The sequence below is a fragment of the Bacteroides eggerthii genome, from assembly GCF_025146565.1.
Lineage (GTDB): Bacteria > Bacteroidota > Bacteroidia > Bacteroidales > Bacteroidaceae > Bacteroides > Bacteroides eggerthii.
This window is the reverse complement of record NZ_CP102258.1, coordinates 173015-230685: the sequence shown is the minus strand read 5'-3', so window position 1 is coordinate 230685 and position 57671 is coordinate 173015. Positions and strand designations below refer to the sequence as shown.

At 46.7% G+C, this 57671-nt stretch carries 39 protein-coding genes, 4 tRNA genes, 3 rRNA genes and 1 pseudogene (2 of these 47 running past the window's edge); 43 read left to right on the top strand and 4 right to left on the bottom strand.

The window, feature by feature from the left end; translation table 11 throughout:
• From NQ546_RS00945 to NQ546_RS00855, 19 genes and pseudogenes are all read left to right on the top strand, one after another.
• Nucleotides 1–2862, top strand: the 3' portion of a protein-coding gene (locus tag NQ546_RS00945; protein WP_004291199.1) for an efflux RND transporter permease subunit. 285 nt of this gene lie to the left of the window's left edge; only the last 2862 of its 3147 coding nucleotides appear in the window; its start codon lies off the left edge, out of view; it ends in the stop codon at nt 2860–2862.
• Between the two features lie 25 nt (nt 2863–2887).
• Nucleotides 2888–3181: a PG0541 family transporter-associated protein gene (locus NQ546_RS00940; protein WP_004294544.1), complete on the top strand. Its 294-nt coding sequence runs from the start codon at nt 2888–2890 to the stop codon at nt 3179–3181.
• A gap of 123 nt (nt 3182–3304) precedes the next feature.
• Complete coding sequence (locus tag NQ546_RS00935; protein ID WP_039953409.1) at nt 3305–4681, top strand: SGNH/GDSL hydrolase family protein; 1377 nt, start codon at nt 3305–3307, stop codon at nt 4679–4681.
• Nucleotides 4682–4736: 55 nt separating this feature from the next.
• Nucleotides 4737–5603: an SGNH/GDSL hydrolase family protein gene (locus NQ546_RS00930; RefSeq protein WP_004291196.1), complete on the top strand. Its 867-nt coding sequence runs from the start codon at nt 4737–4739 to the stop codon at nt 5601–5603.
• Nucleotides 5604–5637: 34 nt separating this feature from the next.
• Nucleotides 5638–7146 carry an MBOAT family O-acyltransferase gene (locus NQ546_RS00925; protein WP_004291195.1) on the top strand — a complete coding sequence of 503 codons (1509 nt, stop codon included), beginning with the start codon at nt 5638–5640 and terminating at the stop codon, nt 7144–7146.
• Between the two features lie 228 nt (nt 7147–7374).
• On the top strand, nt 7375–9963 hold the full coding sequence (xyl3A, locus tag NQ546_RS00920; protein ID WP_004291193.1) for a xylan 1,4-beta-xylosidase: 2589 nt from the start codon (nt 7375–7377) through the stop codon (nt 9961–9963).
• 87 nt (nt 9964–10050) lie between these two features.
• On the top strand, nt 10051–11265 hold the full coding sequence (locus tag NQ546_RS00915) for an IS256 family transposase (RefSeq protein ID WP_004292403.1): 1215 nt from the start codon (nt 10051–10053) through the stop codon (nt 11263–11265).
• A 2014-nt stretch (nt 11266–13279) separates the two neighbouring features.
• Nucleotides 13280–14805: ribosomal RNA gene (locus NQ546_RS00910) — 16S ribosomal RNA — on the top strand.
• 135 nt (nt 14806–14940) lie between these two features.
• Nucleotides 14941–15014: transfer RNA gene (locus tag NQ546_RS00905), tRNA-Ile, on the top strand.
• Between the two features lie 13 nt (nt 15015–15027).
• Nucleotides 15028–15100, top strand: a tRNA-Ala gene (locus NQ546_RS00900).
• A 144-nt stretch (nt 15101–15244) separates the two neighbouring features.
• Nucleotides 15245–18124: ribosomal RNA gene (locus NQ546_RS00895) — 23S ribosomal RNA — on the top strand.
• A gap of 93 nt (nt 18125–18217) precedes the next feature.
• Nucleotides 18218–18328: ribosomal RNA gene (gene rrf, locus NQ546_RS00890) — 5S ribosomal RNA — on the top strand.
• The 16S, 23S and 5S rRNA genes sit together here with 2 tRNA genes alongside, the layout of an rRNA operon.
• A gap of 321 nt (nt 18329–18649) precedes the next feature.
• Nucleotides 18650–19234: a DUF177 domain-containing protein gene (locus tag NQ546_RS00885; protein WP_004288264.1), complete on the top strand. Its 585-nt coding sequence runs from the start codon at nt 18650–18652 to the stop codon at nt 19232–19234.
• Nucleotides 19235–19246: 12 nt separating this feature from the next.
• Nucleotides 19247–19432: a 50S ribosomal protein L32 gene (gene rpmF / locus NQ546_RS00880; protein ID WP_004288267.1), complete on the top strand. Its 186-nt coding sequence runs from the start codon at nt 19247–19249 to the stop codon at nt 19430–19432.
• A gap of 120 nt (nt 19433–19552) precedes the next feature.
• Complete coding sequence (locus NQ546_RS00875) at nt 19553–20557, top strand: beta-ketoacyl-ACP synthase III (protein ID WP_004288268.1); 1005 nt, start codon at nt 19553–19555, stop codon at nt 20555–20557.
• A gap of 90 nt (nt 20558–20647) precedes the next feature.
• Nucleotides 20648–21529 (top strand): GTPase Era, encoded by an 882-nt coding sequence (gene era, locus NQ546_RS00870; protein ID WP_004288269.1) that lies wholly within the window; start codon nt 20648–20650, stop codon nt 21527–21529.
• A gap of 45 nt (nt 21530–21574) precedes the next feature.
• The gene (der, locus tag NQ546_RS00865; protein ID WP_004288270.1) at nt 21575–22888 is read left to right on the top strand and encodes a ribosome biogenesis GTPase Der; all 1314 of its coding nucleotides are present in this window, start codon (nt 21575–21577) and stop codon (nt 22886–22888) included.
• 149 nt (nt 22889–23037) lie between these two features.
• Complete coding sequence (locus tag NQ546_RS00860) at nt 23038–24003, top strand: sensor histidine kinase (RefSeq protein ID WP_004288271.1); 966 nt, start codon at nt 23038–23040, stop codon at nt 24001–24003.
• 10 nt (nt 24004–24013) lie between these two features.
• Nucleotides 24014–24667 (top strand): annotated as a pseudogene (locus NQ546_RS00855) (response regulator).
• A gap of 223 nt (nt 24668–24890) precedes the next feature.
• Here NQ546_RS00855 and NQ546_RS00850 read toward each other — a convergent pair.
• Both NQ546_RS00850 and NQ546_RS00845 read right to left on the bottom strand, forming a co-directional pair.
• Nucleotides 24891–25661 carry an ABC transporter ATP-binding protein gene (locus NQ546_RS00850; protein ID WP_004288276.1) on the bottom strand — a complete coding sequence of 257 codons (771 nt, stop codon included), beginning with the start codon at nt 25659–25661 and terminating at the stop codon, nt 24891–24893.
• 32 nt (nt 25662–25693) lie between these two features.
• A complete protein-coding gene (locus NQ546_RS00845) occupies nt 25694–26437 on the bottom strand; it encodes an MlaE family ABC transporter permease (RefSeq protein ID WP_004288277.1) in 744 nt (247 codons plus the stop codon).
• A gap of 194 nt (nt 26438–26631) precedes the next feature.
• Here NQ546_RS00845 and lptB point away from each other — a divergent pair, with 194 nt between their 5' ends.
• Nucleotides 26632–27390 carry an LPS export ABC transporter ATP-binding protein gene (gene lptB / locus NQ546_RS00840; protein WP_004288278.1) on the top strand — a complete coding sequence of 253 codons (759 nt, stop codon included), beginning with the start codon at nt 26632–26634 and terminating at the stop codon, nt 27388–27390.
• Nucleotides 27391–27472: 82 nt separating this feature from the next.
• Here lptB and NQ546_RS00835 read toward each other — a convergent pair whose 3' ends face one another.
• Nucleotides 27473–27721, bottom strand: a complete 249-nt coding sequence (locus NQ546_RS00835) for an RNA recognition motif domain-containing protein (RefSeq protein ID WP_004288279.1) — start codon at nt 27719–27721, stop codon at nt 27473–27475.
• A gap of 492 nt (nt 27722–28213) precedes the next feature.
• On the opposite strand from NQ546_RS00835, the gene tig reads away from it, so the two are divergent.
• The 12 genes from tig to NQ546_RS00775 all read left to right on the top strand — a co-directional run bounded on the left by tig (nt 28214) and on the right by NQ546_RS00775 (nt 44728).
• The gene (tig, locus tag NQ546_RS00830) at nt 28214–29569 is read left to right on the top strand and encodes a trigger factor (RefSeq protein WP_004288281.1); all 1356 of its coding nucleotides are present in this window, start codon (nt 28214–28216) and stop codon (nt 29567–29569) included.
• A gap of 137 nt (nt 29570–29706) precedes the next feature.
• Complete coding sequence (gene clpP, locus NQ546_RS00825; RefSeq protein WP_004288282.1) at nt 29707–30369, top strand: ATP-dependent Clp endopeptidase proteolytic subunit ClpP; 663 nt, start codon at nt 29707–29709, stop codon at nt 30367–30369.
• A 2-nt stretch (nt 30370–30371) separates the two neighbouring features.
• Nucleotides 30372–31616: an ATP-dependent Clp protease ATP-binding subunit ClpX gene (clpX, locus tag NQ546_RS00820; RefSeq protein WP_004288283.1), complete on the top strand. Its 1245-nt coding sequence runs from the start codon at nt 30372–30374 to the stop codon at nt 31614–31616.
• A gap of 174 nt (nt 31617–31790) precedes the next feature.
• Entirely contained in the window at nt 31791–33974 is a 2184-nt protein-coding gene (recQ, locus tag NQ546_RS00815; RefSeq protein WP_004288284.1) for a DNA helicase RecQ, read from the top strand.
• A 106-nt stretch (nt 33975–34080) separates the two neighbouring features.
• A complete protein-coding gene (guaB, locus tag NQ546_RS00810) occupies nt 34081–35556 on the top strand; it encodes an IMP dehydrogenase (RefSeq protein ID WP_004288285.1) in 1476 nt (491 codons plus the stop codon).
• Between the two features lie 192 nt (nt 35557–35748).
• A complete protein-coding gene (locus NQ546_RS00805; protein WP_172556402.1) occupies nt 35749–37296 on the top strand; it encodes a peptidylprolyl isomerase in 1548 nt (515 codons plus the stop codon).
• A 56-nt stretch (nt 37297–37352) separates the two neighbouring features.
• A complete protein-coding gene (locus NQ546_RS00800) occupies nt 37353–38195 on the top strand; it encodes a peptidylprolyl isomerase (protein WP_004294099.1) in 843 nt (280 codons plus the stop codon).
• 15 nt (nt 38196–38210) lie between these two features.
• Nucleotides 38211–39578, top strand: a complete 1368-nt coding sequence (locus tag NQ546_RS00795; RefSeq protein ID WP_004288288.1) for a peptidylprolyl isomerase — start codon at nt 38211–38213, stop codon at nt 39576–39578.
• Complete coding sequence (locus tag NQ546_RS00790) at nt 39563–41188, top strand: OstA-like protein (RefSeq protein ID WP_039952879.1); 1626 nt, start codon at nt 39563–39565, stop codon at nt 41186–41188. Before NQ546_RS00795 ends, NQ546_RS00790 begins: the two co-directional genes overlap by 16 nt.
• Before the next feature lie 4 nt (nt 41189–41192).
• On the top strand, nt 41193–41483 hold the full coding sequence (locus tag NQ546_RS00785) for a hypothetical protein (RefSeq protein WP_004288290.1): 291 nt from the start codon (nt 41193–41195) through the stop codon (nt 41481–41483).
• Between the two features lie 45 nt (nt 41484–41528).
• A complete protein-coding gene (gene mutL, locus NQ546_RS00780; RefSeq protein ID WP_004288291.1) occupies nt 41529–43418 on the top strand; it encodes a DNA mismatch repair endonuclease MutL in 1890 nt (629 codons plus the stop codon).
• A 119-nt stretch (nt 43419–43537) separates the two neighbouring features.
• A complete protein-coding gene (locus tag NQ546_RS00775) occupies nt 43538–44728 on the top strand; it encodes an OmpA family protein (RefSeq protein ID WP_021939402.1) in 1191 nt (396 codons plus the stop codon).
• A gap of 137 nt (nt 44729–44865) precedes the next feature.
• Here NQ546_RS00775 and trpS read toward each other — a convergent pair whose 3' ends face one another.
• On the bottom strand, nt 44866–45960 hold the full coding sequence (gene trpS, locus NQ546_RS00770) for a tryptophan--tRNA ligase (RefSeq protein WP_004288293.1): 1095 nt from the start codon (nt 45958–45960) through the stop codon (nt 44866–44868).
• 624 nt (nt 45961–46584) lie between these two features.
• On the opposite strand from trpS, the gene carB reads away from it, so the two are divergent.
• From carB to rpsB, 11 genes are all read left to right on the top strand, one after another.
• Nucleotides 46585–49812, top strand: a complete 3228-nt coding sequence (gene carB / locus NQ546_RS00765) for a carbamoyl-phosphate synthase (glutamine-hydrolyzing) large subunit (protein ID WP_004288295.1) — start codon at nt 46585–46587, stop codon at nt 49810–49812.
• Nucleotides 49813–49915: 103 nt separating this feature from the next.
• Entirely contained in the window at nt 49916–50479 is a 564-nt protein-coding gene (locus tag NQ546_RS00760) for a sugar O-acetyltransferase (protein ID WP_039952978.1), read from the top strand.
• Nucleotides 50480–50605: 126 nt separating this feature from the next.
• Nucleotides 50606–50680: transfer RNA gene (locus NQ546_RS00755), tRNA-Val, on the top strand.
• A gap of 33 nt (nt 50681–50713) precedes the next feature.
• Nucleotides 50714–50788, top strand: a tRNA-Val gene (locus tag NQ546_RS00750).
• 160 nt (nt 50789–50948) lie between these two features.
• Nucleotides 50949–52295 carry an adenylosuccinate lyase gene (gene purB, locus NQ546_RS00745; RefSeq protein WP_004288297.1) on the top strand — a complete coding sequence of 449 codons (1347 nt, stop codon included), beginning with the start codon at nt 50949–50951 and terminating at the stop codon, nt 52293–52295.
• A 140-nt stretch (nt 52296–52435) separates the two neighbouring features.
• Complete coding sequence (locus NQ546_RS00740; protein ID WP_039952880.1) at nt 52436–53917, top strand: pseudouridine synthase; 1482 nt, start codon at nt 52436–52438, stop codon at nt 53915–53917.
• Between the two features lie 32 nt (nt 53918–53949).
• Nucleotides 53950–55353, top strand: a complete 1404-nt coding sequence (gene asnS / locus NQ546_RS00735) for an asparagine--tRNA ligase (protein WP_004288300.1) — start codon at nt 53950–53952, stop codon at nt 55351–55353.
• 156 nt (nt 55354–55509) lie between these two features.
• The gene (locus tag NQ546_RS00730) at nt 55510–56001 is read left to right on the top strand and encodes a DUF4488 domain-containing protein (protein ID WP_004288301.1); all 492 of its coding nucleotides are present in this window, start codon (nt 55510–55512) and stop codon (nt 55999–56001) included.
• Between the two features lie 328 nt (nt 56002–56329).
• Nucleotides 56330–56791 (top strand): 50S ribosomal protein L13, encoded by a 462-nt coding sequence (rplM, locus tag NQ546_RS00725; protein WP_004288303.1) that lies wholly within the window; start codon nt 56330–56332, stop codon nt 56789–56791.
• 6 nt (nt 56792–56797) lie between these two features.
• Entirely contained in the window at nt 56798–57184 is a 387-nt protein-coding gene (gene rpsI, locus NQ546_RS00720) for a 30S ribosomal protein S9 (protein WP_004288304.1), read from the top strand.
• Nucleotides 57185–57361: 177 nt separating this feature from the next.
• Nucleotides 57362–57671: the 5' end (the start) of a 30S ribosomal protein S2 gene (gene rpsB / locus NQ546_RS00715; RefSeq protein WP_004288305.1), read on the top strand. The gene runs 527 nt beyond the window's last position; 310 of the gene's 837 nt are visible here — the first part of the coding sequence; it begins with the start codon at nt 57362–57364; its stop codon lies off the right edge, out of view.

Here is a 57671-nt window from a genome sequence, read left to right as displayed (position 1 = left end):
GAGTTCGGTAATGATATTGACGTGTTGACGAATGATGTGCGTGACAAGCTGGATATGGTAAGTTCCGAACTTCCCGATGATGTGGAGAACCCTATCATCTTTAAGTTCAGTACGGATATGATCCCTATCGTGCTGCTGTCCGTACAGGCCAACGAGAGCCAGTCGGCACTTTATAAGATACTGGATGATCGTGTGGTAAATCCCTTGGCGCGTATTCCCGGTGTGGGTACGGTATCCATCAGCGGTGCGCCGCAGCGTGAAATCCAAGTGTATTGCGACCCTTATAAGCTGGAAGCATACAACCTGAGCATCGAAACAATCAGTTCCATTATCGGGGCCGAGAACAGGAATATACCGGGCGGTAACTTCGACATCGGTAATGAAACCTATTCATTGCGTGTGGAGGGTGAGTTCGACGATTCCGGCGAGTTGGCGAATGTGGTTGTAGGTACGTATAATGGCGCTACGGTCTATCTGCGTGATGTTGCCAAGATAGTGGACACCGTAGAAGAGCGTGCGCAGGAAACCTATAATAACGGTGTGCAAGGCGCCATGATCGTCGTTCAGAAGCAGTCGGGAGCCAATTCGGTGGAAATCTCCAAAAAGGTGCAGGATGCATTGCCCCGTTTGCAGAAGAACCTGCCGAGCGACGTGAAGCTTGGGGTCATTGTAGATACCTCTGAAAACATCCTGAACACCATCGACAGTTTGACGGAGACGGTTATGTATGCCTTGCTCTTCGTTGTGATTGTGGTGTTCTTGTTCTTAGGACGCTGGCGTGCCACGCTGATCATCTGTATCACGATTCCGCTTTCCCTGATTGCTTCATTCATATATCTGGCAATTTCGGGGAATACGATTAATATCATTTCGCTTTCATCGCTTTCCATTGCTATCGGTATGGTGGTGGACGATGCCATTGTGGTATTGGAGAATGTCACGACACACATCGAGCGCGGCTCCGACCCGAAGCAGGCGTCTGTGCATGGCACGAACGAGGTGGCTATCTCCGTTGTGGCTTCTACACTGACGATGATTGCCGTATTCTTCCCGTTGACGATGGTGACCGGTATGTCCGGTGTACTGTTCAAGCAGTTGGGCTGGATGATGTGTGCCATTATGTTTGTATCCACTGTCTCCGCTTTGACGCTGACGCCGATGCTTTGTTCGCAACTGCTCCGTTTGCAGCGCAAGCAGTCTAAGGTGTTCCGGATATTCTTCGGCCCGATAGAACATGCATTGGACGGATTGGACAACTGGTATGCGCGTATGCTCAACTGGGCAGTCCGTCATCGTATGGTGGTTCTTGTAGGTTGCGTGGTATTCTTTATTCTGAGTTTGCTTTGTGCAAAGACCATCGGTACGGAGTTCTTCCCGGCGCAGGATAACGCCCGTATCGCTGTGCAATTGGAACTGCCTATCGGAACCCGTAAGGAAGTGGCGCAGGAGGTATCGGAGAAGCTGACCAGACAGTGGCTTGAGAAGTATAAAGGTATTATGAAGGTATGTAACTATACGGTGGGACAGGCCGACTCGGATAATACCTGGGCATCCATGCAGGACAACGGTTCGCACATCATCTCCTTCAACGTCAGTCTGGTAGACCCGGACGAGCGTAATGTTACGTTGGAAACTGTCTGTGATGAAATGCGCGAAGACCTGAAGGCCTATCCGGAATTCAGTAAGGCGCAGGTCATTTTCGGAGGTAGCAATACGGGTATGTCTGCCCAGGCATCTGCCGATTTTGAAGTGTACGGTTACAGCATGGAAGAAACCGACAGCGTTGCCGCCCGCCTGAAACGTGAACTGCTGAAGGTGAAAGGTGTGTCCGAGGTCAACATCAGCCGTAGTGATTACCAGCCTGAGTATCAGGTAGACTTTGATCGTGAGAAGCTGGCGCTTCATGGACTGAACTTGTCTACCGCCGCTACCTATCTGCGTAACCGTATCAATGGTGCGACGGCTTCCAAATATCGTGAAGACGGTGATGAGTACGACATCAAGGTGCGCTATGCTCCAGAATACCGCACCAGCCTTGAAAGCATCGAGAATATATTGGTCTATAATGCCAAAGGCGAAGGGGTGCGTATCAAAGACCTGGGAAAGGTTGTAGAACGTTTTGCTCCGCCTACTATCGAGCGTAAAGACCGCGAGCGTATCGTGACGGTATCCGCCGTTATCTCCGGCGCTCCGTTGGGCGATGTGGTGGCTGCGGGCAATGCGATTATAGATAAGTTGGAGAAACCCTCGGACATAACCATTCAAGTGTCGGGTTCCTTTGAGGACCAGCAGGATTCGTTCCGCGATTTGGGAACATTGGGTGTCTTGATCATTGTGCTTGTGTTCATCGTGATGGCCGCCCAGTTCGAGTCCCTTACTTATCCGTTTATCCTGATCCTCTCGGTGCCGTTCGCTATGAGTGGCGTGTTGATGGCATTGTTCATCACCAACACTACGTTGAGTGTAATGAGTTTGCTGGGTAGCATCATGTTGATCGGTATCGTGGTGAAGAACGGTATCGTGCTCATCGACTACACTATCCTTTGCCGCGAACGCGGGCAGTCGGTGCTGAATGCCGTAGTTACGGCCGGCAAGAGCCGTCTCCGTCCGGTGTTGATGACTACCATGACTACCATTCTCGGTATGATTCCGATGGCCGTCAGCACAGGGCAGGGTTCTGAGATGTGGAGTCCCATGGCGATTGCCGTAATCGGCGGTCTGGCGGTTTCCACGATCCTCACTTTGATTTATGTTCCTACGATGTACTGTATCTTTGGCGGGGTGGGCATCAAACGCCAGCGCCGTAAGATGCACAAGCAACTGGATGCTTACTTTGAGGAACAGAAACAGACCAATAATTAATCAGTTGACATTTAATAGTTGAATAATGAAATCAGTATTAATCACATTCGATCAAGCATACTATGAGCGTATCATCGCTACGCTCGACAGGCTGAATTGCAGGGGCTTCACTTACTGGGAGCAAGTTCGCGGACGCGGTTCCAAAACCGGAGAGCCTCATTATGGCAGTCATGCCTGGCCTTCCATGTGTTCCGCCGTCCTGACGATGGTGGAGGATGAGAGGGTGGACCCTCTGCTGGAAGTCCTTCACAACATGGACAAGCAGACCGAGCAACTGGGGCTTCGGGCATTCGTCTGGAACATTGAGAAGACCATTTAAGATCTCTGTTGCATAAAAAGCGTTTATCCCTGCAGGAAATATCTTTTTCCTGCAGGGATAATTCTTTTTGGCAGGAAGATATTTATTTTCATCCGATTCTCTATCTTTGCGACCGGATTGGTTATGGAAAAGAGTGTTTTGAAACATACAGGCTGGTTGATGTTTATTGTGGTGGCCGTACTTCTGCTGATGGGATTGTTGCCGGGAACCACGATAGGCACTCATGTGCTGAGGCGTGTGGACATACTGGGTGATGTACGCCTTTCCCCGGAAGCGGTGAGCGAGCCGGATACCCTGTTGCCGCCACCCCCGAAAGTGAAGCCCGCCTTTGTGGACACTTGCCGCAGCGGAATGACCTGCATTGAAGATTACAGTGACTCCACCCTGCGCGGAATGACGCCTTTCTATCGCGCGTTGGATGAGCTGGCCGCAAACCCCCGTCTGGTGCGCATCGCCTACTTCGGCGATTCTTTCATAGAAGCGGACATTCTTACGGCTGACCTGCGTGCCATGTTGCAGGAACGTTATGGCGGATGCGGGGTGGGCTTTGTGACAATCACTTCCATGACCAGCGGTTACCGCCCTACGGTGCGGCATAGCTTTAACGGCTGGCAGAGCCATTCCATTATGGATTCGGTGTTCTTCGACCGTAGCAAACAGGGAATTTCGGGACACTACTTCATTCCCAATCCCGGTGCTTATGTAGAACTTCGCGGGCAGAAGAACTATGCGTCCCGGCTTGATACCTGCGAACATGCTTCCATCTTCTTTTACAATAAAGGCGAGGTTACTCTCTCGGCATCCGTAAATAAAGGGGAGGCGCAGACTGAGACTTTTTCTCCTACGGGAGAACTCCGGGAGATGGATGTGACAGGCCGCATCGGCTCTGTACGCTGGAAAGTGGAAAGTGCCGACTCCACCTTATTCTATGGCTTGGCCATGGACGGTACACAAGGAATTGTTGTTGATAACTTCTCGCTTCGGGGTAGTTCCGGCTTGTCCTTGCGCTCCGTACCTGTCTGGATGATGCGCGAATTTAATGAACAGCGCCCTTACGATTTGATAATTCTTCAGTACGGGCTGAATGTCGCTACGGAGCGCGGACGGAATTATGACCGTTATCGTGACGGTATGGCAACCACCATCGCCCATTTGAAGAGTGCCTTTCCACAAGCCGGCATCCTTGTTGTCAGTGTGGGCGACCGCGAGTATAAGACCGAAGAAGGCGACCTGCGCACCATGCCCGGCATTAAGAATCTTGTCCGTTACCAGCAGAACCTGGCAGCCGACAGTGGAGTGGCGTTTTGGAATATGTTCGAGGCAATGGGAGGCGAGGGCAGTATGGCGGACATGGTGCATGCCAAGCCGTCTTTGGCCAACTACGATTATACGCATATCAACTTTCGTGGCGGCAAACATCTGGCAGAATTGCTTTATGAGGCATTGGTCTACGGCAAAGAACAGTACGACAGGAGGCGTGCCTATGAAGCGGAGCCATAAGGAAAACTCACGATGGAGCAGTTTGCGCTTCACTGTCTGCTACGCGGTGTTTGTAATGCTTCTCCTGCCGGTGCAGCGGCTCTGTGCGCAAGATGCGCTTCCCGGCTGTCCCCGGCTTCAAAAGACGGTATCCGATTGCGACACGCTTACGGCTTACGGCCAACGTACGGACACTCTGCCCGTTCCTTTCATCAGCCTGCCTCCGGCTTTCCGCCAACTCGGAGAGAATGAACTGATAGACAGTGTCGGCATCTTGAAACCTTTCTGGGAGAAGATGCGTATGCTCCGCCTGGGTGCATCTGCCGATACGATACGTATTGTTCATGTGGGCGACAGTCATATCCGCGGTCATATCTTCCCGCAGACTACGGGCGAACTGCTCCGAAAGACATTCGGTGCGCTGACTTATACGGACATGGGAATAAACGGTGCGTTCTGTGTCACCTTTACCCGTCCGGTGCGTGTGGCGGACATCGCAGCGTTGCATCCCGACCTTGTGATTCTCTCTTTCGGGACAAACGAGAGCCACAACCGGCGATACAACTCAAAGTTGCACTATCAGCAGATGGATGAACTGGTACGTATGCTACGCGACAGCCTGTCCGGCGTCCCGATGCTGATGACCACTCCGCCCGGTTCATACGAGAGCTTCCGCCAGCGCCGCCGCCGGCGTACCTATAAGATTAATCCCCGTACCTCTGTTGCCGTACAGACCATCCGGCGTTTTGCCGATGCCAACGGGTTGGCTGTGTGGGATATGTACGATGTTTTCGGAGGCGTTCGTCGCGCCTGTCTCAACTGGCAGGAGGCGAAACTGATGCGTCCCGACCATGTGCATTATCTTCCGGAAGGATATGTATTGCAAGGTGAGATGTTCTATCAAGCCTTGCTGAAAGCGTATAACGACTATTGCAGTCGATGATTGAGTATAATCTAAATTAAGCCGTAACCGACAGATGTGGAATATTGACGAACTTCTGAACAAACTGGATATAGACTTCACCCGCCTGCATGACCTGCTGGTGTACGACCCGCATGCGCCGATGATATTCAGCAGCGGTATCTTCCTGTGGCTGTTTGCCGCTTTCATCGTGTTCTATCTGCTTTTGCAGCGTCGCACTACTGCCCGCCTGATGTTCGTCACCCTGTTTTCTTACTATTTCTACTATAAAAGCAGCGGCACTTATTTCTTCCTGCTTGCCATTGTTACGGTAAGCGACTTTTTCATTGCCCGGCTCATGGAACGGGCCACCGTACGCTGGCAGCGTAAAACGTGGGTGGCGGTCAGTCTGCTGATAAACCTGGGACTGTTGTGCTACTTTAAATATACGAATTTCCTCTGCGGGTTCTTTGCTTCGCTGACAGGCGGCACGTTTACCGCAATGGACATATTTCTTCCTGTCGGCATCTCTTTCTTCACTTTCCAGTCGCTGAGCTATACGATCGATGTGTATCGCAAAGAGATAACGCCCCTCACCAACCTGTTGGACTATGCTTTCTATGTATCTTTCTTCCCGCAGTTGGTGGCAGGTCCCATCGTGCGTGCACGCGACTTTATCCCGCAGATCCGCCGTCCGCTGTTTGTCTCTAAGGAGATGTTCGGAAAGGGAATCTTCCTGATTGTAAGCGGTCTTTTCAAGAAAGCGGTTATTTCGGATTATATCAGCATCAACTTTGTGGAGCGTATCTTTGATAATCCTACTCTGTATTCGGGCGTGGAAAACCTCATGGGTGTTTACGGCTATGCGCTTCAAATCTATTGCGACTTCTCCGGATATAGCGATATGGCTATCGGCATTGCTTTGCTGCTGGGCTTTCATTTCAACATGAACTTTGACTCGCCCTATAAGTCGGCATCCATAACGGAGTTCTGGCGCCGCTGGCATATCTCGCTTTCCAGTTGGCTGCGCGATTACCTCTATATATCCCTGGGCGGCAACCGTAAGGGGAAGATACGGCAATACGCCAATCTCATCATCACCATGTTTTTGGGTGGCTTGTGGCATGGCGCATCCTGGAATTTTGTTTTTTGGGGGATGTTGCATGGTGTTGCGCTGGCAGCCCATAAGTTCTGGATGGGCATCACCGGCAGGAAAAAGGGAGAGCGCAGTCATGGCATCCGCCGCTTCTTCGGCATCGTAATCACGTTCCACTTCGTTTGTTTCTGTTGGATATTCTTCCGCAATGCCGATTTCTCCACTTCGCTGGATATGCTGAACCAGATATTCACAGCTTTCCGTCCCCGGCTTTTCACCCAACTGGTGGAGGGCTATTGGGAAGTGTTTGCCTTGATGTCGCTCGGCTTTTTCCTCCATTTCGTACCGGACAGTTGGGAACATGCCTGCTGCAAAGCTGTCATCCGGCTTCCGCTTATAGGGAAAGCGCTGTTGCTGGTTGCCATGATCTACCTTGTAATTCAAATGAAGAGCTCGGAGATACAGCCGTTCATTTATTTCCAGTTCTAAGGGTGATACTGCTTGTGTCATGCTGTGAAATGTCTTGATGCGTATTCCTTTCATTGTTAGTATGCTGCCGGTATTATTCTTTCCTACCGGACTAATGTGTTTAAATAGCATGTGTCATGATACATACAGTAAACTTTATGAAACGTCCGGCACAATAGTATATGGAGTAAGTCTGTATCTTTGTGAGGTAAATGAATCTGATTACTATGATTTTTTAAAACAATAACCATGAAACAAAAACTTATCTATTGGCTGCCGCTTCTACTACTGGTAGGATGTAGCCAGCCTACGTACAAAACTACTTCGTTGGCTCCCGAAAAGCGAGCGGAACTTTTATTGAAAGAACTGACTTTGGAAGAAAAGGTAGCGTTGATGATGGACAACTCCCAGGCAGTGGAGCGTCTGGGCATCAAACCCTATAACTGGTGGAACGAGGCGCTGCATGGCGTGGCGCGTGCCGGACTGGCTACGGTTTTTCCCCAACCGATAGGGATGGCGGCGTCTTTCTCGCCGGAATCGGTATATGAAGTGTTCAGTGCCGTATCGGATGAGGCGCGTGCAAAGAATGCAAATTACGCATCACAGGGAAGTTATGCGCGTTATCAAGGGCTTACCATGTGGACGCCCACAGTGAATATCTATCGTGACCCGCGTTGGGGCCGCGGCATCGAAACCTACGGTGAGGATCCTTATCTCACCAGCCGTATGGGGGTTATGGTGGTGAAAGGCCTGCAAGGAACCAATGACGGCAAGTACGACAAGCTGCATGCTTGTGCCAAGCACTTCGCCGTACACTCCGGACCCGAGTGGAACCGCCACTCTTTCAACGTAGAGGACCTCAGTGCGCGCGATTTGTATGAAACCTATCTGCCGCCCTTTGAGGCTTTGGTGAAAGAGGCCAAAGTGAAGGAGGTGATGTGTGCCTATAATAGTTTTGAGGGAGAACCTTGTTGTGGCAGCAACCGTTTGCTGATGCAAATCCTTCGCAACGATTGGGGCTTCGACGGTATCATCCTTTCCGACTGCGGGGCCATTGCCGATTTCTATAATGAACATGGGCATAAGGCGTATCCTGATGCCGAGTCTGCTTCGGCTGCAGCTGTGTTGAACGGTACGGACCTGGAGTGTGGCTCCAGTTACAAGGCATTGGTAAAGGCTGTCCGCGCAGGTCAGATCAATGAGAAAGACATTGATAAGGCAGTCATGCGCCTGCTGGAAGCCCGTTTTGCTTTGGGAGAAATGGATGATCCGGACAACGTATCTTGGACAAAGATTCCTTTCTCTGTGGTGGCTTCGGCCGAACACGATTCGTTGGCTTTGAACATGGCCCGCAAATCCATGACATTACTTCAGAACACAGGCAATATCCTCCCTCTGAAGCGTGGCGGGCTGACCGTAGCCGTTATGGGGCCCAATGCCAATGACTCTGTGATGCAGTGGGGAAATTACAACGGCATGCCGCCGCACACAGTCACCATTCTGGGCGGTATACGCAAGGCTTTGGGTGCGGATGATAAACTGATTTATGAACAGGGGTGCAGCTGGGTGGAAAGAACATTGATCCAAAGTGTATTCAGCCAGTGCAAATCGGCAGCCGGACAAGGATTTACTGCACGTTACTGGAACAACGTAAAGCATGAAGGCGATCCGGTGACCACTACGCAGGTGACCACTCCTTTCCGCTTCTGCACATCGGGAGCTACGGTCTTTGCACCGGGCGTAAACCTGACGGACTTCTCTGCGACTTATAATAGTGTGCTCACTCCTGAGCAATCGGGTGAGGTAGTATTCGAGATCTATACATACGGTTCCGGTCGTCTGCGCATCAATGGTGAGGAAGTGAAACGTTTCTCCAATATGCATGGCGGCAGATCGCTGAACTATACCTTGCAGGTAAAAGCGGGCACTCCTTATGAGATTGAGCTCGACTTTGAATATTTCAGAAGCGACGCACAGTTGAACTTCGACATAGGCTTTAAGCAAAAAGTGGACATCAATGCGTCTGTTGCCCGCGTGAAAGATGCTGATATTGTAGTCTTCGCCAGCGGTGTTTCTCCTGTTTTGGAAGGTGAGGAAATGGGAGTGAATCTTCCGGGCTTCAAGGGCGGCGACCGTACAGACATTGAACTGCCGGCCATTCAACGCGAATTGATTAGTGCCCTGCATCGTGCCGGCAAGAAGATTATTCTGGTGAATTGTTCCGGTTCGCCCATTGCTTTGGAACCGGAAACCAAGAATTGTGAAGCTATTCTGCAGGCTTGGTATCCCGGTCAGCAAGGTGGAACGGCTGTGGCAGAGGTGCTGTTTGGCGATTATAACCCGGGAGGACGCCTGCCGGTGACTTTCTACCGCAATATGTCCCAGCTTCCCGACTTCGAGGATTATAACATGACAGGACGTACCTACCGCTATATGACCCAACAACCGTTGTTCCCCTTCGGTTATGGATTGAGCTATACGACTTTCGATTATGGAAAGCTGTCATTGGACAAAGAGCAGATCAAACAGGGAGAGCCTTTGAAGTTGGCTGTCAGCGTTACAAACAGCGGTCAGCGCGACGGTGAAGAGGTTGTACAGGTTTATCTCAAGAAGCAAGATGATGCAGAAGGACCGGGCAAGACCCTGCGTGCTTTCAAGCGCGTCTATATACCTGCCGGAAAGAGTGTCAACGTTGAGTTTGACCTGAAGGACAAAGAGTTGGAATGGTGGGATGCCCAAAGCAATACGATGCGGGTCTGTGCGGGCAAGTATGACATAATGGTGGGAAGAAGCTCACAGGATCAGGACTTGCAACGCGGAAGTTTTGTAATAGAATAGTTCTTTGAATTTTTCAGAGTCCGTAATTTGAACTGTGTCAGCTAAGGAAAAGAATAAAATATTAACTTTGCTAACACAGTTTATTTTATGAGTGAAGAATTTGATTTTGAAAGTATCAAGAACAAGGCTCTTGAACAGTTGAAGTCTGGTAAACCCTTGTTAGGTAAGGACGGTGCTTTTGCTCCGTTGTTGGAGAGTATATTAAATGCTGCCCTTGAAGGTGAGATGGACGCTCATCTTTCTGAGGATGAACGCATGAGTGGCAACCGTCGTAATGGCAAGATGCAAAAACAAGTACAGACTTCGATGGGAGAAGTCACCGTATCTACCCCTCGTGACCGTAACTCCACCTTTGAACCCCAGTTCATAAAAAAGCGTGAAACCATTCTTGCAGAAGGTGTTGCAGACCGTATCATCGGACTTTATGCTTTGGGAAACAGCACACGTGAGATAAGTGACTGGATGGAGGAGAACTTGGGTAATCGTGTGTCTGCTGAGACAATTAGCGCCATCACCGATCGTGTACTTCCGGAAATAAAGGCATGGCGTTCCCGTAGCCTGGACAGCGTTTATCCGATAGTCTGGATGGATGCCATCCATTATAAGGTAATGGACGAGAGAGGCTGTGCCGTAACCCGTGCGATTTACAATGTACTGGCTCTGGACAGCGAGGGACATAAGGATCTGTTAGGGATGTATATCTCTAAGAATGAGGGCGCGAACTTCTGGCTGAATGTATTGACAGACTTGCAGACCCGTGGTGTCTGTGACATACTCATAGCTTGTGTTGACGGATTGAAAGGCTTCCCAGACGCTATCCAAAGTGTGTTTCCTGATACTATTGTCCAGCTCTGTATTGTCCATCAGATACGTAACTCCATCAAGTATGTCGGCAGCAAGCACCAAAAAGAGTTCATGAGGGATCTGAAACATGTCTATGGTGCGGTAAATAAGGAATCCGCTGAGACAGGACTTTTTAATCTGGAAGAAAAATGGGGTGAGAAATACCCTATCGTTATCAAGTCTTGGCAGGATAACTGGGAAAGGCTTACTGAATACTTCCAGTTTACGTCGGATATACGACGTATGATTTATACCACGAATACAGTCGAGGGCTATCACCGCCAAGTGCGGAAAGTGACAAAAAACAAGGGCGTGTTCCCTAACGACACCGCCCTTGAAAAGTTGGTTTATCTCGCTTACCGCAACATACGCAAGAAATGGACCATGCCCATAGCCAACTGGGCGGCCATCGCACAACAATTAGCGATAAAGTTTGGAGACAGATTTAAATTGTTGTAACTTTACGCTCGTCGGGAGTGCTGGTGCACCCCCTTGGCGCTGGCCGATCCCCGACCGATGAGCTTGGAAGAAAACGCCGCATGACACAGTTTATTTTACGTCTCCATTTTTCATAATAAGAAAGTGAGAGTGTGTCGGGAGGCCTGATACACTCTCACTTTCTTATTATATGTGTTAAGGCTGTACAGTGAGACATAAAAAAAGGCTATCTCTCCCAGACAGCCAATCTTTTTGTTAACCTTAAATCTAATACTATGAAAAACACATTGCAAAGGTAGTCTCTTTCCTGTTATTTCCAAATTTTCCCTTCTATTCTGCTGTTTTTATAACATGGTTTAGTTGAATGTCATCTCTGTTAACATTTAACATAATGTTTTCTTGTTTTTAACCGATGATGCGTCAACTTCCGAGCCATAACCTCCACTATCACGAGGGCTGTATCGCTTCCGATGCACCTGACTTGCTGCTCGAAGTCCTTCTCTATGTGCATAAGTCTTGGCAGGGGGATTGTCATAGTGAGACTCCGTTATGATTCCGGATCCCTCCGTATAATCATGTGAGAAACTACACTTTTCCGTCCTTAATCCATTGCTTGGTAGATGTTTACACTGTCATAACTGTAGATATTTACTTTTCTTGCATAACTTCCATCCGATATCTTTGCGCAAGCGTTGCGGATAAAGGTAGCGAAGGGCTTTGTGCAGTGTGTATAAATTTAAGTGACTGGCAAAGATAATGAATTCAGAGAATCATGCATCGTCGTGCCGGTGCAAAACGGATGGTCTGTTTACTTCAAACACATCATCCGTTTGCCCCGAACGCATCATCTGTTTCCTTCAAACGCATCATCCGTTTTCCTCAAACGTATTATCCTTTTGTTTTTTCCTTTTTTATGCTCCTTCCCCTGCTTTTTCTCTTTCTTTCCGCGCCTCTTCCTTTCTTTTTTCGGTTGCCCGGTAGATATACGGTAGTATATCTTATCTTCTTATTATTTATATTGTGTCCGTTTGTTGGTTGTAGGGGTGGTTGTTGGGCCTGTTCAAGTTGCTGATAACAAGCGTAATAGGGTGGCTATTTGGGTGTCCGTTTTGTGGTTGTAATGACTAAACCGCTGTTATGTGGCTTTTTACAGGTAATGTCCGGCTTGAAACCGCCCGTTTTTCCTCTCCATGCACGCCGACATGCGCTTTCCCCCCATATACACCTGCCCCCCCCCGTCTTACCCGTCCGTCCTTACGCCCGCCCATTCGCCCGCCCGTACGTGCGTGTGTATATATATTGTGTGTCTTCCTTCCCCCTTTGTTTTCCTTTAAAAAATCATGTTCTGCAACCTGTTTGTCAATCAGTCATTTATGAAAAAGTTTTGATATTTCCGGTAAAAAAGGCTTTGTATATTTGGTGCGTATTCCCAAATCCGCTACTTTTGCATCCGCTTTCGAGAACGAGGGCGGCGATAGTTTGACATTCTGACAGAAACGGAGTAGGAACCCTTTCCTTTTTTCTTGTTATTTGGTGCTGTTTGTTTCATGAATACCGCCTTTAAAAAGGAAAATGAAAAAAAACTTCAGATTTATTTGGAGTATATGAAATAAAGTTCTTACCTTTGCACCCGCTTTCAAAATGAGAGCAGCGTTGTTTGACAATCTTTTTGAAACCCGGGCGGTAACGACAGTTCTTTTTCTTTGTTCTTCCTTTCGCAAGAGAGATGATTTGAAGAAAGAAAAAAAAAAAAAAAACTTCCGAAAATATTTGGAAGATATGAAATAAAGTCCTTACCTTTGCATCCGCTTTTGAAAAGAAAAGCAATCGTAAAACAAGCGATCTTTGAACAGATTTACATAAACAATACAAGTAGTACAAGAGCAGGTACATTCTTAATTTTTTAAGATATGTATCTGGGTAAAAAAAGAACCGTCAATACTTATTAATATATAGGTAATTGAAAAGCTTTTTTAAATTCGAGCGTCCTGAACAGAGCAAGAACCACTCCTATGGAGTGATTAACAATACTTTTACAATGAAGAGTTTGATCCTGGCTCAGGATGAACGCTAGCTACAGGCTTAACACATGCAAGTCGAGGGGCAGCATGATTGAAGCTTGCTTCAATCGATGGCGACCGGCGCACGGGTGAGTAACACGTATCCAACCTGCCGATAACTCGGGGATAGCCTTTCGAAAGAAAGATTAATACCCGATAGTATAGTTTTTCCGCATGGTTTCACTATTAAAGAATTTCGGTTATCGATGGGGATGCGTTCCATTAGATAGTTGGCGGGGTAACGGCCCACCAAGTCAACGATGGATAGGGGTTCTGAGAGGAAGGTCCCCCACATTGGAACTGAGACACGGTCCAAACTCCTACGGGAGGCAGCAGTGAGGAATATTGGTCAATGGACGAGAGTCTGAACCAGCCAAGTAGCGTGAAGGATGACTGCCCTATGGGTTGTAAACTTCTTTTATACGGGAATAAAGTGGAGTATGCATACTCCTTTGTATGTACCGTATGAATAAGGATCGGCTAACTCGTGCCAGCAGCCGCGGTAATACGGAGGATCCGAGCGTTATCCGGATTTATTGGGTTTAAAGGGAGCGTAGGCGGGTGCTTAAGTCAGTTGTGAAAGTTTGCGGCTCAACCGTAAAATTGCAGTTGATACTGGGCGCCTTGAGTGCAGCATAGGTAGGCGGAATTCGTGGTGTAGCGGTGAAATGCTTAGATATCACGAAGAACTCCGATTGCGAAGGCAGCTTACTGGACTGTAACTGACGCTGATGCTCGAAAGTGTGGGTATCAAACAGGATTAGATACCCTGGTAGTCCACACAGTAAACGATGAATACTCGCTGTTGGCGATACACAGTCAGCGGCCAAGCGAAAGCATTAAGTATTCCACCTGGGGAGTACGCCGGCAACGGTGAAACTCAAAGGAATTGACGGGGGCCCGCACAAGCGGAGGAACATGTGGTTTAATTCGATGATACGCGAGGAACCTTACCCGGGCTTAAATTGCAGCGGAATGTAGTGGAAACATTACAGCCTTCGGGCCGCTGTGAAGGTGCTGCATGGTTGTCGTCAGCTCGTGCCGTGAGGTGTCGGCTTAAGTGCCATAACGAGCGCAACCCTTATCTATAGTTACTATCAGGTCATGCTGAGGACTCTATGGAGACTGCCGTCGTAAGATGTGAGGAAGGTGGGGATGACGTCAAATCAGCACGGCCCTTACGTCCGGGGCTACACACGTGTTACAATGGGGGGTACAGAAGGCAGCTACCTGGCGACAGGATGCTAATCCCGAAAACCTCTCTCAGTTCGGATTGGAGTCTGCAACCCGACTCCATGAAGCTGGATTCGCTAGTAATCGCGCATCAGCCACGGCGCGGTGAATACGTTCCCGGGCCTTGTACACACCGCCCGTCAAGCCATGAAAGCCGGGGGTACCTGAAGTACGTAACCGCAAGGAGCGTCCTAGGGTAAAACTGGTGATTGGGGCTAAGTCGTAACAAGGTAGCCGTACCGGAAGGTGCGGCTGGAACACCTCCTTTCTGGAGCGACGCTCTTACGAATAAAGAAGCTGGTTCTTGAAGTTTGCTTCCATAAGAACCTCTTGTACTGCGAAGATTGTTTATTAATATAAAGAGAAAGTAGAAGCCGAGCCTTAGGGTGAGGGTTTGACTGACAGTCCTATAGCTCAGTTGGTTAGAGCGCTACACTGATAATGTAGAGGTCGGCAGTTCAACTCTGCCTGGGACTACTTCGGAAACGAAGGGGATTAGCTCAGCTGGCTAGAGCACCTGCTTTGCACGCAGGGGGTCAACGGTTCGAATCCGTTATTCTCCACTCTTGTCATATTAACGGTGGCGTTGTCACTTAACAGCTGACAGTTCATTGTTAATCCCTGATAAAACGATCTTTGACATGATGTAACGTAAAAAAGTAAAGTTAAAGCTGAAAGTATATATCGACCATACGTTGTCGGTAAGACTAAAAGTAAGCAAGGGCGCATGGCGGATGCCTTGGCTCTCGGAGGCGATGAAGGACGTGATAAGCTGCGATAAGCTTCGGGTAGGTGCAAATAACCTTTGATCCGGAGATTTCCGAATGGGACAACCCGGTTGGTTGAAGACCAATCATTCTGCATAGCAGAAGGCTAACGCAGGGAACTGAAACATCTTAGTACCTGCAGGAAAAGAAAATAAATAATGATTCCCCTAGTAGTGGCGAGCGAACGGGGACCAGCCCAAACCACCTATGTTACGGCATATGTGGGGTTGTAGGACCACGATGTGGCATGAAAGTTGGTGAGCAGAATGTTCTGGAAAGTACAGCCATAGAGCATGATAGCTGCGTATGCGAAGCCAACCCAAGCCTAGTGGTATCCTGAGTAGCGCGGAGCACGAGGAATTCTGCGTGAATCTGCCGGGACCATCCGGTAAGGCTAAATACTCCCGAGAGACCGATAGTGAACCAGTACTGTGAAGGAAAGGTGAAAAGCACTTCGAACAGAAGAGTGAAATAGTTCCTGAAACCATGCGCCTACAAGCGGTCGGAGCTCGCAAGAGTGACGGCGTGCCTTTTGCATAATGAACCTACGAGTTACTTTTTCCGGCAAGGTTAAGGATCTTGAGATCTGCAGCCGAAGCGAAAGCGAGTCTTAACAGGGCGTATAGTCGGAAGGAGTAGACGCGAAACCAAGTGATCTACCCTTGAGCAGGTTGAAGGATGGGTAACACCATCTGGAGGACCGAACCAATAAGCGTTGAAAAGCTTCTGGATGACTTGAGGGTGGGGGTGAAAGGCTAATCAAACTTGGAGATAGCTCGTACTCCCCGAAATGCATTTAGGTGCAGCCTTGACTTATACTGACATGAGGTAGAGCGACTGATAAGATGCGAGGGCTTCACCGCCTATCAAGTCTTGACAAACTCCGAATGCGTGTCAGTTCTATGTCAGGAGTGAGGGCATGGGTGCTAAGGTCCATGTCCTAAAGGAGAACAATCCGGACCAACAGCTAAGGTCCCGAAATGAATACTAAGTTGAACTAACGAAGTCAGATTGCTAAGACAGCTAGGATGTTGGCTTGGAAGCAGCCATTCATTTAAAAGTGCGTAACAGCTCACTAGTCGAGGAGTTTGGCGTGGATAATAATCGGGCATTAAGTATTCTACCGAAGCTTTGGGATGTGTAAACATCGGTAGGGGAGCATTCCACTCTGCGTCGAAGGTGAAGCGTGAGCTTTGCTGGAGCGTGTGGAAAAGCAAATGTAGGTATAAGTAACGATAAAGGGGTGAGAAACCCCTCGCCGAAAGACTAAGGTTTCCTGATCAACGCTAATCGGATCAGGGTTAGTCGGGTCCTAAGGCTCAGCCGAACGGCGAGGCCGATGGCAGAACAGGTTAATATTCCTGTACTACCTTTAGGAGTGATGTGGAGACGGAGCAGTGACAGCGCCGCCATCTGACGGAATAGATGGTTGAAGGGTGTAGATGTTGATTCCTGTAGGCAAATCCGCAGGAAGAGTCGAACCTGATAGTATACAGCGTTCTTCGAACAATGTAATAGTGCGTGTAAACATACTTCCAAGAAAATCCGCTAAACTTAATCCTAACGGTACCCGTACCGTAAACGGACACACGTAGTCGGGTTGAATATACTAAGGCGCTTGAGTGATTCACGGTTAAGGAACTAGGCAAACTGACCCTGTAACTTCGGGATAAAGGGTCCTCATCAGTGATGGTGAGGCGCAGAGAATCGGTCCAGGCAACTGTTTAACAAAAACACAGGGCTGTGCAAAATAGAAATATGAAGTATACAGCCTGACACCTGCCCGGTGCTGGAAGGTTAAGAGGAGATGTCATCGCAAGAGAAGCATTGAATTGAAGCCCCAGTAAACGGCGGCCGTAACTATAACGGTCCTAAGGTAGCGAAATTCCTTGTCGGGTAAGTTCCGACCTGCACGAATGGTGTAATGATCTGGACGCTGTCTCAACCGTGAGCTCAGTGAAATTGTAGTATCGGTGAAGATGCCGATTACCCGCGATGGGACGAAAAGACCCCGTGAACCTTTACTATAGCTTAACATTGAATTTGGGTAATTGATGTGTAGGATAGGCCGGAGGCTTCGAAGCAGGTACGCCAGTATTTGTGGAGCCGCTGTTGAAATACGGCCCTTTGATTATTTGAGTTCTAACTCGCCGTTGCGAGGACACTGTTTGGTGGGTAGTTTGACTGGGGTGGTCGCCTCCAAAAGCGTAACGGAGGCTTCTAAAAGGTGCCCTCACGACGATTGGTAACCGTCGGTAGAGTGTAATGGCATAAGGGCGCTTGACTGGGAGACTTACAAGTCGATCAGGTAGGAAACTAGAGCATAGTGATCCGGTGTTTCTGTATGGAAAGGACATCGCTCAAAGGATAAAAGGTACTCCGGGGATAACAGGCTGATCCCTCCCAAGAGCTCATATCGACGGAGGGGTTTGGCACCTCGATGTCGGCTCGTCACATCCTGGGGCTGGAGAAGGTCCCAAGGGTTGGGCTGTTCGCCCATTAAAGTGGCACGCGAGCTGGGTTCAGAACGTCGTGAGACAGTTCGGTCTCTATCTATCGTGGGCGTATGAAATTTGCGTGGCTCTGACACTAGTACGAGAGGACCGTGTTGGACTGACCTCTGGTTTACCGGTTGTGCCGCCAGGTGCATTGCCGGGTATCTAAGTCGGGATTGGATAAGTGCTGAAAGCATCTAAGTACGAAGCCAGCCACAAGATTAGATTTCTTAGGGTCGTCAAAGACGATGACGTTGATAGGATGCAGGTGTACAGGCAGCGATGTCATAGCCGAGCATTACTAATTGCCCGTTCACTTTTGGTTTTACCCAGTATGGGTGGTATATACGTTCAGCGTACCGGTTTTCGTAGTATTGCCGGTGGTTGCTTTACTTTTTTCACATCATGTCTGCCTTATTCAGGTGACTATAGCACTGAGGTTCCACCTCTTCCCATTCCGAACAGAGAAGTTAAGCTCAGTCACGCCGATGGTACTGCGTAACAGTGGGAGAGTAGGTAGTCGCCGTTTTTGATGAAGCCCTTGTATCGGAAGATACAGGGGCTTTTTTTGTATCCGGATATTACCCTTTCATCTGTCTTTTTTCCGTTTTCACTCCTTCTTTCTTTTTTCTTTGTTATCTTATTGTTATCTTTACAGAACAAAATTGGTGAAAAACGATGTTTTTTAGGAAAATGGGCAACTTTTATTTCATTCTTTTTGTCTAATATCAAATCTATTGCCAATCGGAACAGGGTGAAATGAATATAAAAAGTGAATATTTTGTCCTAAATACTACATAATGAGGATAATTATTTGTATCTTTGTCGCCCGAATAAATAAAAAGAAGCTTTGGGAAAGTTTGATAAATACAAAATCGATTTGAAAGGTATGCAGGCAGATTCATGCAGATATGAATTTGTATTGGATAATCTTTTCTTCGCTAATATTGATAGCCCTGAAGTACAGAAGGGTAAAGTCAATGTTGTTTTGGTTGTAAAGAAAACATCTCGTGCTTTCGAATTGAACTTTCAGACAGACGGAATAGTGTGGGTTCCATGCGACCGTTGTCTGGATGATATGGAGCAGCCTGTCTCTTCCACAGACAAGTTGCTGGTGAAGTTTGGACATGAATATGCTGAGGAAGGAGACAACCTCATTGTGATCCCGGAGGAAGAGGGAGAGATCAATGTGGCATGGTTCATGTATGAGTTTATAGCTTTGGCCATTCCGATGAAGCATGTGCATGCTCCGGGTAAGTGCAACAAGGCGATGAGTAGCAAGCTGAGCAAGCATTTACGCACTACTCCGGATGATGAAATGGATGAAGATGCCTTTGTGCCGGATGAAGCAGGTAATGAGCTTGTAAATGATGATACGGAAACTGCGGTAGACCCGCGTTGGGACGAATTAAAGAAAATATTAGATAACAATTAAAGATTAAAGAAAATGGCACATCCTAAGAGAAGACAGTCAAAAACAAGAACTGCAAAGAGAAGAACTCATGATAAAGCAGTAGCTCCTACACTGGCTATTTGCCCGAATTGCGGTGAATGGCATGTATATCACACTGTATGTGGTGCATGTGGCTACTATCGTGGTAAGCTGGCAGTAGAGAAAGAGGCTGCTGTTTAATTTAGCAGTTTGACTAAACTTATACTTGAATATCGGACGTCTAAAAAGATTTGCAACATTCAATGAGCAAACCTTTTTAGACTGCCGTTGTTTAGGTGTTTTTATAAGTAAACAAATTTAATGGAAAAAATAAATGCAGTAATTACAGGAGTCGGCGGCTATGTACCTGATTATATCTTGACGAATGATGAGATATCAAAAATGGTGGATACCAATGATGAATGGATTATGACCCGTATCGGAGTTAAGGAAAGACATATCCTCAACGAAGAAGGATTGGGAACATCGTACATGGCGCGCAAAGCAGCAAAGCAGTTGATGCAGCGTACGGGTTCTAATCCGGATGATGTTGATTTGGTGATTGTAGCTACTTCTACTCCGGACTATCAATTTCCTTCTATTGCATCTATCTTGTGTGATAAGCTTGGACTGAAGAATGCTTTTGCATTCGACATGTCGGCGGCTTGTTGCGGTTTCCTCTATATGATGGAGACGGCTGCGAATTTTATCCGTTCGGGTAGATACAAGAAGGTTATTATTGTTGGTGCTGATAAGATGTCATCGATTGTGAATTATACCGACCGCGCCACTTGCCCGATTTTTGGTGATGGTGCAGCGGCATTCATGTTGGAACCGACAACAGAAGAATTAGGCATTATGGATGCCATGTTGAGAACAGATGGAAAAGGTCTGCCTTTCTTGCATCTGAAAGCCGGTGGTTCTGTTTGTCCTCCTTCTTATTTCACGATAGACAATCACATGCATTATCTTTATCAGGAGGGGCGTACAGTATTTAAATACGCTGTATCAAATATGTCGGATATAAGCGCAGCAATTGCAGAAAAGAATAATCTGACGAAAGACACTATCGACTGGGTGGTTCCTCATCAGGCCAATCTGCGTATCATTGATGCTGTGGCGCACCGTCTGGAAGTTCCTCATGAAAAGGTGCTGATTAATATCGATCGTTATGGCAATACAAGTGCCGGTACGCTTCCGCTTTGTATTTGGGACTTTGAAGAGAAACTGAAGAAAGGTGATAATCTTATCTTTACGGCATTCGGCGCCGGGTTTACCTGGGGAGCTGTTTACGTGAAATGGGGCTATGACGGAAAGAAACAGTAATGTAAACGTTTACTGATAAGATATGATAAAAAGACGCATCCTATTTCGATTCGATGCGTTTTTTTGTCTCAATTTAAATACGTGAGGATTATGCATAAAGCAGGTTTTGTCAACATTGTGGGAAATCCCAATGTAGGTAAGTCTACATTGATGAATGCACTGGTAGGTGAGCGTATCTCAATAGCTACCTTCAAGGCGCAGACCACCCGCCACCGGATTATGGGTATATATAATACGGATGATATGCAGATTGTGTTTTCGGATACGCCGGGAGTACTGAAACCGACTTATAAATTGCAGGAGTCTATGCTGAACTTTTCTACCTCGGCACTGACTGATGCGGATGTATTGCTGTATGTGACAGACGTGGTGGAGACACCTGACAAGCATAATGATTTTGTGGAGAAAGTGAGCCACATGGAAGTGCCGGTGCTGCTGCTTGTCAATAAGATTGATTTGAGTAATCAGGAGAAGCTGGTGGAACTGGTGGAAGCATGGAAGGAATTGCTGCCGAATGCAGAGATTATCCCTATTTCGGCTGCCACCAAGTTTAATGTGGATTATGTGATGAAGCGGATCAAGGAATTATTGCCGGATTCTCCCCCTTATTTTGATAAAGACCAATGGACGGATAAACCGGCCCGTTTCTTCGTAAACGAGATTATTCGTGAAAAGATATTGTTGTATTATGACAAGGAAATACCCTATTCGGTAGAGGTCGTTGTAGAGCAATTCAAAGAAGAGGAAAAGAAGATACATATTAATGCTGTGATATACGTTGAGCGTGATTCGCAGAAAGGCATTATCATCGGTAAGCAAGGAAAGGCTTTGAAAAAAGTGGCCACTGAAGCTCGCCGCGATTTGGAGAGGTTCTTCGGGAAAACAATTTTTCTGGAGACGTTTGTGAAAGTTGATAAGGATTGGCGTAGTTCGGACAAGGAGCTGCGTAACTTTGGTTATCAGCTGGACTAATATTCATACGACTGTGACAGTCGCAAAAAAACAAAGAATGTACCTATGGGAAATTTAGTTGCAATCGTAGGACGCCCCAATGTGGGAAAGTCTACATTATTTAATCGCCTGACTAAAACAAGGCAGGCGATTGTTAACGAAGAGGCAGGAACAACACGCGACCGCCAATACGGTAAATCCGAATGGTTGGGACGTGAATTCTCGGTTGTAGATACCGGTGGTTGGGTAGTGAACTCTGACGATATTTTTGAGGAGGAGATACGCAAGCAGGTATTAATGGCTGTGGATGAAGCGGACGTAATTCTGTTTGTGGTGGATGTTATGAACGGAGTGACGGACCTTGATTTACAGGTAGCTTCTATTTTGCGTCGTGCCAAGAAACCTGTTTTGCTGGTTGCGAACAAGACCGATAATAATGAGTTGCAATATAATGCTCCTGAATTTTACAGTTTGGGCTTGGGAGATCCGTATTGTATTTCTGCTGTGACCGGTAGCGGTACGGGAGACTTGATGGATCTTATCGTTGAGAACTTCAAGAAGGAGTCCGATGAAATTTTGGATGAGGATATTCCTCGTTTTGCGGTTGTAGGGCGTCCGAATGCAGGAAAGTCTTCCATAGTCAATGCGTTTATCGGCGAGGACCGCAATATTGTGACGGAGATAGCCGGGACAACGCGCGATTCAATCTATACCCGCTACAATAAGTTTGGCTTTGACTTCTATTTGGTGGATACGGCAGGTATCCGTAAGAAGAACAAGGTGAACGAGGATTTGGAGTATTACTCGGTAATCCGTTCCATTCGTTCTATCGAAAATTCGGATGTGTGTATTTTGATGCTTGATGCTACGCGTGGTATCGAGAGCCAGGACCTGAATATCTTCTCATTGATTCAGAAGAACTCCAAAGGACTGGTAGTGGTGGTGAACAAATGGGACTTGGTGGAAGATAAGACTGTGAAAGTTATGAAGACTTTTGAGAACGCTATCCGCAGCCGTTTTGCTCCTTTCGTGGATTTCCCGATAATCTTTGCTTCGGCATTGACGAAACAGCGCATCCTGAAAGTACTGGAAGAGGCGCGTACAGTGTATGAAAACCGTATGATACGTATACCGACTGCCCGCCTGAACGAGGAAATGCTGCCGCTTATCGAGGCTTATCCGCCTCCTGCCATCAAAGGAAAGTATATTAAAATTAAATATATTACGCAGTTGCCGAATACGCAGATCCCGTCTTTTGTCTATTTTGCAAATCTGCCGCAATATGTGAAGGAGCCATACAAACGCTTTCTTGAGAACAAAATGCGTGAGAAATGGAACCTGACGGGGACCCCGATAAATATATATATACGACAGAAATAAAGCTACTTGTACGTATTAGATAAAATAGTTGAAAGACTGACTCTTGGTTGTCAGTCTTTTTTTTTATTTTAATATAAAGAAATATCAACAAAAAGTAGGCTGGTGTGAATATTATAATTATATTTGTCTACACTCTAATTATTACATAAATGAAACTGCTTGGGACATTATGTATGCTTTTGTTGTTCTTGCTGACAGGAAGTCGGCAGGTGGGCGAAGCTGAGAAAAATTCTGCATTATGTTGTCAAGCTGCGATGACTTTGCAAAACAACCAGGATGGACATCCGGTTGTTTCCGAATACCTTTATGAGGAAGAAGCACAACAGAAGTTGATGTATCGTCGTATTCTTTATGTTTCTGTACTGGGATTGCTTCTTGTGCTCTTGTTGGTACTATTGTATGTACGGCAACGGCAGAAAGTGCGTATTATAAAACTGGCACAGGCCGCCAGTGAAAAAGAGCGTCAGTTTCTTGCTTTACAGAAGGAGACTGAACAGCGTCTGACACGTAAATATATTGATGGTCTGGAGAGTGAGCGGGAACGGATAGCGGAGGATTTGCACGATGATGTCTGTAATAATCTGCTGGCATTTGAAATGAGTATGCGTTCGTTGTTCGAAGAAAGTAATGCATCCATGATAGATGAGCAGTTGGATAGGCTGAAAGAGGTTCGGGAACACTTGCGGAATATATCGCATGAATTGATGCCGCCGGTTTTCCAATATGCCACTATTGATGAAATGCTTGCCGACTACATATTGCATATAGCGTTGCCCGGACAAGAAGCGAGAATAGAATACCATTCTACCGGGGGAGTGGACTGGAAACAGGTTCCACAGGAGATAGGCTTTGAATATTATCGTATTGTGCAGGAGACTGTTGGTAACGCAATAAGGCATGCGGAGGCTACATGTATTTGTGTTGACTTGTCATTGGAAGGCAAACGCCTTTCACTGTTGGTGACGGATGACGGAAAAGGGTTTGTTCCCGATAGAAAGAGCAGAGGAGTAGGACTGAGAACAATTCAGCAACGTGCAGAGATCATTGGAGGTAAAATAAAATTGGATACCATGCCGGGAGCGGGTGTCCGTATAGAAATATCGGTTTACATTTGAAAAGCGATTTATGGAGAAAAAAGTAAAGGCGGAAGTCTTGGCGGTCGATGACCACTGTCTGATATTGGAGGGCATTAGCAAGATAGTGAATAAAATGCCTGATGCGATAGTGACCAATGTTGCTACATCGGGCAGAGCGGCTTTGGAGCTGATTGGCAGACACAACTATGATGTGTGTATTTTGGATGTGAGTATGCCTGATATGTCCGGCTTTGATTTGATAACGAAGATCCGCGAGCAGAATGAAAATGCGCGTATCATTGTTTATACCATGCATGAGGAAATCTGGATTATAAACAGGCTGGTGCAATGCAAGGTGAATGGGATTGTACTGAAGACTTCATCGGCATCGGAACTGATTAGTGCTATACGCAGTGTGTTATTGGGAGAATCGTATCTTTGCTCCCGCATTGCTTTAATCCGTAAGAAATCACATTGCACATCGACCGTTTTGCAATCTAAGGATATCCCTACAAAGCGTGAGTAGGATGTGTTGCAGGCGGTTGCAAAGGGACTGAATACGCACGAAATCGCTCATTTGTTGGGTATCTCGGAAAATACGGTAGAGACTTTTCGTAAGAAATTGCTGAGTAAATTTGGAGCAAAAAATGCGATAGATCTAGTTGTGAAGGCTGTTTCACAAGGGTGGGTCAGCGTACAGTAGCAGGAGAAAATATAACTTTAACGGTTTTCCGTTACTTTTTTATTGAATAGTTTATCTAACTTTGCGGCTACAATTGAAATTGCTGCTACATAGTATTGTTGCGGTAATAAAATATATCGTGATGATATACATCAATTTTATTAACTGGTTTTATGAAGATAAGTGTCCGGGGCAGTAGTTCCGGACACTTTTTTTATGGATAATAGCGAAAAGAGGGCAGGTTTTAACCTTCTATGTTCTGTATCTCCACTTCCTTAACCTTGCGGAAAAGGTCGGAGGCAAAGATGAAATTATTCAGGCGTTCGTTGGTAGAGGTAAAGATGTCATCTTTACTGCCTTCCCATTCTTTATGCCCTTCGTAGATATAGATGATTTTCTCTCCGATGCCCATTACGGAATTCATATCGTGGGTATTGATGAGGGTAGTCATGTTGTATTCTCGGGTGATATCCTGTATCAGTTCGTCGATGACGAGAGATGTTTTAGGGTCCAGACCGGAGTTGGGTTCGTCGCAAAAGAGATATTGCGGGTTCAGGGCAATTGCTCGTGCAATGGCTACACGCTTCTGCATGCCGCCGCTGATTTCACCCGGGAATTTATCTTTGGCTTCGATGAGGTTCACACGCTCCAGACAGAACATGGCGCGGCGGGTCCGGTCGCGCAAGGTGTCCGAACTGAACATGTTGAGAGGAAACATTACGTTGTCCAGCACAGTCATTGAGTCGAACAAGGCGGCGCTCTGGAATATCATTCCCATTTCGCGGCGCAACGCTTTCTTCTCTTTCTTTCCCATTGTGAGGAAATTGCGGTGGTCGTATAATAATTCTCCCTTTTCGGGGATCAGCAGGCCTACAATGCATTTCATCAGTACGGTCTTTCCCGAACCGCTTTGCCCGATGATAAGGTTGGTCTTTCCATTCTCGAATGTGGCATTGATATCTGTCAGTACCTCTTTCTCTTCAAATGACTTGCAAAGTCCTTTCAACTCAATCATTCTTGCTTAATTTTGAATTTAGAATATACTTGTTAGCCCATTAATAGTTGTGTCAATATGAGGTCGGCAAACAGTATCAGTACGCTGCTGCATACTACTGAATCCGTCGATGCCTTGCCGACTTCGATAGAACCGCCTTCAACCGTATAGCCGAAAAATGCCGATACGCTGGCAATGATGAAAGCAAAGAACAGCGATTTGATGATGCCGCACCAGATAAACCATTCTACAAACATATATTGCAGCCCGTATTCCAAATCTACCGCCGACATGATACCGCCGAACCAACAAGTACAGAATGCACCTATGATTCCGGCGAATATGCTGAACGTTACCATCAGCGGAATAGTTGATACCATTGCTGCGATTTTGGGCAATATGAGGTAGTTGGCGGAATTGACACCCATAATTTCAAGAGCATCTATTTGCTGGGTAACCCGCATTGTTCCGAGTTCGGAAGCTATATTGGAGCCCACTTTGCCTGCCAATATCAGGCACATGATGGAAGAAGAAAACTCCAGTAACATGATTTCGCGGGTGACGTACCCCACTGTCCAGCGTGGCATGAAAGGGCTTTCTATGTTCAGCTTGATTTGTATGGTGATAACGGCTCCGATGAAAAACGATATCAGTAACACGATACCAATAGAGTTTACGCCAAGCTGTTCTATTTCATTGATGTATTGGCGGAAAAACATACGCATACGTTCCGGACGGGCAAAAACACGTCCCATCAGCATAATGTATTTTCCTACTGTTCTAAGTGCTTTAATCATGACTCGTAAGTATTTGTCTGCAAATGTACACTATTTCAGCTTATTTTTGCTACATTTGCGCCAGTTTCACCACAGATTACGCCGAATGGCACAGAATTTATTCGCAAAACGTGATAGTACTGCTGTAATCTGCGGAAGAAACAATAAACTTGTAGACCGATATGAATTTGTGTAATCTGTGGTGATATAGCGTTATGGAAGAAGAAAGTAAAATGGTGCTCCGGACAGAAGATTTGGTGAAAAAGTACGGTAAGCGTACAGTAGTGAGCCATGTTTCTATTAACGTAAAGCAAGGGGAGATTGTTGGGTTGCTGGGGCCGAATGGCGCCGGAAAGACAACCTCGTTCTATATGACCGTAGGATTGATAACTCCCAACGAAGGACGTATCTTTTTAGATGATCTGGATATAACGAAATATCCCGTATACAAGCGTGCGCAGACAGGTATCGGTTACTTGGCGCAGGAAGCGTCCGTATTCCGTCAGATGAGCGTGGAAGACAATATTGCTGCTGTATTGGAAATGACGGACAAACCGTTGGACTATCAGAAAGACAAGTTGGAGAGCCTGATTGCGGAGTTTCGCTTGCAGAAAGTTCGCAAGAACAAAGGTAATCAGTTGTCCGGTGGCGAACGGCGGCGTACGGAGATTGCCCGTTGCCTTGCCATTGACCCGAAGTTTATAATGCTGGATGAACCGTTTGCCGGAGTAGACCCTATTGCGGTGGAGGATATTCAACAGATTGTGTGGAAACTGAAAGACCGGAATATCGGTATTCTGATTACCGACCACAATGTGCAGGAAACATTGAGCATCACCGACCGCGCTTACCTGCTGTTTGAGGGGAAGATCCTGTTTCAGGGTACGCCGGAAGAACTCGCTGAGAACAAGATTGTACGTGAAAAATATTTGAGTAACAGTTTCGTGCTTCGTCGCAAGGATTTTATGGTATAGAGGTGGAAACCGAATCTAAAAAAGCCGCATCAAGTAATGCTTACTTAATGCGGCTTTGTTTTTTCTCCTTTAATCTATATGATTAGTATTTCGGAGGTCTTGCTTCCTTTACTACCATCTGGCGGCCGAAGAATTCAGCACCATCCAGTTCAGAGATAGCTTTGGCGGCAGCTGCGCTGTCTTCCATTTCTACGAATGCAATGCCTCTGAAACGTCCGGTTGCACGGTCCATGATAAATTTAACAGAAGATACTGTGCCGTAGTCTTCCATAACCTTCTGCAGGTCATCTTCCTTAACGCGGTAGTTAAGGTTCCCAACATAAATGTTCATAATGAAAAATGTAAATAAATAAAAATAAATAAAACTCTCTTTAGAAAGATGGCTGAATAATAAAAAGATCACAACGACAGAGAGTTTACAAAAACGTTTTTTCAACGGAAGTAAAAACCATGTAATGGAAATCGAGAAACTAATGTGCCATCATTCCGCGACAAAGGAACGCATTAATTTCGGAACTGCAATACTTTTTCTCATTTTTTTTATTTCTCTTGTCATAAGGCGGGAAGAATGGCCTACGGTACGACGGCTACCACCCTTTGGTATGAGGGCTACCATGGTGTGGTATTCCTGCTACCAAACGGTGGTATTGGAAAGATCTCCCGAAGGTATCGCACTAAGGAAACGGGATGGAAAAGTTTTGGCAGTAGGGGAGGCAGAGGAAATAATTGCCTGTGTTTTTTGATAATTAAAAGATTAACGCTAATTTTGCACGCTCAAATTGGAGAATGAAATAAAGTATAAATCAAATAAATAATTGTCAGAATGAACGTTTCATTGCAAAACATTGACAAAGTAAGCGCTTTGCTTACTGTAAAGCTTGAGAAAGCAGACTATCAGGAAAAGGTAGACAAATCATTGAAGAACTTACGTCAGAAAGCTCAGATCCCCGGTTTCCGTAAAGGCATGGTTCCAATGAGCCTGGTGAAGAAAATGTATGGTAAGTCAGTATTGGCTGAAGAGGTTAATAAACTCCTTTCTGATTCTGTATATAAGTATATTCAAGATAATAAAGTGAGTATCCTGGGCGAACCGTTGCCTAATGAAGATAAGCAGAAAGATATTGACTTCGATACAATGGAAGAATTTGAATTCCTGTTCGACGTCGCTTTGGCTCCGGAATTCAAGGCTGAGGTTTCTGCTGATGATAAGGTGGATTACTATACAATTGATGTAACCGAGGAAATGGTTAATAATCAAGTGAAGGCTTATACGCAACGTAGCGGCAAATACGAAAAAGTGGATGCTTACGCTGATAACGACATGCTGAAAGGCTTGCTCGCCGAACTGGATGCGGAAGGTAATACTAAAGAAGGCGGTATTCAGGTAGAAGGTGCTGTCATGATGCCGGCTTATATGAAGAACGATGAGCAGAAAGCTATCTTCGCCAACGCAAAGGTTAATGATGTGCTTGTATTCAATCCTTACACCGCATGGGACGGTAATGCTGCAGAACTCGCTTCTTTGCTGAAGATTGATAAGGAAGCGGTAGCCGAGATGAAATCAAATTTCAGTTTCCAGGTAGAAGAAATCACCCGTTTCGTGGAAGGCGAATTGAATCAGGAAATTTTCGATCAGGTATTCGGCAAGGATGTGGTTAAGAGTGAAGAAGAATTCCGCGCTAAAGTGAAAGAAGTGATTGCCAATCAGTTTGTGGCCGACGGCGATTATAAGTTCTTGTTGGACGTACGCAAAATGTTGATGGAAAAAGTTGGAAAACTGGAATTCCCGGATGCATTGTTGAAGCGTATCATGCGTTTGAACAATCAGGATAAAGACGAAAAGTTTGTGGAAGACAACTATGACAAGAGCATAGAGGAACTGACATGGCATCTGATTAAAGAACAGCTGGTGAAAGCTAACGATATCAAAGTTGAGCAGGACGACATCCTCAACATGGCAAAAGAAGCTACTCGTGCGCAGTTTGCACAGTACGGAATGTTGAGTGTGCCCGAAGAAATCCTTGATAACTATGCGAAAGAAATGCTGAAGAAGAAAGAAAGCATCGAAGGCTTGGTGAACCGGGTTGTTGAAACGAAGTTGGCTTCTGCTTTGAAGACTCAGGTAAAGTTGGAGAACAAAAATATTTCAGCCGAAGACTTCAATAAGATGTTTGAATAAGATTTTGGCGGGAAACCGTTGATTTTTATAAAGAAACACAGAGTTTGACAAACTATAACTCTGTGTTTTTTTGTGTCTCTGTGTTCTTTTTCGTTTCTTTGCATTCACATTAAAATTAAAAAAGACAGAAAGAAAAAATGGATGATTTTAGAAAATACGCTACCAAGCATTTAGGTATGAATAGTTTGGTATTGGATGATGTGATTAAATCACAAGCCGGGTATTTAAATCCTTATATCCTGGAAGAACGTCAACTGAATGTAACCCAGTTGGATGTATTCTCCCGCCTGATGATGGATCGTATTATTTTTCTCGGTACGCAGATAGATGATTATACGGCAAATACTTTGCAAGCTCAGCTGCTGTATCTGGATTCTGTGGATCCGGGCAAGGACATCTCTATCTATATCAATTCGCCGGGCGGTTCGGTATATGCCGGATTGGGTATTTACGACACCATGCAGTTCATCAGCAGCGACGTTGCTACCATCTGCACTGGTATGGCTGCCAGTATGGCTGCAGTACTGTTGGTGGCCGGGGCTGAAGGTAAACGCTCTGCGTTGACTCACTCGCGCGTGATGATTCATCAGCCGATGGGCGGTGCGCAAGGACAGGCGTCGGACATTGAAATCACAGCACGTGAAATCCAAAAATTAAAGAAAGAACTTTATACTATCATAGCCGACCACTCACATACTCCTTTCGATAAAGTGTGGGCCGATTCCGATCGCGACTACTGGATGACGGCGCAAGAGGCCAAAGAGTACGGCATGATAGACCAAGTCTATACGAAGAAATAAATATGGCAGACTCTAAACGAAATAAAAACAGATGCAGTTTCTGCGGACGTTCGGAAGATGAGGTCGGCTTCCTCATAACGGGAATGAACGGCTACATCTGCGACAGCTGTGCCACCCAGGCTTATGAGATTACTCAAGAAGCTTTGGGGTCTAAGAAAGGTGCAGTCGCAACAAAACTCAATCTGAAAGAACTACCCAAACCGGTAGAGATAAAGAATTTTCTTGACCAGTACATAATCGGTCAGGATGATGCAAAACGTTTTCTGGCAGTATCTGTTTATAACCATTATAAACGTTTGCTGCAAAAGGCGGGTGACGATGATGTGGAGATTGAAAAGTCCAATATCATCATGGTGGGCAGTACCGGAACCGGTAAAACGCTGCTTGCCCGTACCATTGCCAAACTGCTTCATGTGCCTTTTACCATTGTAGATGCAACGGTGTTGACGGAAGCCGGTTATGTGGGTGAGGACATTGAAAGTATCCTTACCCGTCTTCTGCAAGTGGCGGACTATAATGTGGCCGAGGCAGAACAAGGCATTGTGTTTATAGATGAAATCGACAAGATAGCCCGTAAAGGCGACAATCCCTCCATCACCCGCGATGTAAGCGGCGAAGGTGTGCAGCAGGGGTTGTTGAAATTGTTGGAAGGCTCCGTTGTGAATGTCCCGCCCCAGGGGGGACGTAAGCACCCCGACCAGAAGATGATTCCGGTGAATACCAAAAATATACTGTTCATTTGCGGAGGTGCTTTCGACGGTATCGAGAAGAAGATAGCGCAGCGTCTCAATACGAATGTTGTAGGATATGGCGCTGTACGTAATACGGCTGCCATTGATAAGAATAATATGATGCAGTACATTGCTCCGCAGGATTTGAAGTCATTCGGCTTGATTCCTGAAATAATCGGACGTTTGCCGGTGTTGACTTATCTGAATCCTTTGGACCGTACGGCATTGCGTGCTATTCTGACAGAACCGAAGAATTCCATTATCAAGCAATATATTAAGCTGTTTGAAATGGATGGAGTGGAACTGACTTTCGAAGATGCGGTATTTGAATACATTGTGGATAAAGCTGTTGAATACAAGTTGGGAGCTCGTGGCTTGCGTTCCATAGTCGAAACTATTATGATGGATGTGATGTTTGAAGTCCCTTCCGAACATAAAAAAAGTCTTGTAGTAACTTTGGATTATGCTCGCCGTCAGTTGGAAAAAACGAATATGGCAAAACTTCAAAGTGCTTAAAATCAAAAGGTAATACAAATAAAGTTGACTTTTTTGTGTTTTATTGAAAAATATTCGGCGGATTATGCTTGAAATTTAAGAAGTTGTTTATAACTTTGTTAGAGTTCTTAAAAACAAGAAATGCTTTATAGTGGCATTATTAATAGCTTAACTCAATAAACAACCTAATGAATCATGGCAGGGAAGAAGATTAATTTGACAGACCAGCTGAAGAACTACTTCGGGTTCGACACTTTTAAGGGAAATCAAGAAGCAATCATACAAAATCTGTTGGCAGGTAATGATACTTTCGTGTTGATGCCTACCGGCGGTGGAAAATCTTTATGCTATCAGTTGCCTTCTTTGTTAATGGAGGGAACGGGCATTGTGATTTCCCCTTTGATTGCCTTGATGAAAAACCAGGTCGACGCGATGCGTAATTTCAGCGAGGAGGATGGAATAGCCCATTTCATTAATTCTTCCCTTAACAAAAGCGCGATAGATCAGGTGAAGTCCGACATTCTTGCCGGAAGGACGAAATTGTTGTATGTAGCCCCGGAGTCTTTGACCAAAGAAGAAAACGTGGAGTTTCTGAAAACTGTGAAGATTTCTTTCTATGCCGTAGATGAGGCCCACTGTATTTCAGAATGGGGGCACGACTTCCGTCCGGAATATCGCCGTATTCGTCCTATTATCAATGAAATTGGAAAAGCTCCGCTTATAGCATTGACTGCGACAGCTACGCCAAAGGTGCAGCACGATATCCAGAAGAATCTGGGTATGGTGGATGCACAAGTGTTCAAGTCGTCTTTCAATCGCCCGAACCTTTATTACGAGGTGCGTCCTAAGACTGCAAACGTGGATAAGGACATCATCAAGTTTATCAAGAATAACCCGGAAAAGTCAGGCATTATCTATTGCCTGAGCCGGAAGAAAGTGGAAGAACTTGCTGAAATACTTCAGGCAAACGGGATTAATGCCCGCGCCTATCATGCCGGAATGGATTCGGCTACACGAACACAGAACCAAGATGATTTCCTGATGGAAAAAATTGATGTGATTGTGGCTACCATTGCTTTCGGTATGGGGATTGACAAGCCTGATGTGCGTTATGTGATTCACTATGATATCCCGAAAAGTCTGGAAGGATATTATCAGGAAACCGGACGTGCCGGAAGAGACGGAGGCGAAGGGCAGTGTATTACTTTCTATACTAATAAAGACCTGCAAAAACTGGAAAAGTTTATGCAAGGCAAGCCTGTTGCAGAGCAGGAAATAGGCAAGCAGCTTCTGCTGGAAACAGCTGCATATGCCGAATCATCCGTATGCCGCCGAAAAACGCTGTTGCACTATTTCGGCGAGGAGTATATGGAGGAAAATTGTGGAAATTGTGACAACTGTTTAAATCCGAAAAAACAAGTGGAAGCTCAGGAATTATTGTGTACCGTAATAGAAGCTATTCTTGCGGTGAAAGAAAATTTTAAAGCAGACTATATTATAGATATTATACAAGGAAAAGAAACTTCAGAAGTGCAGGCACATTTGCATGAAGATCTGGAAGTATTCGGTTCCGGTATGGGAGAAGAAGACAAAACTTGGAATGCTGTTATCCGACAGGCGCTGATTGCCGGATATTTGACTAAAGAAGTTGAAAACTATGGCTTGCTGAAGGTAACGGAAGACGGAAAGAAATTCTTGAAGCATCCTAAATCCTTTAAGATTACGGAGGATAATGATTTTGAGGAGGTGGAAGAAGAAGCTCCGGCACGTGGTGGCGGTGCTTGTGCAGTGGACCCCGCGCTTTATTCTATGCTGAAAGACTTGCGTAAGAAACTCTCCAAGAAATTGGAAGTACCTCCCTATGTTATTTTCCAGGATCCCTCCTTGGAGGCAATGGCAACTATCTATCCGGTGACTTTGGATGAGTTGCAGAACATTCCGGGAGTAGGAGCCGGTAAGGCGAAACGCTATGGGGAAGAGTTCTGTAAGCTGATTAAACGTCATTGTGAGGAAAATGAGATTGAACGTCCTGAAGACTTGCGTGTGCGTACCGTAGCCAACAAGTCCAAGATGAAGGTCGCCATCATTCAAGCTATCGACCGTAAGGTGGCCTTAGACGATATTGCTATGTCGAAAGGTATCGAATTTGAGGAATTGCTGGATGAGATAGAAGCTATTGTCTATTCCGGTACAAAGCTCAATATCGACTATTTCTTGGAAGACATTATGGATGAAGATCATCTGCTGGACATATATGATTATTTTAAAGAATCTACCACAGATAATATTGACGATGCCTTGGATGAGCTGGGAGATGATTTCACAGAAGAAGAAGTGCGTTTGGTGCGCATTAAGTTCATCTCCGAGATGGCGAATTAACCTTCGGGCTGTGATTTAAAAAAAAGAAAAAAATATTGCGTGTAAATATACGAAATGGAATAAAAACCGTATATTTGCACGCAATAAATTTTAAACGCATAGCCCTATGTCATTTATTGCTGATAAGATTGTAATGGATGGATTGACTTACGATGACGTTTTGTTGATCCCTGCTTACTCTGAGGTACTCCCTAAAACAGTCGAACTCTCGACTAAGTTCTCACGCAACATTGAGTTAAAAATCCCGTTTGTAACAGCTGCTATGGACACTGTTACCGAAGCGAAAATGGCCATTGCCATTGCTCGTGAAGGTGGTATCGGTGTTATCCATAAGAATATGTCTATTGAGGAACAAGCTCGTCAGGTTGCTATTGTAAAGCGTGCCGAAAATGGTATGATTTATGATCCGGTGACTATCAAGAGAGGATCTTCGGTAGCCGATGCATTGGGCTTGATGGCCGAGTATAAGATTGGCGGTATTCCGGTAGTAGATGATGAAGGACATTTGGTGGGAATTGTTACCAACCGCGACCTTCGTTTTGAGAAAGACCATAACAAGCGTATTGATGAGGTGATGACGAAAAGTAACATCGTTACTACCAATCAGACAACCGACTTGGAAGCTGCTGCCCAAATCCTGCAGGAACATAAAATAGAAAAGTTACCGGTAGTTGATAAAGATAATAAATTGGTAGGTTTGATTACCTACAAGGATATTACTAAGGCAAAAGACAAGCCGATGGCCTGCAAAGATAGCAAAGGCCGTCTTCGTGTGGCTGCCGGGGTAGGCGTGACAGTGGATACGCTGGACCGTATGCAGGCATTGGTGGATGCAGGTGCGGACGCCATTGTGATTGATACGGCGCATGGGCACTCTATGTTTGTAATCGAGAAGTTGAAAGAGGCTAAGAAACGTTTCCCGAACATTGATATAGTAGTAGGTAATATTGCAACCGGAGAGGCCGCGAAAGCATTGGTTGAGGCTGGTGCCGACGGTGTGAAAGTGGGTATCGGTCCGGGTTCTATCTGTACCACTCGCGTAGTTGCCGGTGTGGGTGTTCCCCAGTTGTCTGCCGTATACGATGTGGCAAAAGCATTGAAAGGTACGGGTATTCCTCTGATTGCCGATGGCGGTTTGCGTTACTCCGGCGATGTGGTGAAGGCTTTGGCTGCCGGTGGTTATTCTGTAATGATTGGCTCATTGGTGGCCGGAACGGAAGAGTCTCCGGGCGAAACGATTATCTTCAACGGGCGTAAATTCAAGTCTTATCGCGGTATGGGCTCTTTGGAGGCTATGGAACATGGTTCTAAAGACCGTTACTTCCAGAGTGGAACAAGTGATGTGAAGAAGCTCGTACCGGAGGGTATCGCTGCTCGTGTTCCTTATAAGGGTACTCTATATGAGGTTATCTACCAGTTGACCGGTGGTTTGCGTGCAGGTATGGGGTATTGCGGTGCGGCTAATATCGAAAAGCTGCACGATGCCAAATTTACCCGTATCACTAATGCCGGCGTGCTTGAAAGCCATCCGCATGATGTTGCAATCACCAGCGAGGCGCCGAATTACAGCCGTCCTGAATAAAGGAAACATACACACTTAACGATAATGCCCGGAAAGTAAAACTATACTTTTCGGGCATTGTTCTTATTGGACGGAAGATTTATTGAGGAGTACGTATGGTTTTTTCGATGTGAAACGGGCATATTATTTCTGAAATTGTATCTTTGTGCCGTATCTGCATTTGATTTTGTTCGTTTCTTTAAAAAGGTGATTATGATAAAGAGTTGTTTGACGGTGATCTTTCTTTGGTTGGGTTGGAATGTTTTTGCTCAGCAGGATCCGGTGTTGATGCGTATCAATGGAAAGGATGTGCTCCGTTCTGAATTTGAGTATAGCTATAACAGGGATAAATCATTGCTCGCTCTTAAACACGCTACACCGGGAAAATATGTAGAGCATTTTGTGAATTTCAAACTGAAAGTAGGTGATGCTGAAGCTGCCGGTTTGGATACGGCTTTTGCTTTCCGCGAGGAAGTGGAGAACTATCGTGCCCGGCTGGTAAAATCATACCTGACCGATACGATTGAAGCGGATGCTGCTGCCCGCCGGTGGTATGACAGGATGAAGGCTCATCATCGTGGAGGACAGGTACGTGTGCGCCATATTTTCAAATATCTTCCTCAGAATGTTTCCGGTGATGCGCTTCGCGATGCGGTTGCCCGTATGGACTCCATTTATGAGTATCTTCGGAAAAATCCGGGAGACAATGCTTTTGACGCTTGTGTAGAGCGCTTCTCTGATGACAAGCGGTCGTTATGGGTGAGTTGGCTTCAGATGCCGGTGGAATTTGAAGACGTGGCTTTTGAATTGCCGGTGGGTGGCGTGTCGCAGTCTTTTTTTACTCCGCAAGGTATTCATATCGTAAAGGTACTTGAACGTAGAGAGCTGCCGCCTTTTGAAAAGGTGAAGGATGAAATAATGGCTCGTCAGTCCCGGCATGAAGCGGACCGGGGGGTGGAAGTGCAGGTGGAGAAATTAAAGAAAGAATACCGGTACACTCCCGATAAGGCTGGTATGGATGAACTGACGAATTCGGGGCATACCAGCCGCACTCTGTTCACATTGGCAGGAAGGAGCTATACGGGAACCGATTTTGCCCGTTTTGCTGCGGCTTATCCGGCAGATGTGCGCAAGCAGCTGGACGCTTTCATAATGAAAACCGTACTTGATTATGAAAATACATGTTTGGAGCAGAAATATCCGGATTTACGTTGTTTGGTGCAAAACTACAAAGAGCAGGCGCTGTTGAAGAAAATCATAGACAAGGAAATCCGTAAACGGGCTGCGACGGATGAAGCCGGTTTAAAAGCCTATTTTGAGAAGCATCGGTCCGATTATCAGTGGGAAGAACGGAGATATAGAGGAATTGTCCTGCATGGCGTGAGTAAACGTGTTGTCAAGCAGGCGCGTAAGTTCTTGAAAAGCTTGCCGGAAGAAGAATGGAAAGATGCCATACGCTTGACTTTTAATGCCGGTGCGCAACCGCAGATACAAGCCGAACAGGGCGTGTTTGCTCCCGGTGACAATGCGTATGTTGATGATTTGGTGTTTAAGGGTAAGGATGCAACGCCTTTGGTGTCATTTCCTTTTACTGCTGTGTTGGGCAAGAAAGTGAAAGGGCCGGATGACTATCAGGAAGTAAAAGACAGGCTGGTTGCGGATTATCAGACCTACTTGGATGGCCGTTGGGTGGACCGTTTACGCTCTTCGGCTAAGGTTGAAATAAACCAAGAGGTTTTAAAAACCGTTAATAATCACTGATGCAACCGATTAAAGCAGTATCTTCGTACCTTAAAAACAGTAAATATCAGTTGGTAATGCGAACAATCTGTTTGGGGCTTTTAATTCTTCTTGTCTGTGGATCATGCAAGGAACAGCACGATCATGGAGGGCGAACACCGTTAGTGGAATTGGATGGCAACTTCCTTTACCATGAAGATTTGCAAGCGGTACTTCCTGCGGGGCTGTCGAAGGATGACAGCCTGTTGTTTGCAGAGCATTACATACGCAACTGGGCGGAAGAAGTGCTGTTGTATGAGAAGGCGAAAAGCAATATTCCCAACAGTGGTGAGATTGACAAGCTGGTGGAGAACTACCGGAAAGCGTTGATTATGCATACCTATCAGCAGGCATTGATGAATCAGACCCTTTCCAAGGAAATTTCGGAAACGGAACTGACCGATTACTATGAGAAGCATCAGGAACTTTTCAAGGTAGAGCGTCCTTTGATGAAGGGATTGTTCATCAAAGTTCCTCTTAAGGCTCCCCAGTTGGGCAATGTCCGCCGTTGGTACAAAACCGAGACCCGCGAAGCAGTAGAACATTTGGAAAAATACAGTTTGCAGAATGCTGTGAAGTACGAGTACTTTTATGACAAGTGGGTGCCGATAGCCGAAGTGATGGATCTGATACCGCTGAAGGTGTCCGATGCCGGAGAATACCTGAATAAGAACCGTCATGTAGAGCTGAAAGATACTGCTTTCCATTACTTCCTGAATGTGAGTGATTTTCGTACGGTGGGAGAACAGGAACCGTACGAATTCGCCCGTACTCAGGTGAAGGATATGATGCTGAACATGAAGCAGGTGGAGTTTATGGAACAAGTAAAAGAAGACTTGTACCGACGTGCCGAGAAGAGAGAGAAAATTAAATATTATTAGTATAAGACACCAAGAATGAAAAAGTGTATGAACTTTAAGTTTGTAGTTTTATTTGCCTTGACGCTGTTAGCCGGTTCTACCGTTTATGGACAAGACAATGTGATTGACGAGGTAGTGTGGGTAGTAGGCGACGAGGCTATATTGAAGTCCGAAGTGGAAGAAGCGCGTATGAGCGCCTTGTATGAAGGACGTAAGTTCGATCGCGACCCTTATTGCGTGATACCGGAAGAAATAGCTGTGCAAAAGTTGTTCCTGCATCAGGCAGCGCTCGACAGTATTGAAGTCTCCGAAGCCGAGGTTATTCAGCGTGTGGACTATATGACGAATATGTATATCACCAATATCGGTTCACGCGAGAAAATGGAGGAATACTTCAATAAAACTTCCAGTCAGATTCGCGAAACTTTGCGCGACAACGCTCGTGAAGGTCTGAAAGTGCAGAAGATGCAACAGAAGCTGGTTGGTGAAATCAAGATTACGCCTGCCGAGGTGCGCCGTTACTTCAAAGACCTGCCGCAAGACAGTATCCCCTATATTCCGACACAGGTAGAGGTTCAGATTATCACTCAGCAGCCTAAGGTTCCTTTGGAAGAGATAGAGAATGTGAAAAAGCGTTTGCGCGATTTCACTGACCGCATCACAAAGGGTGAGACCAGCTTCTCTACGTTGGCCCGTATGTATTCCGAAGATCGTGCTTCGGCCATTCGCGGTGGTGAGATTGAATTCTCCGGACGTGGCATGTTGGATCCTGCCTATGCTAATGTCGCTTTCAACTTGCAAGATCCCAACAAAGTATCCAAAATCGTGGAGTCTGAGTATGGCTTTCATATCATCCAGTTGATAGAGAAGCGGGGCGATCGTATCAAGACCCGTCACATCTTGTTGAAGCCGCATATTCCGGAAGCAGCCCTGACGGCAGGGATGTTGCGTCTGGATTCTATTGCCGATGACATTCGCAATGGAAAGTTCTCTTTTGAGGAAGCGGCATCGGTGCTTTCGCAGGATAAGGATACACGCAATAATCATGGTCTGTTGCCCAATCCCAATAATAATACTTCCAAGTTCGAGATGCAGGAACTGCCGCCTGAGATAGCAAAAGTGGTGGATAAGATGAAGGTGGGCGAGATTTCCGAAGCATTCACGATGATTCCGCAGAAAACCGGAAAGGAAGAATGTGTTATCGTGAAACTGAAGAGCCGCACTAACGGGCATAAGGCAACTGTTGCCGACGACTACCAGAACCTGAAAGAAATAGTTCTGGAGAAACGTCGCGACCAGATGTTGGACAAATGGATTCGTGAAAAGCAGAAACATACCTACGTCCGCATCAACGAAAATTGGAGAAACTGTACTTTCAAGTATCCGGGATGGATAAAAGACTGATATTTGGTTTGATATGTCTGTTCGGCGTTTGCTTGCTGAGTGCGCAGGACAGGAAAAACGAGTCTGACAGGAAAAAGAAACGTGTAGATTTGCTCTATGCCGATGAAGCGCAGGCGGACAAGCAGTCGCGTCCCGACGTACAGGTGCTGATAGGATCTGTCAGGATGAAGCATGACAGCATGTACATGTTTTGTGACAGTGCTCTGATTTACGAGAAAATCAATTCCGTTGAGGCTTTCGGCAATGTCCGCATGGAACAGGGGGACACCTTGTTTATATATGGTGATTACCTGTATTATGACGGAATGTCGCAGCTTGCCATGTTGCGTGAGAATGTGCGCATGATTAACCGTAACACAGAGCTCACTACGGACAGCCTGAATTACGACCGTCTTTACAACTTAGGCTATTATTTTGATGGCGGTACGTTGACCGATGAAGAAAACGTACTGACTTCCGAATGGGGAGAATACAGCCCGGCCACCAAACTGGCTGTGTTCAACCATGAGGTGAAGTTGGTGAATCCGAAGTTTGTCCTCACTTCCGATACGCTGAAATACAGTACGGAATCTAAAATCGCTACGATTCTGGGACCGTCCGATATTGTCAGCGACAAAAATCATATCTATTCGGAACGCGGGATATATAACACCGTTTCCGAGCAGGCGGAACTGTTGGACCGTTCGGTCCTGACCAACGAAGGTAAGAAACTGGTGGGTGACAGCCTGTTCTACGACCGTAAGCTGGGGTATGGCGAAGCCTTTGATAACGTGCAGATGAATGATACGGTAAACAAGAATATGCTTACCGGTGATTATTGCTTCTACAACGAACTGACGGGTAATGCCATTGCCACCCGGCGTGCCGTTGCCATCGACTATTCTCAGGGCGACAGCCTTTTCATGCATGGTGATACCTTGCGGCTGGTGACCTACAATCTGAATACTGATTCCACTTATCGTGAAATGCGTGTTTATCATAAAGTGCGTGCTTATCGTACGGACGTGCAGGCGGTATGCGACTCTTTGGTCTATAACTCCAAAGATTCCTGCATGACGATGTACACCGATCCGGTCTTGTGGCATGGCGCGCAGCAATTACTTGGGGAAGAGATAAAAGTCTACATGAATGATAGCACCATTGACTGGGCGCATATCATCAATCAGGCATTGGCGGTGGAGCAGAAAGATTCTGTTCACTACAATCAGGTGACAGGCAAAGAGATGAAGGCTTTTTTCATCAATGGAGATATGCGTCGTGTGGATGTAAACGGTAATGTCCTGATTGTTTTCTATCCGGAAGAGAAAGACAGTACGATGATTGGTATGAACTATGCCGAAGGCAGTTTTCTGCGCATTTTCCTGAAAGACCGTAAGATGGAAGAAGCCGCTTTGATAGGCAAGTCCAATGGGGTGTTGTATCCTATGGATCAGATACCGGCGGACAAAATGCGGCTGCCTTCGTTTGTGTGGTTCGATTATATCCGTCCGCTGAATAAGTATGACATCTTTGAATGGCGAGGCAAAAAAGCGGGTGAGACATTGCAGAAAAGTGATCGGAAACCTTTAACTTCGCCAAGAGATATGCACATAAAACGAACTAAAAAATAACGCTATGGGAATGTTTACAATGCGCAAGCCGCGAGGATTTAACCATTCATATATCTATGTGGATGAGCGGAAAGAGAAGCTGGCTAAAATGGAAGAAGATGCCAAACGCGAATTAGGTATGCTGCCGGAGAAGGAGTTTTCGCCTGAAGATATCCGGGGGAAGTTCGTTGAAGGCACCACCCATCTGAAGCGTCGTAAAGAGAGCGGGCGCAAGCCTGTGCATTTGGGGATAATACTGGTTGTCATAGCCCTGCTGATTTATTTGTGGTATGCTATAACCAACGGTATTATCTAAGTTGTTTATATTCTTATTCTTTATATTTTATACTTAATACTTGCCATGAGCGATATCATTCATTTGCTGCCCGATTCGGTTGCGAACCAGATTGCTGCCGGAGAGGTGATCCAGCGTCCGGCATCCGTCATCAAGGAATTGGTAGAAAATGCGATTGATGCAGAAGCCGGAGAGATACATGTGCTGGTAACGGATGCGGGGAAGACCGGCATCCAGGTTATCGACGACGGAAAGGGCATGTCCGAAACGGATGCCCGTTTGTCTTTTGAGCGCCACGCCACTTCCAAGATACGTGAAGCCTCCGATTTGTTTGCTTTGCGCACGATGGGATTTCGTGGAGAAGCGCTGGCATCCATTGCCGCGGTGGCGGAAGTGGAATTGAAGACCCGTCCTGCCGGTGAGGAACTCGGTACGCGGTTGCTGATTGCCGGCTCTAAGGTAGAGAGCCAGGAGGCTGTGTCCTGTCCTAAGGGGAGCAATTTCTCCGTAAAGAACCTGTTTTTCAATGTCCCTGCCCGCCGCAAGTTCCTGAAGGCGAACTCGACGGAGCTGAGCAATATCCTGGCGGAGTTTGAGCGTATTGCTTTGGTGCATCCGGATGTCGCTTTCTATCTGTATAGCAATGATACGGAGTTGTTCAACCTGCCTGTCATGCCATTGCGGCAGCGTATTCTTGCCGTATTCGGCAAAAAGTTGAACCAGCAGTTGTTGTCGGTAGATGTGGATACGACGATGATAAAGGTTTCGGGTTTTGTTGCAAAGCCGGAGACGTCCCGCAAGAAAGGTGCACACCAGTACTTTTTTGTAAACGGGCGTTACATGCGCCACCCCTATTTCCACAAAGCGGTGATGGACGCTTATGAGCAACTGATTCCTGCCGGAGAGCAAATATCCTACTTCATCTATTTTGAAGTTGATCCAGCCAATATAGATGTGAACATTCATCCAACAAAGACAGAAATCAAGTTTGAGAACGAACAGGCCATTTGGCAGATACTTTCGGCTGCCGTTAAGGAGTCGCTTGGAAAGTTCAATGCTGTGCCGTCCATCGATTTCGATACGGAAGGGATGCCCGACATCCCTACATTCGAGCAGAGTCGCCCTATCGAACCGCCTAAAGTTCATTATAATGCGGATTTCAATCCTTTCAAGACTTCGTCCGCTTCGTCCTACGGCGGGGGCAGCTATTCCCGTCAAAGTGTGGAATGGGAAGGGTTATACTCCGGCTTGGAGAAGGCGAGCAAGATGAACGAACCTGCTGCGGAGGAACCTCTTGATTTCGAGACAACCGTTTCAGATGTGACAGAGCCTGCCTCTGAGCTTTCCCAGTCTCCTTCTCTGTATTCCGGTGAGTCCTCTTCCATGGAAAAGGGAGCGCAGCATCTGCAATTCAAAGGACGTTTTATTCTTACTTCCGTAAAATCCGGTTTGATGCTGATAGACCAGCATCGTGCGCATGTGCGGGTGCTGTTCGATCGTTATATGAACCAGATTCGCCAGAAGCAGGGGGTGTCTCAGGGAGTGTTGTTCCCGGAGATCGTCCAGTTGCCGGCTTCCGAAGCGGCGGTGTTGGAGAGCCTGTCGGACGATTTGGCGGCAGTAGGTTTCGACCTGAGTCCTTTGGGCGGGGGCAGTTACGCTATCAACGGCATCCCTTCCGGCATCGAAGGGCTGAATCCGGTGGAGCTGGTGCGTAATATGGTGCATACCGCTATGGAAAAAGGCAGCGATGTGAAAGAAGAAGTCCGGACAATCCTTGCGCTGACATTGGCGCGCGCGGCGGCTATCGTCTACGGGCAGGTGTTGAGCAATGATGAAATGTCCAACCTCGTAGACAGTCTGTTTGCCTGTGCCACGCCTAATTATACGCCCGACGGACGTACGGTACTTTCTACCATTAAAGAAGAAGATATTGAAAAACTGTTTTTGAAGTGATCTTTAAGCAGGCTCTTTAAAAAAAAATCTTTTTTTCAGAACCTTTTAGTTTTGCTGGTGTTAATTAATCAGTTTGAATGATAAAGAATTTAATTAACCAACTTAACTATTTTAGGTATATGAAAAAGATTCTAATGTTGCTGGCATTGGCCGGCGTATCTTCTGCTGCTATGGCGCAGCAAAAACCTGTCGTTGTGGAACAGGTCGACATTATTCAGGTACAGGACAAGTACCAAGTAATCACAAATCCATTTTGGAGCAACTGGTTCTTTTCTATCGGAGGCGGTGCATCGGTGATGTATGGAGATAACGACCAGCAGTTGGGCGACTTCGGCAAGCGCATCAGTCCTACGATGAACATCTCTGTCGGCAAATGGTTTACTCCGGGTCTCGGATTGCGTTTGCAGTATAGTGGTCTTCAGGCAAAAGGTTTCACGATGGATCCGTTTGCCGATTATGTAAAGGGCACTCAACGTGAAAACGGTTCGTACAAGCAACGCTTTGAGTATATGAACTTTCATGGTGATGTGATGTTCAATCTGAATGCCTTGTTTGGCGGTTACAATCAATACCGCGTATATGAAATAATTCCTTATTTGGGTGCCGGTATCACTCATAACTATACCAAGCCCCATCGTCAGGCCCTGTCGGTGAACGCCGGTATTATCAACCGCTTCCGCATTTCGAATGCGATCGACATTAATTTGGAGCTGAGTGCAATGGGGACTGAGGACAAGTTTGACGGAACAGTTGCCGGTAAGGGTTATGACGGTGTGTTCAGTGCAACGCTCGGTCTGACCTACCACTTCCCGAAACGCGGTTTCAACCGTCCGATGCCGCAGTTGATTTCAGCGCTTGAACTCTCTGCCATGCAACAGCAGATTGCTGAAATGGCTGCTGCCAACCAACAGCTCGAATCGGCTCTGACCGCTGCACAGAACAGACCGGTAGAGGTTGCTGAAACCGAAGTTGTCGTTACCGATCCGAATATCGCGCCGCGTACCGTATTCTTCAATATAGGTTCTGCCGAGGTGTCTCCGCGTGAGGTGATGAACATCTCTTATCTGGCCAAACAGATGCAGGAATTCCCGAACGCGACTTACACCGTAAACGGTTATGCCGACTCTGCCACAGGTACTCCTGAGTTCAACAAGGAGTTGAGCTTGAAACGTGCACAGGCAGTGGTGGATGTTTTGGTGAAGGACTACGGAATCTCTGCCGACCGCCTGAAGATTTCTGCCGACGGTGGTGTTGACAAGTTCGGACAGCCCATCCTGAATCGTGTGGTACTGGTGAAATCTGCTAACTAACAGATAAATAATGGAAAAGAACAAGGGCTGTATCCGGTGACGGGTACAGCCCTTTCTTGTATGCTTTTTTACCACAGAGGGTACAGTATTAAAGGAAGAATCCTCCGCGAAACTCTGTCTCCTCTGTGGTGAAACCTTTATTCTGCGCTGAACTTTTTCACTTGTTCCGCAATCAGTTCCGCGTCGTCAAAATAGTTGATTTTCATGGCGCGACGCACATCGTCCAATGTTGCGGCGGCTGTTTCGCGTGCTGTTTCGCAACCTTTTCTCAGCATCTCGTAGATGGCGGGAATGTCCTTTTCGAACTCCTTGCGGCGATTACGAATCGGTTCCAACGTCTCCTGCATGATGTTGTTGAGGAAACCTTTCACTTTCATGTCGCCCAGTCCGCCACGTTGGTAGTGCGCCTTCAATTCTTCCAGAGAGGGGTAGTCGGGCAGGTAACGTTCAAAATGTTCGGGGCGGCAGAAGGCGTCCAGATAAGTAAATACGGTATTGCCCTCAATTTTGCCCGGATCCTGCACGCGCAGGTGGTTGGGGTCGGTGTACATGCTTTTCACTTTCTTCTGCACCTCGTCGGCTGTGTCGGAAAGGTAGATGCAGTTGCCCAGTGACTTGCTCATCTTGGCTTTTCCGTCTGTTCCCGGCAGGCGCAGGCAGGCTGCGTTGTCCGGCAGAAGGATTTCGGGCTCTACCAGTGTGTCGCCGTAGATGAAGTTGAAGCGGCGTACGATTTCGCGGGCCTGCTCAATCATCGGTTCCTGGTCTTCGCCTACGGGAACGGTGGTGGCGCGGAAGGCCGTAATGTCCGCAGCCTGACTGATGGGATAGGTGAAGAAACCTACCGGGATGCTCGTCTCGAAGTTGCGCATTTGGATTTCCGTCTTCACCGTCGGGTTGCGCTGCAGGCGTGATACGGTGACGAGGTCCATATAGTAGAATGTGAGTTCGCACAGTTCCGGTATTTGCGACTGGATGAAGATGGTGCTCTTTGCCGGATCCAGTCCGCATGCCAGATAGTCGAGTGCCACTTCAATAACGTTCTGACGAACTTTCTCAGGGTTCTCCATGTTGTCTGTCAATGCTTGTGCATCGGCTATGAACACGAATGTCTTGTCATACAGTCCGGAGTTCTGCAACTCCACTCTGCGTCTCAATGAGCCTACATAATGTCCGATGTGCAGGCGTCCTGTGGGCCGGTCGCCCGTAAGGATGATTTTTTCTTTTGCCATATCTGTATTTATTATTTTTTCCTTATAAAATCCTGTCTGTTGTAACGGAATGCAAAGATACCATTATTTTCATCTAATGCAGTGCATTGCCCTAAAAATTAAACGGCGGAAGCCATGCTCTGTGCCGGGAGCCTTGTCCGTTCCATGAATATCGGGCATTTCTTTCATTATATTGCTGTGCAGACATCTTTCCCTTGTATTATGAAGTTCTTATTGTGGCGATGCAGTCTTAGAATCAAGCTTTCATTTTCAAGAATGAAAGTTTGATTTTTATAAATGAAAGCTTAATTCCTATAAATGAAAGCTTGATTCTAAGACTGCATTGTTACAAATGTAACTATTCTTTTCGGATAAGAAATTTATTTCTTTGATTAATTTGCTCAAATCGTAAATAAGTCGTTACTTTGCACAAATTTTAAAGACAGTTATGCAATCGCAGGAAATGAGAAGTACATACAACCTTCGTTCGAATGAATTTCATTCGTTAGCCGTCGGTTTCTCTTTTTCCGAAAACAATATTTTTAGTTCTTTGGTAATGCGTTAATCCTTAATCGGGGTAACGCATTTTTTTTGTATAGGTGGGAAGAACGTAAAAAGTGAACTTACATAGATAACAAAAGAGATATGGAAAAGAATTTGAAGAAAGTGCTTGTTTTGGGCTCAGGTGCGCTCAAGATCGGTCAGGCGGGAGAGTTTGACTATTCCGGCTCGCAGGCTTTGAAGGCTTTGCGTGAAGAGGGTATAAGTTCGGTATTGGTGAACCCGAACATTGCTACAATCCAAACATCGGAAGGTATTGCCGATCAGGTTTATTTCTTGCCGGTGACTCCTTATTTTGTAGAGGAAATCATCAAGAAAGAACATCCGGATGGCATTTTGTTAGCTTTTGGCGGACAGACCGCACTGAACTGTGGTGCGGAACTCTATACCAACGGCGTTTTAGATAAATACGGCGTACGTGTGCTGGGAACCTCCGTAGAGGCTATCATGTACACCGAAGACCGCGACCTTTTTGTGAAGAAGCTGGACGAAATAGAGATGAAGACGCCCGTCAGCCAAGCTGTGGAAAGCATGGAAGACGCCCTCGCCGCAGCCCGCAAAATCGGTTATCCCGTAATGGTGCGTTCGGCTTATGCCTTGGGCGGACTGGGCAGCGGTATCTGTGCCAACGAGGAGGAATTCCTGAAACTGGCCGAGAGCTCTTTTGCTTTCTCCAAGCAGATTCTGGTGGAAGAGTCCTTGAAGGGCTGGAAAGAGATTGAATTTGAGGTGATCCGCGATGCCAACGACCACTGCTTCACCGTAGCAAGCATGGAAAACTTCGATCCGCTGGGCATCCATACGGGTGAGTCCATCGTGGTTGCGCCTACCTGCTCGCTTACCGACGAACAGGTGAAAATGTTGCAGGAACTTTCTACGAAATGTATCCGCCACCTCGGCATCGTGGGCGAATGTAATATACAGTATGCATTCAATGCCGAAACCAACGACTACCGCGTGATTGAGGTGAATGCCCGTCTGTCGCGTTCTTCCGCACTGGCATCCAAGGCCACCGGCTATCCGCTTGCTTTCGTTGCCGCCAAGATTGCGCTGGGCTATACGCTCGACCAGATCGGCGAAATGGGAACTCCCAATTCGGCTTACGAGGCTCCGCAACTGGATTACCTGATCTGCAAAATCCCGCGTTGGGACTTGACGAAGTTTGCGGGGGTATCACGCGAAATCGGTTCGAGCATGAAGTCAGTGGGCGAAATCATGTCTATCGGCCGCTCTTTCGAAGAAATCATCCAAAAGGGCTTGCGTATGATAGGACAAGGCATGCATGGCTTTGTGGGCAACGACGGTGTGGAATTCGATGATTTGGACCATGAACTGTCTCACCCCACCGACCTGCGTGTATTTGCCATTGCCCAGGCTTTGGAGAAGGGGTATAGCATTGACCGCATCTTCGAACTGACAAAGATCGATCCCTGGTTCCTCGGCAAATTGAAGAATATCGTAGATTATAAAAATAAACTTTCACAATATAATAAGGTGGAAGACATTCCGGCTGACGTGCTGCGCGAAGCAAAGGTACTCGGCTTCTCCGACTTCCAGATTGCGCGTTTCGTGCTGAGCCCGGAAGGCAATATGGAGAAAGAGAACCTTATGGTACGCGCCCGCCGCAAGGAGTTGGGTATTCTCCCGGCTGTGAAGCGCATCAATACCGTTGCTTCCGAACATCCGGAACTGACGAACTACCTCTATATGACGTATGCCGTACAGGGATATGATGTGAACTACTATAAAAACGAGAAGTCGGTAGTTGTACTGGGATCGGGCGCTTACCGCATCGGCTCTTCCGTAGAGTTCGACTGGTGTTCTGTGAACGCTATCCAAACGGCACGCAAGCTGGGTTACAAGTCAATCATGATTAACTACAACCCTGAAACGGTGTCCACCGACTACGACATGTGCGACCGCCTGTACTTCGATGAACTTTCTTTTGAACGTGTACTCGACGTCATCGACCTTGAACAGCCGCGCGGCGTAATCGTGTCCGTAGGCGGACAGATTCCGAACAACCTTGCCATGAAGCTCCACCGCCAGTCGGTGCCTGTGCTGGGTACTTCTCCCATCTCTATCGACCGCGCAGAAAACCGCAACAAATTCTCTGCCATGCTCGACCAGCTTGGCATTGACCAGCCGGCATGGCAGGAGCTGACCAGCCTGGAAGACGTGAAGGGATTCGTTGAAAAAGTGGGTTATCCTGTATTGGTGCGTCCGTCGTATGTGCTCTCCGGCGCTGCGATGAATGTGTGCTACGATGAAGAAGAACTGGAAAACTTCCTGAAAATGGCCGCCGAGGTTTCTAAGGAGTATCCGGTGGTGGTGTCTCAGTTCTTGCAGAATACAAAGGAGATTGAGTTTGATGCTGTGGCACAGAACGGTGAGGTGGTGGAATATGCCATTTCCGAGCACGTGGAGTTTGCCGGTGTGCACTCCGGTGACGCTACGCTGGTGTTCCCGGCGCAGAAGATCTACTTTGCTACGGCACGCCGTATCAAGAAGATCAGCCGTCAGATAGCAAAGGAACTTAACATTTCCGGTCCTTTCAACATCCAGTTCCTGGCACGTAACAACGAGGTGAAGGTCATCGAATGTAACTTGCGTGCTTCGCGTAGCTTCCCGTTCGTGTCTAAAGTGCTGAAACGCAACTTCATCGAGACTGCTACGAAGATCATGCTGGATGCTCCCTATTCCCGTCCGGACAAGTCGGCGTTCGACATCGACTGGATCGGCGTAAAGGCGTCTCAGTTCTCCTTCTCACGTCTGCATAAGGCAGACCCGGTATTGGGCGTGGACATGTCCTCTACGGGCGAGGTGGGCTGTATCGGCGACGACTTCTCCGAAGCATTGCTGAACTCCATGATTGCCACCGGCTTCAAGATTCCTTCTTTGGAGAAAGGTGTTATGTTCTCTTCCGGTGCAATGAAATCGAAAGTGGATCTGCTGGATGCCAGCCGTATGCTCTTTGCCAAGGGGTATAAAATCTACGCTACGGCAGGTACCGCCGCGTTCCTCAACGCACATGGCGTGAACACCGAGGCTGTGTTCTGGCCGGATGAACGTGCCGATGCGGAAAACAATGTAATGACGATGATTGCCGAACATAAGTTCGACCTGATTGTGAATATTCCGAAGAACCATTCTAAGCGCGAGCTGACCAACGGTTACAAGATTCGCCGCGGCGCTATCGACCATAACATTCCTTTGATTACGAATGCCCGTCTGGCAGGTGCTTTCATTGAAGCGTTCTGCGAGATGAAAATGGAAGATATTCAGATTAAGAGCTGGCAGGAATATAAATAATTCTGCTGATATACGATTGTAATGGGGCGGACATCCTTTAGCCGGGATGTCCGCTTTCCATAAATTGATGATTGGTGCATGCCGAAGAATATATATAATGGATATGAATGAAGTAGATAAAATGCGGAGTTCGCAACTGGCGAATACCTCTTCCCCGGAAATCCAGGAACGTTTTAAACGTGCAAAGAAACTGCTGTTGAAGCTGAACCGCATGGACGGGTATGATGAGGAGTTTCGGAGGGTATTGGAGGATTTGATACCCGGTATTCCCGCCTCTGCCACAATCTGGCCGCCTTTCTGTTGCGATCATGGCGACGGCATCCGTCTCGGGGAACATGTGTTTATCAATTCCAACTGTACGTTTTTGGACGGGGGATATATCACGATCGGAGCGTATACGCTGGTCGGTCCCAATGTACAGATTTATACCCCTCAGCATCCGCTTGATTATTTGGAGCGGCGTGTGGAGCAGGAATATGCCTATCCGGTGACGATTGGTGAGGATTGCTGGATTGGCGGAGGCGCTGTTATTTGTCCCGGAGTGACGATTGGCGACCGGTGTATTATCGGCGCGGGGAGCGTGGTGACCAAAGATATTCCGTCCGATTGTGTGGCGGTGGGTAATCCGGCAAAAGTGATCCGCAAAAATGAAGTAAAAAAAGAATAAAGCTAATTGCTTGAATTTCAGTAATACTTAGTGGTGTGTGAAAAAAACTTGCAAAATAGATGGCTAAAGTTTTGGTAGTTTCAAAATAAGCTGTACCTTTGCATCGCTTTTGAAACGGAAGTGTACGGGCGTTTAGCTCAGCTGGTTCAGAGCATCTGCCTTACAAGCAGAGGGTCGGCGGTTCGAATCCGTCAACGCCCACACAAAAAAAACAAACACTTTCGTTCATCAAAAGGGCGTTTAGCTCAGCTGGTTCAGAGCATCTGCCTTACAAGCAGAGGGTCGGCGGTTCGAATCCGTCAACGCCCACAGGTTTTGAAACTTTTTTACGGCTTTGCATCGTAAGATGTGAAGCCGTTTTTTTTTTGTCTTACAGGCTCATTTTTTTTAATTTATTTCCTCTTTATGCCTGATTACTCGGAAAAAAGCCGTAATTTTGCAGCCCGATAATTATCATATAATACGACGTATGGAACTTGATTTACTTACCGCAATCTCTCCGATTGACGGTCGTTACAGGGGCAAGACAGATGCTTTGGCTGCCTATTTCTCAGAATTTGCACTGATAAAATATCGTGTACAGGTTGAAGTGGAATATTTTATCACCTTGTGTGAACTGCCTTTGCCGCAGTTGAAAGGGGTGGACAAGGGTGTATTCGAGACATTAAGAAATATCTACCGTAACTTTTCCGAAGCCGATGCCGGACGCATCAAGGAGATTGAAAGCGTGACTAACCACGACGTGAAGGCTGTGGAATATTTCCTGAAAGAAGAATTTGACAAGTTGGGCGGTATGGACGACTATAAAGAGTTTATCCATTTCGGACTGACTTCGCAAGATATTAACAATACCTCTATTCCTTTGTCTGTAAAAGAAGCACTGGAACAGGTGTATTATCCCCAGATAGAAGAGCTGATTGCCCAGCTCCGCACATACGCGGAAGAGTGGGCGAACATCCCGATGCTTGCCAAAACGCATGGGCAGCCGGCTTCTCCTACCCGTTTGGGAAAAGAGGTGATGGTGTTTGTGTATCGTCTGGAGCGCCAGTTGGCCGCATTGAAAGCATGTCCGTTAACCGCTAAATTTGGTGGAGCTACGGGTAATTACAACGCGCATCATGTGGCCTATCCGGAATATGACTGGAAGGCTTTCGGCAACAGGTTTGTCGCTGAGAAGCTGGGGCTGGAGCGTGAGGAATATACAACCCAGATATCCAATTATGATAATCTGTCGGCAGTTTTCGACGCGATGAAACGTATCAATACGGTGATGATCGATATGAATCGCGACTTCTGGCAATATATCTCCATGGAATACTTCAAACAGAAGATTAAAGCCGGGGAGGTTGGTTCAAGTGCGATGCCGCATAAGGTGAATCCCATTGACTTTGAGAATGCCGAAGGCAACCTGGGCATAGCAAATGCCATCCTTGAGCATCTGGCGGTGAAATTGCCGGTGTCACGTCTGCAGCGCGACCTGACCGACTCCACCGTATTGCGTAACGTGGGTGTTCCGTTCGGGCATATTATAATCGCTATCCAAAGCTCACTGAAAGGATTGCGTAAGCTGTTGCTGAACGAAACGGCTATCTACCGCGATCTGGATAATTGCTGGAGTGTGGTGGCCGAGGCCATTCAGACAATCCTGCGCCGCGAGGCATATCCGCATCCTTATGAAGCGCTGAAAGCGTTGACACGTACCAATCAGGCGATTACGGAGAGCTCAATCAAGGAATTCATAGAAGAATTGAATGTGAGCGAGGACATAAAGAAGGAATTGCGTGCGATTACTCCCCATACGTATACGGGACTTTAAGAAGTGACAAGAGAAGCCCGGAAGAATCTCAACTTTTTGTTCCGGGGATTGTTTATAAGCTAACGTAAAAGAAGGTAATTAGAGATAAAGAAAGAATGGCCGTGAGGCCAGTAGGTTTAATTTTATTCGAATAAAAAACAATGAGTACAGAAAATGAAACTTGGCGTGATGCCTCTTCTTCAGAAGAGAATTCAGGCGCCGGCCGTGATGGTAACCAATTTAACAGAGAGGGAGGTTACAACCGTCCGTCTTATAATCGTGAAAATGGGGACCGCCCTTATCGTCCGAGATTTAATAATGAAAATGGGGATCGCCCGCAACGTGCTTATAGCAGCGACCGTTCTTATCGCCCGCGTTTTAACCCGAATGGAGAGAATGGCGACCGCCCTCAGCGTTCTTATGGCAACAATGCCGGTGGCGACCGTCCTTACCGTCCCCGCTACAACAGCGAAGGCGGCGACCGTCCCCAGCGCTCTTACGGCAACAATGCCAGTGGCGACCGTCCTTATCGTCCCCGCTACAACAGCGAAGGCGGCGACCGTCCCCAGCGTTCTTATGGCAACAATGCCGGTGGCGACCGTCCTTACCGTCCCCGCTACAACAGCGAAGGCGGCGACCGTCCTCAGCGTTCTTATGGCAACAATGCCGGTGGCGACCGTCCTTACCGTCCCCGTTACAACAGCGAAGGCGGCGATCGTCCTCAGCGCTCTTACGGCAACAATGCCGGTGGCGACCGTCCTTACCGCCCCCGCTACAATGGCGAAGGTGGTGACCGTCCCCAGCGTCCTTATGGCAACAGGGATAGTTACAGCCGTCCGATCCGTCGTACGGCGGATTATGATCCCAATGCCAAGTATAGCAAGAAGAAGCAGATAGAATACAAGGAGCAGTTTGTCGATCCGAATGAACCGATCCGTTTGAATAAGTTTCTGGCGAATGCCGGTGTGTGTTCACGTCGCGAGGCGGATGAGTTTATTACAGCCGGTGTGGTGTCTGTGAACGGAGAAGTGGTGACCGAATTAGGTACGAAGATCAAACGCGGTGATGAGGTGAAGTTCCACGATCAGGCTGTCAGCATCGAACGCAAGATATATGTTCTGCTGAACAAACCGAAAGATACGGTGACGACTTCCGATGATCCGCAGGCACGCCGCACCGTAATGGACTTGGTGAAAGGCGCTTGCAGCGAGCGTATCTATCCGGTGGGCCGTCTGGACCGTAATACTACGGGCGTGCTGTTGCTCACCAATGACGGTGACTTGGCTTCTAAGCTGACTCATCCCAAATATCTGAAAAAGAAAATATATCATGTGCACTTGGATAAAAATCTGACCAAGGCCGATATGGAGCAGATTGCGGCCGGTATCCAGCTGGACGACGGTGAGATTCAGGCAGATGCTATCAGCTACACAGATGATTTTAAGAAAGATGAAGTGGGCATAGAAATTCATTCCGGTAAGAACCGTATCGTGCGCCGTATTTTTGAGTCGCTGGGATATAAGGTGGTAAAACTGGATCGTGTGTTTTTTGCCGGCTTAACCAAGAAAGGCTTGCGTCGCGGTGAATGGCGTTATCTCACAGAACAAGAGGTGAACTTCCTGCGCATGGGTTCTTTCGAATAATATATATATAATCAAGGTATAATAACTGTTTTATGGAAAAGATCAGTAGAACAAAGATTGTTGACCTGCTGAAGCGTGAAGATTTTGGCGCTATGGTCAACGTGAAAGGCTGGGTTCGCACCCGCAGAGGTAGTAAGCAAGTTAATTTTATCGCGCTGAATGACGGTTCTACAATAAATAATGTGCAGATTGTGGTGGATCTGGCAAATTTCGACGAGGAGATGCTGAAGGATATTACCACAGGTGCTTGTCTGAGCGTGAACGGTGTGTTGACGGAGTCGGTGGGTTCCGGTCAGAAAGCTGAAATCCAGGCTCGCGAAATAGAAGTGCTGGGTACTTGCGACAATACGTATCCTTTGCAGAAGAAAGGACATTCCATGGAGTTCCTTCGTGAGATTGCCCACCTGCGTCCGCGTACGAACACGTTCGGCGCTGTATTCCGTATTCGTCACAATATGGCCATTGCCATTCATGAATTCTTCCATAAGAAAGGGTTCTTCTATTTCCATACGCCTATCATTACAGGTTCCGACTGCGAAGGCGCCGGACAAATGTTCCAGGTCACTACGATGAACCTCTATGATTTGAAGAAAGATGAGAACGGTTCCATTATCTACGATGACGACTTCTTCGGAAAACAGGCAAGCCTGACGGTTTCCGGCCAGTTGGAAGGCGAGCTTGCGGCTACGGCACTGGGTGCTATCTATACGTTCGGACCCACGTTCCGCGCGGAAAACTCCAATACTCCCCGTCACTTGGCGGAGTTCTGGATGGTTGAGCCGGAAGTTGCGTTCAATGATATTACCGATAACATGGATCTGGCGGAAGAATTCATCAAATTCTGTGTGCAGTGGGCCTTGGACAACTGTGCCGATGATGTGAAGTTCCTGAATGATATGTTTGATAAGGGCTTGGTGGAGCGTCTGCAAGGTGTTTTGAAAGAGAGCTTCGTTCGCTTGCCCTATACGGAAGGTATCAGGATACTGGAAGAGGCCGTTGCCAAAGGTCATAAGTTTGAGTTCCCTGTATACTGGGGGGTTGACTTGGCTTCCGAGCACGAGCGCTATCTGGTGGAAGAACACTTCAAACGTCCGGTTATCCTGACGGATTATCCGAAGGAGATCAAGGCGTTCTATATGAAGCAGAACGAAGACGGCAAGACGGTGCGTGCCATGGATGTGCTCTTCCCGAAGATTGGAGAGATAATCGGCGGTTCCGAGCGTGAGGCCGATTATGCCAAGCTGATGAACCGCATCGAAGAGCTTCATATTCCGATGAAGGATATGTGGTGGTATCTTGATACCCGTAAGTTCGGTACATGTCCCCACTCCGGTTTCGGACTTGGATTCGAACGTCTGTTGCTGTTTGTGACCGGTATGACTAATATTCGTGACGTGATACCGTTCCCTCGCACTCCGCGTAACGCAGAATTCTAATCGGCGCAAAGCGAAATATAATATTCGGTGGAAAGACCTGCATAAATAGAAGTTTATGCGGGTCTTTTTTTATAGGATAAATTGTTATTTTCTCAAAATAAATCTTTATATTTGTGTCAGCAGGAATGGCATGACGTTAACCAATATCATACGAATATGAAAAAGAATTATTTCTTTACCATGCTGGCAGTGGTGCTGCTTGCGGTAACAGGAGTCCGGGCGCAGGATAAGGCCGCTTTTGAGCCTGCGCATCTGCAAGGTATTTGGCAGTTATGTCATTATGTGTCTGAAAATCCGGATATTCCCGGAGTGCTGAAGCCGAGTAATACGTTCAAGGTGCTGAGTGACGACGGACGCATCGTTAACTTTACGATACGCCCCGGTACGGACGCCATTATCACAGGATATGGCACGTACCGGCAAATATCGGCGGCTGCCTACAAGGAGAGCATTGAGAAGAATATCCACTTGCCCATGCTGGACAATAAGGATAATATCCTTGAGTTTGAAATGGGTGCGGGCGGTGTGATGTACCTGAAGTATTTTATCGAAAAAGATTTGAACGGAAATGAGCTGAACACCTGGTTTCACGAAACATGGAAACGGGTGACTATGCCGCCGGTGTTTCCGGAAGACATTGTCCGGTAACTGAAGTCCGGCGTCCTTTGGTGTGACTTCCGAAAACCTCTGTCCATAGGCATTTGCGGACACAGGCAAGGAGCTTTTGAATTATCTTCCGGGGTGGTGTGATTATCCCCGGAAGATAATTTCTTTTTATTGTATATCAGCCAAGTGCAATTTAAAAAAAAGAAGAAAACGTTTGCCAGTTATAAGAAAATCCGTACCTTTGCAAGCCGATTATTATCTCATAAGGATAAGCATTTAATTCATAGCGAGTTAATCTCCCTTTGTCCGAGGTGGCTAATTCGTGGTGAAGCAAAACATTTAGTAGTAACATTTAAAAAAACAATTAAGAGTGGATACTTTAAGTTACAAGACCATTTCTGCAAACAAAGCTACAGTGACTAAAGAATGGGTCATTGTTGACGCTACCGACCAAGTATTGGGTCGTCTGGGCGCAAAAGTTGCGAAGCTGTTGAGAGGAAAGTATAAACCAAACTTTACTCCTCACGTAGATTGTGGCGATAATGTGATCATTATCAATGCCGACAAAGTAAAATTAACCGGTAACAAGTGGAATGACAAGGTATATCTGTCATATACAGGCTATCCCGGCGGTCAGAGAGAAATCACTCCTGCTCGTTTGCAGGCAAAACCGAACGGTGATGACAAGTTGCTGAGAAAAGTAGTAAAGGGTATGTTGCCTAAGAATAAACTGGGTGCTCAATTGCTGGGCAATATGTACGTTTATGCAGGCAGCGAGCACAAACATGAAGCTCAGAGCCCGAAAATGATTGATATTAACGCACTTAAATAAGAGATAATGGAAGTAGTAAATGCATTAGGCAGACGTAAAAGTGCAATTGCACGTATTTTCGTAAGCGAAGGTACTGGAAAGATTACTATTAACAAGAGAGACCTCGCAGAGTACTTTCCATCAAGCATTCTTCAGTATGTAGTTAAACAACCGTTGAACAAGCTGGGTGTTGCTGAAAAGTACGACATCAAAGTAAATCTCTGCGGTGGCGGTTTCACCGGTCAGTCTCAGGCATTGCGTCTTGCAATCGCTCGCGCGTTGGTGAAAATCAATGCTGAGGATAAGGCTGCTCTCCGCGCTGAAGGCTTCATGACCCGCGATCCCCGTTCTGTTGAACGTAAGAAACCGGGACAGCCGAAAGCTCGTCGTAGATTCCAGTTCAGTAAACGTTAAGAGTTGGAGAACGGTTGGGGCGGACAAGTTGCTTAATTCTCGACTTTCACCTCTCAACTCTCAACTGAAAAGGCGTTTAGTATCTAAACTACCGGGACTCTTCATTCGGATAGGCTACCCGGCGGTTGGTTTAGAAAAAACAAAAAAGAAAGTAAACGATTTAAAGATTAAAACAAAATGTCAAGAACAAATTTTGATACATTATTGGAAGCCGGTTGTCACTTCGGTCACTTGAAAAGAAAGTGGAACCCTGCAATGGCTCCTTATATCTTCATGGAGCGCAATGGTATTCATATCATTGACCTCAACAAGACGGTTGCTAAAATTGACGAAGCTGCTGAAGCTTTGAAGCAAATCGCTAAATCAGGAAAGAAAGTCCTGTTTGTTGCTACTAAAAAACAAGCTAAGCAGGTGGTTGCCGACAAGGCTGCATCTGTAAATATGCCTTATGTAATCGAGCGCTGGCCGGGTGGTATGTTGACTAACT

Coding starts and splice junctions, on each gene's coding strand:
- NQ546_RS00940 (WP_004294544.1), top strand. CDS start 2,888: ATGAAATCAGTATTAATCACATTCGATCAAGCATACTATGAGCGTATC.
- NQ546_RS00935 (WP_039953409.1), top strand. CDS start 3,305: ATGGAAAAGAGTGTTTTGAAACATACAGGCTGGTTGATGTTTATTGTG.
- NQ546_RS00930 (WP_004291196.1), top strand. CDS start 4,737: ATGCTTCTCCTGCCGGTGCAGCGGCTCTGTGCGCAAGATGCGCTTCCC.
- NQ546_RS00925 (WP_004291195.1), top strand. CDS start 5,638: ATGTGGAATATTGACGAACTTCTGAACAAACTGGATATAGACTTCACC.
- xyl3A (WP_004291193.1), top strand. CDS start 7,375: ATGAAACAAAAACTTATCTATTGGCTGCCGCTTCTACTACTGGTAGGA.
- NQ546_RS00915 (WP_004292403.1), top strand. CDS start 10,051: ATGAGTGAAGAATTTGATTTTGAAAGTATCAAGAACAAGGCTCTTGAA.
- rpmF (WP_004288267.1), top strand. CDS start 19,247: ATGGCACATCCTAAGAGAAGACAGTCAAAAACAAGAACTGCAAAGAGA.
- NQ546_RS00875 (WP_004288268.1), top strand. CDS start 19,553: ATGGAAAAAATAAATGCAGTAATTACAGGAGTCGGCGGCTATGTACCT.
- era (WP_004288269.1), top strand. CDS start 20,648: ATGCATAAAGCAGGTTTTGTCAACATTGTGGGAAATCCCAATGTAGGT.
- der (WP_004288270.1), top strand. CDS start 21,575: ATGGGAAATTTAGTTGCAATCGTAGGACGCCCCAATGTGGGAAAGTCT.
- NQ546_RS00860 (WP_004288271.1), top strand. CDS start 23,038: ATGAAACTGCTTGGGACATTATGTATGCTTTTGTTGTTCTTGCTGACA.
- NQ546_RS00850 (WP_004288276.1), bottom strand. CDS start 25,661: ATGATTGAGTTGAAAGGACTTTGCAAGTCATTTGAAGAGAAAGAGGTA.
- NQ546_RS00845 (WP_004288277.1), bottom strand. CDS start 26,437: ATGATTAAAGCACTTAGAACAGTAGGAAAATACATTATGCTGATGGGA.
- lptB (WP_004288278.1), top strand. CDS start 26,632: ATGGAAGAAGAAAGTAAAATGGTGCTCCGGACAGAAGATTTGGTGAAA.
- NQ546_RS00835 (WP_004288279.1), bottom strand. CDS start 27,721: ATGAACATTTATGTTGGGAACCTTAACTACCGCGTTAAGGAAGATGAC.
- tig (WP_004288281.1), top strand. CDS start 28,214: ATGAACGTTTCATTGCAAAACATTGACAAAGTAAGCGCTTTGCTTACT.
- clpP (WP_004288282.1), top strand. CDS start 29,707: ATGGATGATTTTAGAAAATACGCTACCAAGCATTTAGGTATGAATAGT.
- clpX (WP_004288283.1), top strand. CDS start 30,372: ATGGCAGACTCTAAACGAAATAAAAACAGATGCAGTTTCTGCGGACGT.
- recQ (WP_004288284.1), top strand. CDS start 31,791: ATGGCAGGGAAGAAGATTAATTTGACAGACCAGCTGAAGAACTACTTC.
- guaB (WP_004288285.1), top strand. CDS start 34,081: ATGTCATTTATTGCTGATAAGATTGTAATGGATGGATTGACTTACGAT.
- NQ546_RS00805 (WP_172556402.1), top strand. CDS start 35,749: ATGATAAAGAGTTGTTTGACGGTGATCTTTCTTTGGTTGGGTTGGAAT.
- NQ546_RS00800 (WP_004294099.1), top strand. CDS start 37,353: ATGCGAACAATCTGTTTGGGGCTTTTAATTCTTCTTGTCTGTGGATCA.
- NQ546_RS00795 (WP_004288288.1), top strand. CDS start 38,211: ATGAAAAAGTGTATGAACTTTAAGTTTGTAGTTTTATTTGCCTTGACG.
- NQ546_RS00790 (WP_039952879.1), top strand. CDS start 39,563: ATGGATAAAAGACTGATATTTGGTTTGATATGTCTGTTCGGCGTTTGC.
- NQ546_RS00785 (WP_004288290.1), top strand. CDS start 41,193: ATGGGAATGTTTACAATGCGCAAGCCGCGAGGATTTAACCATTCATAT.
- mutL (WP_004288291.1), top strand. CDS start 41,529: ATGAGCGATATCATTCATTTGCTGCCCGATTCGGTTGCGAACCAGATT.
- NQ546_RS00775 (WP_021939402.1), top strand. CDS start 43,538: ATGAAAAAGATTCTAATGTTGCTGGCATTGGCCGGCGTATCTTCTGCT.
- trpS (WP_004288293.1), bottom strand. CDS start 45,960: ATGGCAAAAGAAAAAATCATCCTTACGGGCGACCGGCCCACAGGACGC.
- carB (WP_004288295.1), top strand. CDS start 46,585: ATGGAAAAGAATTTGAAGAAAGTGCTTGTTTTGGGCTCAGGTGCGCTC.
- NQ546_RS00760 (WP_039952978.1), top strand. CDS start 49,916: ATGAATGAAGTAGATAAAATGCGGAGTTCGCAACTGGCGAATACCTCT.
- purB (WP_004288297.1), top strand. CDS start 50,949: ATGGAACTTGATTTACTTACCGCAATCTCTCCGATTGACGGTCGTTAC.
- NQ546_RS00740 (WP_039952880.1), top strand. CDS start 52,436: ATGAGTACAGAAAATGAAACTTGGCGTGATGCCTCTTCTTCAGAAGAG.
- asnS (WP_004288300.1), top strand. CDS start 53,950: ATGGAAAAGATCAGTAGAACAAAGATTGTTGACCTGCTGAAGCGTGAA.
- NQ546_RS00730 (WP_004288301.1), top strand. CDS start 55,510: ATGAAAAAGAATTATTTCTTTACCATGCTGGCAGTGGTGCTGCTTGCG.
- rpsI (WP_004288304.1), top strand. CDS start 56,798: ATGGAAGTAGTAAATGCATTAGGCAGACGTAAAAGTGCAATTGCACGT.